Annotated in this window: 48 protein-coding genes, 2 tRNA genes and 2 pseudogenes (2 of these 52 only partly in view); 17 read left to right on the forward strand and 35 right to left on the reverse strand. The window is 71.1% G+C overall.

Annotation, left to right across the window (positions count from 1 at the left end):
- Positions 1–858, forward strand: partial view of a bestrophin family protein gene (locus G4G93_RS02635; RefSeq protein WP_165080871.1) — the 3' portion only. 60 nt of this gene lie to the left of the window's left edge; only the last 858 of its 918 coding nucleotides appear in the window; the start codon falls outside the window, past its left edge; its stop codon occupies positions 856–858.
- 9 nt (positions 859–867) lie between these two features.
- On the opposite strand, the gene map is transcribed toward G4G93_RS02635, so the two are convergent.
- The 15 genes and pseudogenes from map to G4G93_RS02705 all read right to left on the reverse strand — a co-directional run bounded on the left by map (position 868) and on the right by G4G93_RS02705 (position 14,757).
- Positions 868–1,623 (reverse strand): type I methionyl aminopeptidase, encoded by a 756-nt coding sequence (map, locus tag G4G93_RS02640; RefSeq protein WP_165080873.1) that lies wholly within the window; start codon positions 1,621–1,623, stop codon positions 868–870.
- A gap of 251 nt (positions 1,624–1,874) precedes the next feature.
- Complete coding sequence (locus tag G4G93_RS02645; protein ID WP_165080875.1) at positions 1,875–2,717, reverse strand: alpha/beta hydrolase; 843 nt, start codon at positions 2,715–2,717, stop codon at positions 1,875–1,877.
- Positions 2,717–3,154: a RidA family protein gene (locus G4G93_RS02650; RefSeq protein ID WP_165080877.1), complete on the reverse strand. Its 438-nt coding sequence runs from the start codon at positions 3,152–3,154 to the stop codon at positions 2,717–2,719. Before G4G93_RS02650 ends, G4G93_RS02645 begins: the two co-directional genes overlap by 1 nt.
- The gene (locus G4G93_RS02655) at positions 3,151–4,737 is read right to left on the reverse strand and encodes an AMP-binding protein (protein WP_246736521.1); all 1,587 of its coding nucleotides are present in this window, start codon (positions 4,735–4,737) and stop codon (positions 3,151–3,153) included. The genes G4G93_RS02650 and G4G93_RS02655 overlap by 4 nt, the downstream gene beginning before the upstream one ends.
- 174 nt (positions 4,738–4,911) lie before the next feature.
- The gene (locus G4G93_RS02660) at positions 4,912–6,057 is read right to left on the reverse strand and encodes an acyl-CoA dehydrogenase family protein (RefSeq protein WP_165080881.1); all 1,146 of its coding nucleotides are present in this window, start codon (positions 6,055–6,057) and stop codon (positions 4,912–4,914) included.
- Position 6,058: 1 nt separating this feature from the next.
- On the reverse strand, positions 6,059–6,892 hold the full coding sequence (locus tag G4G93_RS35470; RefSeq protein WP_206289494.1) for an enoyl-CoA hydratase family protein: 834 nt from the start codon (positions 6,890–6,892) through the stop codon (positions 6,059–6,061).
- Between the two features lie 24 nt (positions 6,893–6,916).
- Positions 6,917–7,402, reverse strand: a pseudogene (locus G4G93_RS35475) (MarR family winged helix-turn-helix transcriptional regulator); the annotation flags it as partial.
- On the reverse strand, positions 7,399–8,166 hold the full coding sequence (locus tag G4G93_RS02670; RefSeq protein ID WP_165080885.1) for an SDR family NAD(P)-dependent oxidoreductase: 768 nt from the start codon (positions 8,164–8,166) through the stop codon (positions 7,399–7,401). The gene G4G93_RS02670 and the pseudogene G4G93_RS35475, both read right to left, overlap by 4 nt.
- 116 nt (positions 8,167–8,282) lie before the next feature.
- Entirely contained in the window at positions 8,283–9,539 is a 1,257-nt protein-coding gene (locus G4G93_RS02675; protein ID WP_165080887.1) for a flavin-dependent oxidoreductase, read from the reverse strand.
- A gap of 4 nt (positions 9,540–9,543) precedes the next feature.
- Entirely contained in the window at positions 9,544–10,002 is a 459-nt protein-coding gene (locus tag G4G93_RS02680) for a cupin domain-containing protein (protein ID WP_091752641.1), read from the reverse strand.
- A 90-nt stretch (positions 10,003–10,092) separates the two neighbouring features.
- Positions 10,093–10,788 (reverse strand): ABC transporter ATP-binding protein, encoded by a 696-nt coding sequence (locus G4G93_RS02685; RefSeq protein WP_165080889.1) that lies wholly within the window; start codon positions 10,786–10,788, stop codon positions 10,093–10,095.
- Positions 10,788–11,543 (reverse strand): ABC transporter ATP-binding protein, encoded by a 756-nt coding sequence (locus G4G93_RS02690; RefSeq protein ID WP_165080891.1) that lies wholly within the window; start codon positions 11,541–11,543, stop codon positions 10,788–10,790. The genes G4G93_RS02685 and G4G93_RS02690 overlap by 1 nt, the downstream gene beginning before the upstream one ends.
- Positions 11,540–12,529: a branched-chain amino acid ABC transporter permease gene (locus G4G93_RS02695; protein WP_165080893.1), complete on the reverse strand. Its 990-nt coding sequence runs from the start codon at positions 12,527–12,529 to the stop codon at positions 11,540–11,542. Before G4G93_RS02695 ends, G4G93_RS02690 begins: the two co-directional genes overlap by 4 nt.
- Complete coding sequence (locus G4G93_RS02700; protein ID WP_165080895.1) at positions 12,526–13,449, reverse strand: branched-chain amino acid ABC transporter permease; 924 nt, start codon at positions 13,447–13,449, stop codon at positions 12,526–12,528. Before G4G93_RS02700 ends, G4G93_RS02695 begins: the two co-directional genes overlap by 4 nt.
- Before the next feature lie 123 nt (positions 13,450–13,572).
- Positions 13,573–14,757 (reverse strand): ABC transporter substrate-binding protein, encoded by a 1,185-nt coding sequence (locus G4G93_RS02705; protein WP_206289435.1) that lies wholly within the window; start codon positions 14,755–14,757, stop codon positions 13,573–13,575.
- Positions 14,758–15,146: 389 nt separating this feature from the next.
- On the opposite strand from G4G93_RS02705, the gene G4G93_RS02710 reads away from it, so the two are divergent.
- Together G4G93_RS02710 and G4G93_RS02715 are read left to right on the forward strand one after the other, a co-directional pair.
- On the forward strand, positions 15,147–17,585 hold the full coding sequence (locus tag G4G93_RS02710) for an FAD-dependent monooxygenase (protein WP_165080897.1): 2,439 nt from the start codon (positions 15,147–15,149) through the stop codon (positions 17,583–17,585).
- 165 nt (positions 17,586–17,750) lie between these two features.
- Complete coding sequence (locus G4G93_RS02715) at positions 17,751–19,436, forward strand: methyl-accepting chemotaxis protein (RefSeq protein ID WP_165080899.1); 1,686 nt, start codon at positions 17,751–17,753, stop codon at positions 19,434–19,436.
- Between the two features lie 64 nt (positions 19,437–19,500).
- Here the strand turns inward: G4G93_RS02715 and argC are convergent, their stop codons facing one another.
- The 5 genes from argC to G4G93_RS02740 form a co-directional block, all read right to left on the reverse strand.
- A complete protein-coding gene (gene argC / locus G4G93_RS02720; RefSeq protein ID WP_165080901.1) occupies positions 19,501–20,475 on the reverse strand; it encodes an N-acetyl-gamma-glutamyl-phosphate reductase in 975 nt (324 codons plus the stop codon).
- Between the two features lie 685 nt (positions 20,476–21,160).
- Complete coding sequence (locus G4G93_RS02725) at positions 21,161–21,805, reverse strand: alpha/beta fold hydrolase (RefSeq protein WP_165080903.1); 645 nt, start codon at positions 21,803–21,805, stop codon at positions 21,161–21,163.
- Between the two features lie 60 nt (positions 21,806–21,865).
- Positions 21,866–21,941: transfer RNA gene (locus G4G93_RS02730), tRNA-Lys, on the reverse strand.
- A 104-nt stretch (positions 21,942–22,045) separates the two neighbouring features.
- A tRNA-Lys gene (locus G4G93_RS02735) sits at positions 22,046–22,121 on the reverse strand.
- 128 nt (positions 22,122–22,249) lie between these two features.
- Entirely contained in the window at positions 22,250–23,821 is a 1,572-nt protein-coding gene (locus tag G4G93_RS02740) for a 2-isopropylmalate synthase (protein WP_165080905.1), read from the reverse strand.
- 385 nt (positions 23,822–24,206) lie between these two features.
- On the opposite strand from G4G93_RS02740, the gene G4G93_RS02745 reads away from it, so the two are divergent.
- Positions 24,207–24,539, forward strand: a complete 333-nt coding sequence (locus G4G93_RS02745; protein ID WP_165080907.1) for a hypothetical protein — start codon at positions 24,207–24,209, stop codon at positions 24,537–24,539.
- 125 nt (positions 24,540–24,664) lie between these two features.
- On the opposite strand, the gene G4G93_RS02750 is transcribed toward G4G93_RS02745, so the two are convergent.
- Positions 24,665–25,975 carry a PLP-dependent transferase gene (locus tag G4G93_RS02750; protein ID WP_165080909.1) on the reverse strand — a complete coding sequence of 437 codons (1,311 nt, stop codon included), beginning with the start codon at positions 25,973–25,975 and terminating at the stop codon, positions 24,665–24,667.
- A gap of 149 nt (positions 25,976–26,124) precedes the next feature.
- On the opposite strand from G4G93_RS02750, the gene G4G93_RS02755 reads away from it, so the two are divergent.
- Both G4G93_RS02755 and G4G93_RS02760 read left to right on the forward strand, forming a co-directional pair.
- Positions 26,125–26,319 carry an Rmf/CrpP family protein gene (locus tag G4G93_RS02755; RefSeq protein ID WP_165080911.1) on the forward strand — a complete coding sequence of 65 codons (195 nt, stop codon included), beginning with the start codon at positions 26,125–26,127 and terminating at the stop codon, positions 26,317–26,319.
- A gap of 9 nt (positions 26,320–26,328) precedes the next feature.
- Positions 26,329–27,642, forward strand: a complete 1,314-nt coding sequence (locus G4G93_RS02760; RefSeq protein WP_165080913.1) for an MFS transporter — start codon at positions 26,329–26,331, stop codon at positions 27,640–27,642.
- 162 nt (positions 27,643–27,804) lie between these two features.
- Here G4G93_RS02760 and G4G93_RS02765 read toward each other — a convergent pair whose 3' ends face one another.
- Positions 27,805–28,803, reverse strand: coding sequence for an SDR family oxidoreductase (locus G4G93_RS02765; protein ID WP_165080915.1), 999 nt, complete (start codon positions 28,801–28,803; stop codon positions 27,805–27,807).
- Between the two features lie 294 nt (positions 28,804–29,097).
- Here G4G93_RS02765 and G4G93_RS02770 point away from each other — a divergent pair, with 294 nt between their 5' ends.
- The 4 genes from G4G93_RS02770 to G4G93_RS36375 all read left to right on the forward strand — a co-directional run bounded on the left by G4G93_RS02770 (position 29,098) and on the right by G4G93_RS36375 (position 36,517).
- Entirely contained in the window at positions 29,098–32,103 is a 3,006-nt protein-coding gene (locus G4G93_RS02770) for a response regulator (protein WP_165080916.1), read from the forward strand.
- Between the two features lie 82 nt (positions 32,104–32,185).
- Complete coding sequence (locus G4G93_RS02775) at positions 32,186–32,965, forward strand: histidine phosphatase family protein (RefSeq protein WP_246736475.1); 780 nt, start codon at positions 32,186–32,188, stop codon at positions 32,963–32,965.
- A 251-nt stretch (positions 32,966–33,216) separates the two neighbouring features.
- Positions 33,217–35,169: a YgiQ family radical SAM protein gene (locus tag G4G93_RS02780; RefSeq protein WP_246736476.1), complete on the forward strand. Its 1,953-nt coding sequence runs from the start codon at positions 33,217–33,219 to the stop codon at positions 35,167–35,169.
- Positions 35,170–36,394: 1,225 nt separating this feature from the next.
- Positions 36,395–36,517: a hypothetical protein gene (locus G4G93_RS36375; protein ID WP_281409668.1), complete on the forward strand. Its 123-nt coding sequence runs from the start codon at positions 36,395–36,397 to the stop codon at positions 36,515–36,517.
- Positions 36,518–36,788: 271 nt separating this feature from the next.
- Here the strand turns inward: G4G93_RS36375 and G4G93_RS36545 are convergent, their stop codons facing one another.
- The 7 genes from G4G93_RS36545 to G4G93_RS02815 form a co-directional block, all read right to left on the reverse strand.
- Positions 36,789–38,258: a M81 family metallopeptidase gene (locus tag G4G93_RS36545; RefSeq protein ID WP_165080920.1), complete on the reverse strand. Its 1,470-nt coding sequence runs from the start codon at positions 38,256–38,258 to the stop codon at positions 36,789–36,791.
- 75 nt (positions 38,259–38,333) lie between these two features.
- Entirely contained in the window at positions 38,334–39,809 is a 1,476-nt protein-coding gene (locus G4G93_RS02790) for an amidase (RefSeq protein WP_165080922.1), read from the reverse strand.
- 112 nt (positions 39,810–39,921) lie between these two features.
- Entirely contained in the window at positions 39,922–41,595 is a 1,674-nt protein-coding gene (locus G4G93_RS02795) for an ABC transporter ATP-binding protein (protein ID WP_165080924.1), read from the reverse strand.
- The gene (locus G4G93_RS02800) at positions 41,592–42,512 is read right to left on the reverse strand and encodes an ABC transporter permease (protein ID WP_165080926.1); all 921 of its coding nucleotides are present in this window, start codon (positions 42,510–42,512) and stop codon (positions 41,592–41,594) included. Before G4G93_RS02800 ends, G4G93_RS02795 begins: the two co-directional genes overlap by 4 nt.
- 10 nt (positions 42,513–42,522) lie before the next feature.
- The gene (locus G4G93_RS02805) at positions 42,523–43,464 is read right to left on the reverse strand and encodes an ABC transporter permease (protein WP_165080928.1); all 942 of its coding nucleotides are present in this window, start codon (positions 43,462–43,464) and stop codon (positions 42,523–42,525) included.
- Positions 43,465–43,474: 10 nt separating this feature from the next.
- A complete protein-coding gene (locus G4G93_RS02810) occupies positions 43,475–45,049 on the reverse strand; it encodes an ABC transporter substrate-binding protein (RefSeq protein WP_165080930.1) in 1,575 nt (524 codons plus the stop codon).
- A gap of 426 nt (positions 45,050–45,475) precedes the next feature.
- Positions 45,476–46,378, reverse strand: a complete 903-nt coding sequence (locus G4G93_RS02815; protein WP_165080932.1) for a LysR family transcriptional regulator — start codon at positions 46,376–46,378, stop codon at positions 45,476–45,478.
- A gap of 585 nt (positions 46,379–46,963) precedes the next feature.
- On the opposite strand from G4G93_RS02815, the gene G4G93_RS02820 reads away from it, so the two are divergent.
- Positions 46,964–47,935, forward strand: coding sequence for a hypothetical protein (locus G4G93_RS02820; RefSeq protein ID WP_165080934.1), 972 nt, complete (start codon positions 46,964–46,966; stop codon positions 47,933–47,935).
- 46 nt (positions 47,936–47,981) lie between these two features.
- Here G4G93_RS02820 and G4G93_RS02825 read toward each other — a convergent pair whose 3' ends face one another.
- Positions 47,982–48,995 carry a helix-turn-helix domain-containing protein gene (locus G4G93_RS02825; protein ID WP_165080936.1) on the reverse strand — a complete coding sequence of 338 codons (1,014 nt, stop codon included), beginning with the start codon at positions 48,993–48,995 and terminating at the stop codon, positions 47,982–47,984.
- 469 nt (positions 48,996–49,464) lie between these two features.
- On the opposite strand from G4G93_RS02825, the pseudogene G4G93_RS36685 reads away from it, so the two are divergent.
- Both G4G93_RS36685 and G4G93_RS36690 read left to right on the forward strand, forming a co-directional pair.
- A pseudogene (locus G4G93_RS36685) lies at positions 49,465–49,578 on the forward strand (hypothetical protein); the annotation flags it as partial.
- A complete protein-coding gene (locus G4G93_RS36690; protein ID WP_395413628.1) occupies positions 49,567–49,974 on the forward strand; it encodes an MBG domain-containing protein in 408 nt (135 codons plus the stop codon). The pseudogene G4G93_RS36685 and the gene G4G93_RS36690, both read left to right, overlap by 12 nt.
- 94 nt (positions 49,975–50,068) lie before the next feature.
- Here the strand turns inward: G4G93_RS36690 and G4G93_RS02835 are convergent, their stop codons facing one another.
- From G4G93_RS02835 to G4G93_RS02850, 4 genes are read right to left on the reverse strand one after another with little or no spacing between them, the layout of a single operon-like run.
- The gene (locus tag G4G93_RS02835; RefSeq protein WP_312891650.1) at positions 50,069–51,034 is read right to left on the reverse strand and encodes a dihydrodipicolinate synthase family protein; all 966 of its coding nucleotides are present in this window, start codon (positions 51,032–51,034) and stop codon (positions 50,069–50,071) included.
- A 14-nt stretch (positions 51,035–51,048) separates the two neighbouring features.
- Entirely contained in the window at positions 51,049–52,161 is a 1,113-nt protein-coding gene (locus G4G93_RS02840) for an FAD-binding oxidoreductase (protein ID WP_165080940.1), read from the reverse strand.
- Positions 52,158–53,591, reverse strand: a complete 1,434-nt coding sequence (locus G4G93_RS02845; RefSeq protein WP_206289511.1) for a (2Fe-2S)-binding protein — start codon at positions 53,589–53,591, stop codon at positions 52,158–52,160. Before G4G93_RS02845 ends, G4G93_RS02840 begins: the two co-directional genes overlap by 4 nt.
- Entirely contained in the window at positions 53,588–53,872 is a 285-nt protein-coding gene (locus G4G93_RS02850; protein WP_165080944.1) for a (2Fe-2S)-binding protein, read from the reverse strand. The genes G4G93_RS02845 and G4G93_RS02850 overlap by 4 nt, the downstream gene beginning before the upstream one ends.
- Positions 53,873–54,031: 159 nt before the next feature.
- Between G4G93_RS02850 and G4G93_RS02855 the strand changes: the two genes are divergently transcribed.
- The 4 genes from G4G93_RS02855 to G4G93_RS02870 are packed head-to-tail and all read left to right on the forward strand — an operon-like array spanning position 54,032 to position 56,993.
- A complete protein-coding gene (locus G4G93_RS02855) occupies positions 54,032–54,856 on the forward strand; it encodes a transporter substrate-binding domain-containing protein (protein ID WP_165080946.1) in 825 nt (274 codons plus the stop codon).
- A 57-nt stretch (positions 54,857–54,913) separates the two neighbouring features.
- Positions 54,914–55,588: an amino acid ABC transporter permease gene (locus G4G93_RS02860; RefSeq protein ID WP_165080948.1), complete on the forward strand. Its 675-nt coding sequence runs from the start codon at positions 54,914–54,916 to the stop codon at positions 55,586–55,588.
- Positions 55,589–56,284, forward strand: coding sequence for an amino acid ABC transporter permease (locus G4G93_RS02865; protein ID WP_165080950.1), 696 nt, complete (start codon positions 55,589–55,591; stop codon positions 56,282–56,284). It begins immediately after the preceding gene.
- Positions 56,256–56,993, forward strand: a complete 738-nt coding sequence (locus tag G4G93_RS02870) for an amino acid ABC transporter ATP-binding protein (RefSeq protein WP_165080952.1) — start codon at positions 56,256–56,258, stop codon at positions 56,991–56,993. Before G4G93_RS02865 ends, G4G93_RS02870 begins: the two co-directional genes overlap by 29 nt.
- Before the next feature lie 18 nt (positions 56,994–57,011).
- On the opposite strand, the gene G4G93_RS02875 is transcribed toward G4G93_RS02870, so the two are convergent.
- Positions 57,012–57,191, reverse strand: the 3' portion of a protein-coding gene (locus tag G4G93_RS02875) for a GntR family transcriptional regulator (RefSeq protein ID WP_246736477.1). Its footprint extends 492 nt past the window's final position; the window shows 180 of its 672 coding nt (coding positions 493–672); its start codon lies beyond the right edge, outside the window; the stop codon is at positions 57,012–57,014.

A 57,191-nucleotide genomic window follows, 5' to 3' on the forward strand; every position in this document is an offset into this window, starting at 1 on the left:
CTGCCGCAGATCGCCCCGCGGGTGATCGGGATCACGGCGATCGCCTGCCTGGTCGTGGCGACGGAGCAGGGCTGGTCCCGCTCGATCCCGCTCCATGCCGGGATCGGCCCGTTCACGCTGATCGGCCTCGCCCTGTCGATCTTCCTCAGCTTCCGCAACAACGCCTGCTACGACCGCTGGTGGGAGGCCCGGAAGGTCTGGGGCGCCCTGATCGTCGAGGCCCGCGGCCTCGCCCGCCTGCTCGCGGCCCTGCTGCCGGAGGAGGACGGGGAGCGGCGCCGGCGCTGCCTCGAGCGGCTGGCCGGCTTCACCCACGCGCTCCATGCCCGCCTGCGCGGCCGGGACGCCGCCGCCGCGGCCACCCCCTTCCTGCCGGAGGCCGAGCGCGGGCGCCTCTCGGCCTGCGCCAGCCCCGCCGACGCGGCGCTCACCGGCCTCGCGGTCGATCTCGCCGGGGCCTTGCGGGCCGGCGCCTTGAGCGATGTGTCGTTCGGGCTGATCGAGCAGAAGCTCGCCGGGCTGTCGGGGGTGCAGGCGGCCTGCGAGCGCATCCAGGGCACGCCCTTGCCCTTCGCCTACACGCTGCTCCTCTACCGCACCGCCTGGCTCTACTGCCTGCTGCTGCCGTTCGGGCTCGCCGAATCCCTCGGGTGGGGCACGCCGGTGGCGACCGCCCTCGTCGCCTACACGTTCTTCGGCCTCGACGCGCTCGGCGACGAGCTGGAGGAGCCGTTCGGCTCGGCCGCCAACGACCTGCCCCTCGACGCGCTCGTGCGCGTCGTCGACGGGGTGGTGCAGGATGCCCTGGGCAAGCCGGTGCCGCCGCCCCTCGATCCCGAGCGGTACTGGCTGCGCTGAGCGCAGCCGCTACTGGCTCGGCATGGTGAGGACGAGCGGCCCGTTGCGGGTCGCCACCACGGTGTGCTCGTACTGCACCGTCAGCGCCTGCGGCCGGCTGTAGAGGGTCCAGGGGTCGTCGTCGGCGTTCTCGGCGAAGTCGGCGCCGAGCGACAGGAACGGCTCCACCGTGAAGACCAGCCCCTCGGTCATGATCCGGCGCTCGGAGGCGTCGGGCCAGGTCGCGATCTCGGTCGGCTCCTCGTGCAGCGAGGCGCCGATGCCGTGGCTCGCGAGGTTGCGCACCAGGGTGTAGCCGTTCTTGTGCGCGAAGGCGCCGACCGCCCGGCCGATGCCGGCGAGCGGCTTGCCCGCCCCGACCTGGCGCAGGCCGGTCCACATCGCCCGGCGCCCGTCCCGGCACAGCCGCTCGACCGCCCGGGTCACCGGCGGCACCGCGAAGGAGGCGCCGGTGTCGGAGAACCAGCCGTCCTTCTCGGCCGAGACGTCGATGTTGACGAGGTCGCCCGGCGCGATCCGCCGCCCGCCCGGGATGCCGTGGGCGATCTCCTCGTTGACGCTGATGCAGGTCGCGCCGGGAAAGCCGTAGACCGTCTCCGGCGCCGAGCGGGCGCCCTCCCGCTCCAGGTGGTCCCGCCCGATCCGGTCGAGCTCGGCCGTCGTCATGCCGGGTTCGATCGCCCGGCCCATGATCTCCAGCGCGTCGGCGACGATGCGGCCGATCCGCCGGAGGCTCTCCAACTCGTCGTCGCTCGACACCGTCATCACGTCGTCCCCCGCGCGGCCGGGCCGCAAGCACGCGCGCGCTTGTGCCATCGCGGCGGGGGCGGGCAAAGCCCCGGGCGGGGCTCCCGTCCGATCTGCCGTACGAATCGAACGCACATCTCCCTTCTCCCCAGTGGGAGAGGGGCCGGAGGTGAGGGAGCGACGGTCCTGGATAACGCTCGAACTGTCGTGCTGGCAGGGAGAGGATCCCGCGCCCGTTATCCACGACGACGCTTCAGACAGAAGTCGCGTCAGCCCCCCACCAGCGCCCGCGTCAGCGCACTGTCCGGCTCACCCAAGCCGGCGATGACGCTGAAATGGTGGGTTCCCACGATCTCGTGCGCCTCCGTCCGCGCCCCGAGACCATGCCAGATCGTCGGCAGCAACAGGTTCTGCCGGCGGAATTCCGGCAATTCGTCACCCCCGGCGACGGCGATCAGCCGGGCGCCCGGGCGGGGCGCGTGCAGGGCGGGGCTCTCGGCCCGGGCCTCCTCCGCATCGAGGCGCAGGACGTCGTTCATCCGCGTCGGGAGGAGGGGGCGCAGGTCGTGGACGCCGCTGATCGAGACCGCGCGCCCGATCCGCCCGGCGCAGGCGAGGGCGACGTCGGTGCAGAGCATCCGGGTGACGAGGTGGCCGCCGGCGGAATGGCCCGAGAGGTGGATCGGCCCCGCCACCTCGGCGCCCGCCCGGTCGAGGAAGGCGGCGATCTCGGCGGTGATGCCGGAAAGCCGCGCCTCCGGGCAGAGGGTGTAGCTCGGCAGCGCCACGGCGAAGCCGTGGGCCAGCGGCCCGGCGGCGAGGTGCGACCAGACCGAGCGGTCGAAGGCCTTCCAGTAGCCGCCATGGACGAACACCGCGAGGCCGGCGGGCGCGCCCTCGGGCAGGAACAGGTCGTAGGCATGGCGCGGGCCGGCGCCGTAGGGCAGTCCGAGCCGGGCACGCCCCCGTGCCGACAGGCGCTCCCGGAATTCCGAGGCGGCCTCGCTCCAGCGCGCCGGGTAGGCCTTGGCGTCGGGGATCGCGCCCACGTTGTCGTAGGCGCGGTCGAGGTCGCTCAAGCCCCCGTCGGTGGTCCAGGTCGGGGCCTGCATCACGCGGCGTCCGGCACGATCGCGGTCGCCTCGATCTCGACGAGGGCGCCGGGCTCGACGAGATCGGCGACGCCGACCAGCGCCATGGCGGGGAAGTGGCGGCCCATCACCCGGCGGTAGACCGGCCCGAGTTCGGCGAGCGAGGCGCGGTAGGTGTCGACGCTGCGCACGTACCAGGTGAGCCGCGCGACATGCTCCGGGCCGGCGCCGGCCTCGCCCAGCACGGCGAGGATGTTGCGCAGGATCTGCTCGACCTGGGGGATGAAGCCCTCGGCCAGCACCTCGTTCTCGTCCCAGCCGATCAGGCCGCCGGTCATCACCACCGTGCCGCGGCCGGCCATACCGTTGGCGTAGCCTCTCGGCTTCTTCCAGCCCGGGGGCTGGAGGGTGGAGAGGGCGGGAGCCTCAGGGCGGAGCGGGATCGGGCTGGCGGTCATGCGGTCTCTCCCTGGATGGCTGCGGCCTCCGCCTCGGCCTGCCGGCGCAGGGCGAAGCGTTGCAGCTTGCCGGATTCGGTCTTGGGCAGGCTCGGCACGTAATGCAAAGCCCGCGGGTACTTGTAGGGCGCGAGGTCGTTCTTGACGTGGTCCTGCAATGCCTTGGTCAGCGCCTCGGTCTCGGCGAAGCCCGGGTTCAGCACCACGTAGGCCGCGACGATGCGGCCGCGCTCGGGGCAGGGCGCCGCGACGACGCCGACCTCCGCCACCGCCGGATGGGCGAGCAGGCTCGCCTCCACCTCCGGCCCGGCGATGTTGTAGCCGGCCGAGACGATCATGTCGTCGTTGCGGGCCTGGAACCAGAAATAGCCGTCCTCGTCCTCAAGGTAGGTGTCGCCGGTGACGTTCCAGCCGTTCTGCACGTAGACGGTCTGGCGCTCGTCGGCGAGGTAGCGGCAGCCGATCGGCCCGCGCACCGCGAGCCGCCCCGGCACCCCGGGCGGGCAGGGCTTGCCCTCGGCGTCGATCACCCGGGCCTCGTAGCCCGGGACCGGCCGCCCGGTGGCGCCGGGGCGAATCTCGTCCTCGGGCGAGGCGATGAAGATGTGCAGCATCTCGGTCGCCCCGATGCCGTCCATCAGCTTGAGGCCGGTCGCCTTCAACCAGGCGTGCCAGGTCGGCGCCGGCAGGGTCTCGCCGGCCGAGACGCATTTGCGCAAGGACGACAGGTCGTGCCGGCCGATCAGCCCGAGCATCGCCCGGTAGGCGGTGGGGGCGGTGAACAGGATCGTGGCGCGGTAGCGCTCGATCGCCGCCGCGAGGTCGGCCGGCCCCGCCTTCTCGAGCAGCACCGCCCGGGCGCCGACCCGGAATGGAAACAGCACCAGGCCGCCGAGGCCGAAGGTGAAGGCCAGCGGCGGCGAGCCGATGAACACGTCGTCCTCCGTCGCCTGAAGCACCTCGCGGCCGTAAGCGTCGCAGATCACCAGGAGGTCGCGCTGGTAGTGGATCGTCGCCTTCGGCAGGCCGGTGGTGCCGGAGGTGAAGCCGAGCAGGCACGGATCGTCGGCTCGGGTCTGCGGCGGCGCGAAGCGGTCAGAGGCGTGGGCCAGGAGGTCGCCCAGCTCGCCCCCGGCGGTGCCGCGCCAGGTGACGACCCGCACCGGCTCATCTCGCCCTTCCGCCGCCTTCGCCATCTCGTCGATCAGGCCGGCATCGCAGAGGGCCAGCGGGATGCGCGCCTTGTCGAGGATCTGAGTCAGTTCCTTGGCGCGCAGGAGCGGCATCGTCGCGACCACGATGCCGCCCGCCTTGATGATCGCCAGATAGAGCGCGACCTTGGTCGGGTTGTTGGCCGAGCGCAGCAGCACACGCCCGCCCGGGACGAGGCCGAGTTCGTCGACCAGGACGTTGGCCATCCGGTCGATCTGGCGCTTCAGCTCGGCATAGGTCCAGGTCACGTCCGGGCCGACGAGCGCCACCCGCTCGCCGCGCCCTTCCGCGACGTGCCGGTCGACCAGCTCGACGGTGGCGTTCAGGTGCTCGGGGTAGCCGAGCCGGTCGAGGTTGACGAAGTCCGGCATCCGGTCCGGCGGCGGCAGGTTGTCCCGCACGAAGGTGTCGGGCCGCCGAGTCCACGGGCTGCCGCCGGGGCGGGGACCGGTCTGCACGGGAGGCGTGACCGCCGAGATCTCCGGCATTGGCGTCCCCGGTTCATGAGCGTTCTGCACGGCAGCCTCCATCGGACGAACCTCCCCTCAGGCGAGAATCTGGCGGGCGATGACGAGCTTCTGGACCTCGGTGGCGCCCTCGTAGATCCGCAGCGCCCGGATCTCGCGGTAGAGCGTCTCCGGCACCGAGCCGGAGCGGACGCCCTCGCCGCCATGGAGCTGCACCGCCCGGTCGATCACTTCCTGCGCCGCTTCCGTCGCCACCATCTTGGCCATCGCGGCCTCGCGGGTGATGCGCGGTGCGCCGGAATCCCGGGTCCAGGCGGCGCGGTAGACGTGGAGCGCCGCCGAATCGATCGCCGTCGCCATCTCGGCGAGGCTGGTCTGGGTCAGCTGCATCGCGGCGAGCGGCGCCCCGAACAGTTTTCGCGATTGCGCGCGGTGCAGGGAAGAATCGAGGGCGCGGCGGGCGAAGCCGAGCGCTGCGGCGCCGACGGTCGAGCGAAAGACGTCGAGCGTCGCCATCGCGACCTTGAATCCGGCTCCCGCCTCGCCGATGCGGTTCTCGGCCGGCACGTGGCAATTCTCGAAGCGGAGGCGCGCCAGCGGATGGGGGGCGATGGTGTCGAGGCGTTCCGCGATCGTCAGGCCGGGCGTGTCCGCCGGCACGCAATAGGCCGAGAGGCCGCGCGCGCCCGGCGCCTCGCCGCTGCGGGCGAAGACGACGTAAGTGTCGGCGATGCCGCCATTCGAGATCCAGGTCTTCTCGCCGTCGAGCCGTACCGTGCCGTCGGGCATCGGCACCGCCGAGAGCGCGATTTGGGCCACGTCCGAGCCGGCTTCCGGCTCGGTCAGCGCGAAGGCGGCGATGCGGCGGCCCGCCCGCACCCCCGGCAGCACCGCCTCGCGCTGCGCGTTCGTGCCGGCGAGCGTCAGCGCCCCGGTACCGAGTCCCTGCATGGCGAAGGAGAAGTCGGCGAGCCCGTCATGGCGCGCGAAGGTCTCGCGCAGGAGGCAGAGCGCCCGCACGTCGAAGCGCCCGTCCTCCGGGGCCGCGAAGCGAAGAAAGCCGGCCTCGCCGAGGGCCGCGACGAGGCGCCGGCACGACCCGTCGACGTCGTGGTGGTCGACGAGGGCGGGCACCGTGCGGGCGGCCCAGTCGTCGGCCTGCGCGGCGAGGTCGCGGTGGCGCGGTTCGAAGAACGGCCAGTCGAGGAAGCTGCGGTCGGGCATCTCAATTGCCCTCGAAGACCGGCTTGGTCTTGCCGGCGAAGGCCTCGAAGGCGCGGCGGAAATCCTGGGTCTTCATGCACAGCGCCTGGGCCATCGCCTCGGCGTCGATGGCGGCGTCCACCCCCATCGCCCATTCCATGTGCAGCATCCGCTTGGTCAGGCCGTTGGCGTAGGCCGGGCCCTGCACCAGGGCGCGGGCGGTCTCGCGGGCCGCAGCCAGGGCGTCTCCCGCCGGGACCAGGCGGTTGAAGAAGCCCCAGCGCTCGCCCTCCTCGGCGCTCATGAAGCGGCCGGTATAGAGAAGCTCCGATGCCCGGCCCTGGCCGACGATCCGGGGCAGGATCGCGCAAGCGCCCATGTCGCAGCCGGCCAGGCCCACCCGGTTGAACAGGAACGCCACCTTGGCGCCCGTGCCCGCCACCCGCAGGTCGGAGGCCATGGCGATGATGGCGCCCGCTCCGGCGCAGACGCCCTCGACCGCCGCCACGACCGGTTGCGGGCAGGCCCGCATCTCCTTGACGAGGTCGCCGGTCATCGTCGTGAAGGCGTGGAGGTCGGCCGCCCCCATGGTAGTCAGCGGCTCGATGATCTCGAACACGTCGCCGCCGCTGGAAAAGTTGCCGCCGGCACCGGTGACGATCACCGCCGTCACGCCCTCCTCGAACCGCAGGGCCCGGAAGGTGTCCCGCAGTTCGGCGTAGCTCTCGAAGGTCAGCGGGTTCTTCTTCTCCGGCCGGTTCAACGTCACGGTCGCGATGCCGTCCTCGATCGCGAAGCCGAAATGCTGCGGCGTGAAGCCCTCGAGCGGGGCCGCGATCGCGTTCTGGCGCCTCATGGTGCCTCCCTGGCGTTTCTGCTTTGGCTTTTCGGGATTGCCGCCCGGCCGTACCGAGGCCTTGAGGGCGGAGAGCTGGGTCGAGAGGGCTTCCTGCTCGGCGGGACCGAGGGCGCCGACGAGTTCCGCGATCCAGTCGGCATGCGCCCGGGCCATCTCGGCGAAGACGGCGCGCCCCTGCGGCGTCAGGCGCACCTGCACCGCCCGACGGTCGGCTTCCGAGACCTGGCGGTCGATCAGCTCCTCCTGGGCCAGCCGTTCGACGAGGCCGGTGACGTTGCCGTTCGAGACCATCATCCGGCGCGACAGCTCGCCGAGCTGGATGCCGTCGGGGGCGCGCTCGAGCTGTGCCATCAGGTCGAAGCGGGGCAGGGTGGTGTTGAAGCGGTCGCGCAGGCGGCGGCGGATCTCCGCCTCGATGGTGTTGGCGGTGGTGAGCAGGCGCAGCCACAGCCGCAACTCGGTGCGGTGGGCGGGAATCTCCACGGGGAATTCGGCGGGCGCGTTCACAGCTCGCCTCCCGCCACCGCGACGGCCTGGCCGGTGACGGCGCCGGCGCCCGGTCCTGCGAGCCAAAGGACCGCGTCCGCCACCTCCTCTGGGCGGATCAGGCGGCCCATCGGGTTGTGGCGGGTGAACTCGGTCAGGAGGTCGTCGCGGTTGCGGCCGGTCCTGGCCTCCAGCCCGCCGATGGCGCTCCCGACGAGGTCGGTGTCGGTGAAGCCGGGGCAGACCGCGTTGACGGTGATGCCAGCGCCGGCCAGTTCCAGCGCCAGCGCCCGGGTCAGCCCGACCACCGCGTGCTTGGCGGCGCAATAGGCACCGACATAGGCGTAGCCCTTCAGCCCGGCGGTGGAGGCGACCGAGACGATCCGCCCCCCGCCTTGCGCCTTCATGCCGGGCACGACAGTGCGGGCCGCCACCAGCACCGGTTCCAGGTTGAGCGCCATCATCCGCCGCAGGGTTTCGACGTCGCTGCGAGCGAGCGGCGCGGTCTCGGCCCCGCCGGCATTGTTGACCAGCACCGCCACAGGGCCGGCCTGCTCGGCGGCCTCCTTCAGGGCGCGCTCCAGGGCGGCCGCATCGGTGACGTCGGCCGCGACGGCGTGGGCGGCGCCGAGTTCGGATTGCGCCTGCGCGGCACTCTCCGGCGTGCGGCCGAGCACGGTCACCCGCTCCCCCGCCGCCACGAAACCCGCCGCGATCGCCCGCCCGATGCCGCGGGCGGCGCCGGTGACGAGGACGTGGCGGGGAGGGGAGGACGAGTGGGTCATGGATATTTCAACCTTAAAGGATTTGGGCGCGGGTGTTTCCGGATCGGGCGCTTCCCCTCCCCAGGCGATCTCGGGCTTGCCCGAGATCGCTGCAAGTTGTGAGGGAGGGGAAGGAGCTACACCGCCACCCTGAGCGGGCTCACCTTGCCCGCCACCGCGAACCCGGCCTTGCCGGCGTACCCCCCGACGATCGCCTGGCGTTCGGCGTGGCTCAGCACGTCCTCGATCCGGGAGAACCCCGCCGGGGCCCGCTTCTCGACCTCGTCGATCACCCGCTCCGGCCCGCCCTTGCGGTTGAGGAGCACGATCTCGGCGGTCTTCGGCCGGCGCTCGGCCTCGTAGGACGCGAGCGCCTGCATCGGGTGCTCGGCGCTTGCCAGCGCGTCGCCGAGCGCCCGCGCGTCGAGGATCGCCTGCGAGGCGCCGTTCGAGCCGACCGGGTACATCGGGTGGGCGGCATCCCCCAGGAGCGTTACCCGGCCGTGGGTCCAGCGCGGCAGCGGATCGCGGTCGCACATCGGGTATTCGAAGATCTGCGGCGTCGCCTCGACGAGGGCGGCGAGGTCGAAATCCGGCAGGGCGAAGCGCCTTGCGTAAGGCAGCACCTGCGAGCGGTGGGCGGGGCGCGACCAGCTCTCCTTCGGCGGCGGCGACACCTTCCCGTCCGCCATCTTCACGAACACCACCCAGTTCATCAGCTGGTGCCCGTTCCCGGCCTCGGCGATCGGGTAGAGGACGCATTTGGCGCCCATGCCGCCGCCGATCGCCATGGTGCGGCCGTCGCCCCAGGGCGCCCATTCGGTGGCGCCGCGCCACATCAGCACCCCGTCCCAGCGCGGCGGACCCTCGTTGGGGAAGAATGTCTTGCGCACCACCGAGTGGATGCCGTCGCAGGCCACCAGCACGTCGCCCCGCACCGTGCGGCCGGCGTCACCCTTGAGCGAGTCGGTGAAGTGGGCGGTGACCCCGCCCTCGTCCTGCAGGAAGCCCGAGAGCGCGAGGCCGGTCTGCACCGCGTCGGGTCCCAGCCGCTCGCGCACCGCGTCGTAGAGGACGGCCTGGAGGCGCCCGCGATGGATCGAAAATTGCGGCACCGGATGGCCGGCATCGATCCCGCGCGGCTCGCGCCACACCTCCTGGCCCTGGCGGTTGTAGTAGGCGAGTTCCTTCGTGCGGATCGCCACCCGGTCGAGGGCCGGCAGCAGGTCGAGCTCGGCGAGTTCCCGAATGGCGTGCGGCAGGGTGTTGATGCCGACCCCGACCTCGCGCACCTCCGAGGCCTGCTCGTAGAGCGTGGCGCGGATGCCGCGCCGGTGGAGCATCAGGGCGGTGGCGAGGCCGCCGATCCCGGCGCCGACGATGATGACGCGCATCGCCTCACTCCGCGTCCGGGGGCGGCAGGAAATCGACCTCGTGCTTGGCCGAGATCGCCACCACGTCGGCCGGGTTGGCCTGCGGCCCGAGATTGTGCAGGGCCCAGAACAGGTCGTAGAGGCGGCGGGCCGGCGAGACCCAGAACACGCACTTCACATCCGCGTCCGAGCGGTTGAACAGCCCGTGCGGCTGGCCCCGCGGCAGCCGGACCGTGTCGCCCGGCTCGGCCACGCTCTCCTGCCCGTCGAGAACGGCGGTGAGGCGCCCTTGCAGGATGTACAGGAACTCATCCTGCGTCGGATGGATATGCGGCGGCACGAAGGTGCCCGGCGGGAAGGTGGCGTGCCAGGACAGCGAGCTCTCGGAGTGCTGCTTGGGCACGTAGATCTGCCCGAGGATGTTCCAGCGCACGCCCTCGATGCCCTCACCGGCGCGGGTGATGCCTGCGGTCATGGGGGTCATGGACGAACTCCTTTACGAGACTTGATCTGACGACGGCCGCTCATCTCCCTCCCCCGCAGAGGGGGGAGGGTTGGGGGCGGTGCGAATCCTTCACACATGAAGGAAACGGTCCTTCACCTCCGGCGCCTGCCGGAGCGCCGCGCTGGTGCCGGTCCAGACCACGCGGCCCTTCTCGATCACCACGTGGCGGTCGGCGAAGCGGGCCAGGGCATCGACGTTCTTGTCGATCACCAGGATCGCCTCGCCCTCGTCCTTGATCGCCCGCAGGCAGGCCCAGATCTCCTCGCGGATCAGCGGCGCCAGCCCCTCGGTGGCCTCGTCGAGGACGACGAGGCGCGGATTGGTCATCAGCGCCCGGCCGATCGCCAGCATCTGCTGCTCGCCGCCCGAGAGCTGGTCGCCGCCGTTGCGCCGCCGCTCCTTCAGGCGTGGAAACAGACGGTAGACCGCGTCGAGAGTCCACTTGGCCCCTCGCCCGCCGCGATGGGTGGCGACGAGGTTCTCCTCGACCGAGAGGGTCGGGAAGACCTGCCGCCCCTCCGGCACCAGCCCGAGGCCGCGCCGGGCGACGAGGTGCGAGGGCCGGCCGGCCATGTCCTCGCCGTCGATCAGGATCCGGCCGGCCCGGGGCTTGAGCAGACCGAAGATCGACTTCACCGTGGTGGTCTTGCCCATGCCGTTGCGGCCGAGCAGCGTCACCACCTCGCCCTTGGCGACCGACAGGTCGATCCCGAACAGGATGCGGGAATCGCCGTAGGCGCTCTCCAACCCCTCGACGGTGAGCATCAGGCCGCCTCCTCCTCGCCGAGATAGGCAGCGCGCACCGCGGGATCGGTGCGGACCGCGTCGGGCGCGCCGCTGGCGATGACGCGCCCGTAGACCAGCACGCTCATCCGGTCGGCGAGCGCGAACACCGCCTCCATGTCGTGCTCGATCAGCACGATGGTGTGGGTGGCTTTCAATTCGCGCATCAGCCCGACCAGGATCGCCGATTCCTCCGGCCCGGTCCCGGCGAGCGGCTCGTCGAGGAGAAGCAGGCGGGCGTTCGTCGCGAGCGCCACCGCCAGTTCGAGCTGGCGCTTCTCGCCGTGCGACAGGCTGCCGGCCCGGCGCGAAGCCCGGTCGGCGAGGCCGACGCGGCCGAGCGCCACCATCGCTTCGTCGTTGAGCCGGGTCTCGCGCGCGGCGGGGCGGAAGAAGCGGAAGCTCGAGCCGGAGCCGGCCTGGACCGCGAGCGCCACGTTCTCCAGCACCGAGAACCCGTCGAGGATCGAGGTGATCTGGAACGAGCGGGCGAGGCCCCGGCGTACCCGCGCCACCATCGGGAGTGCCGTCACGTCCTCGCCCGCGAGATGCACGGTACCGGAATCGCTGGCGAGGCTGCCCGAGAGCTGGTGGATCAGCGTGGTCTTGCCGGCGCCGTTCGGGCCGATGACGGCGTGCAGCTCGCCCGACGCCACGTCGAGGCTCACGTCGTCGGTGACCCGCAGGGCGCCGTAGGACTTGCGCAGGTTCCGGACGCTGAGGAGCGGGGTCGTCACGCGCGCCTCCCGATCTTCGCCGCGAGCCCCGCCAGGCCGCCGCGGGAGAGGAGCACCACCGCGACCAGCATCAGCCCGAGGCCGAGGCGCCAATGGTCGGAATAGTGTGCCAGCACCTCTTCGAGGGCGATCAAGGCGGCGGCCCCGACGACCGGCCCGACCAACGTGCCCATGCCGCCGAGCACCACCATGACGATCAATTCGCCCGAGCGCTGCCAGCTCATGTAGGCGGGCGAGACGAACTCGGCTTGGTTCGCGAGCAGCACCCCGGCGAGGCCGGCGATGGCCCCGGCGATGACGTAGGCGGTGAGCCGGTAGGGCAGGGGCGAGAAGCCGATCGCCTGCATCCGCACCGCGTTGTCGCGGCTGCCGCGCAGGACCCGGCCGAAGCGCGAGGCGACGACGCGGCGAAGCGTCAGCAGCGCGACCGCCAGCACGGCCAGCACGAGATAGAACAGGGCCGGATCGCCCTCGATCAGCCGCATCCCGAACAGGGTCGAGCGGCCCGACAGCGGCAACCCGTCGTCGCCGCCGTAAGCGGCGAGCGAGACCATGAAGAAATACGCCATCTGCCCGAAGGCCAGCGTGATCATGATGAAGTAGACGCCGCGGGTGCGAAGCGAGATCGCCCCGGTGACGAGGGCGAAGAGGGCGCACACGAGAGCCGCCACCGGTGCCTGGATCGCGAGGTCGCGGATGCCGTGGGCGTCGAGGATGCCGACCGCGTAGGCGCCGAGACCGATGAAGGCGGCGTGGCCGAACGACACCATCGCGCCGTAGCCGAGCACGAGGTCGAGGGAGAGGGCGGCGAGCCCGAAGATCATCATCCGGGTCGCGGTGACGACCAGGAAGGGCAGGCCGGCGGCCTCCGCCGCGACCGGCAGGGCGGCGAGCGCCGCCAGGACCAGCCCGGCCAGCGCCGTGCCGGAGAGCGCGGCTCGGCGCCGGGGCGCCTCGGCGGTGATGCGGGCGGCCAGGGTGGTCATCGGGCACCCCGCGCCGGGAACAGGCCGGACGGCCGGAAGAACAAAACGGCGGCCATCAGGATGTAGATCAGCATCGGGGCCAGCGTCCGCCCGGTCTGCGAGGCGGCGGAGGCGTCCATCACGCTGCGCAGCAGGATCGGCCCGAAGGTGCGCCCGAGCTGGTCGGCGAGGCCGACGAGGAGACCGGCCACGAAGGCGCCCCGCACCGATCCGACGCCGCCGATGACGATGACCACGAAGGTCAGGATCAGCACCGAATCGCCCATGCCGGGATCGACCGAGAGGATCGGCGCCACCATCGCGCCGGCGAATCCCGCCAGCATCGCGCCGAGGCCGAACACCACCAGGAACAGCCGGCGGATGTCGACGCCGAGTGCCGCCACCATCGGGCCGTTGCTGGCCCCGGCGCGCAGCCGCATGCCGAGCCGGGTGTGGTTGACGAGGAGGTGGAGGCCGAGCGCCGTCGCGAGGCCGGCGGCGATGATCGCGACCCGGTAGAGCGGGTAATGCAGGGTGCCGACGAGCCGGACCGAGCCCGACAGGGCGTCCGGCACCGGCACGCTCATCGGCGCGGCGCCCCAGACGATCCGCACGCCCTCGTTGAGGATCAGGATCAGCCCGAAGGTGGCGAGCACCTGGTCGAGGTGGTCGCGTCCGTAGAGGTGGCGCACCACCAGGACTTCGAGCGCGAGGCCGAACACGAGCGTCGCCGGCAGCGCCAGCAGAAGCCCGAGGCCGAAGCTGCCGGTGGCGGCGGTCAGCGTCGCCGCGAGATAGGCGCCGATCATGTAGAGGGCGCCGTGGGCGAGGTTGATGAGGTCCATCACCCCGAAGATCAGCGTCAGCCCCGCCGCCACCAGGAACAGCAGGATGCCGAGCTGGACGCCGTTCAGCGCCTGGATCAGGAACAGGTTGAGCATGGCGCGATCGGCTCGTGCGAGGTTTGCCCTGCGGCGGCTGCCACACTCCGCGTCATCCCGGGTTCCGCTTGCGCGGCCCTGGGATGACGTGGAGTTTTATGATGATCCGTCAGCGGGTGACGATCACTTCATCTTGCATTCGGCCGCGTAGTTGTCCTGATAATTCGAAAAGATCTTTTCCGCGATCTGGGTTTCGTACTTCCCGTCGGGCCGCTTGGCGGCCTTGACGAGGTAGAAGTCCTGGATCGGATAGTGGTTGTTGCCGATCTTGAAGTTGCCGCGCAGGGACTGGAACTCGGCGGACTTGAGGCCGGCGCGGATCGCATCCTTGTCCTTCAGGTCGCCCTTGGCGCGCTTGACCGCGGCGTCGATCATCAGGGCGGCGTCGTAGGCCTGCATGGCGTAGGTACCCGGCACGCTGCCGTACTTCTTCTCGTAGGCGGCGACGAAGGCCTTCGATTGCGGGGTGTCGAGGTCCGGCGCCCAGTTGGCGCCGCCGAAATAGCCGACCGCCGCGTCCTTCTGGGCCGGCAGGGTGCTCTCGTCGACCGTGAAGGCGGAGAGGAACGGGATGTTGCTCAGGCCTGCCTGGCGGTACTGGCGCACCAGGTTGACGCCCATGCCGCCGGGCATGAAGGCGAAGACCGCGTCGGGCTGCGCCGCCGCGATCTGCGCCAGCTCCGCCGAGAAATCGAGCTGGCCGAGCGGGGTGAACATCTCGTTCACCACCTCGCCCTTGTAGGAGTGCTTGAAGCCGGCGAGCGAATCCTTGCCCGCCTGGTAGTTCGGCGCCAGCAGGACGAGGCGCTTATAGCCCTTGTTCTGGGCGTACTTGCCGAGCACCTCGTGGACTTGGTCGTTCTGGTAGGAGGAGACGAACAGGTTCGGGTTGCACTCCGCCCCGGCATAGTTCGACGTGCCGGCATTGGGCGAGATCAGGAAGGCGCCGCCATCGGTCACCGGACGCACCACCGCGCGCAGGACGTTGGAGAAGGTCGGCCCGACCACGAAGTCGACCTTGTCGCGCTTGACCAGTTCCCGCGCCTTGTTGGTGGCGACATCCGGCTTCAGCTCGTCGTCGACCGTCACCACCTCGACGTCGAGGCCGCCGAGCTTCTTGCCGAGGGTGTCGAGGGCGAGGAGGAAGCCGTCGCGGCCCTGCTCGCCGAGCACCGCCGAAGGGCCCGACAGGGTGAACATCAGCCCGACCCGGACCTTCTCGGCTCCTTGCGCGGCGGCGGGGCCGGCCAGCAGCGTGGCGCCCAAAAGCGCGGTCGCGAGGAAGCTGGCGTTCCGGATCGGAGTCATCCCGTGTGTCCCCTTCGTGTCGAGAGCATCGACGGCACTTGTCCGGTGCGACGCATCCGAAGTCGAGTCGGCGCGTGGAGCGAAAGCGGCGCTCTTACGTCGGGTCCCGACCCTGCTTCGCCGGAGATATTTTACGCATGAAATATCGTCTGGCAACCACCCTTGATGATTTTTCCGCCGTGCCGCATTCGTGTGCAGTGCAGCGGGCATAATGCTGAAAAACAAGCGTTTTTGATTGCTGCATCGCAGCATTCGGACGGGTGCTCACGATGGGCCGGCAAGGCGATGGCCAGATCGCCGGTGCATCGTCCCGCGCCCCCTTGCGCCGCGATATTTCAAGTATAAAGTTTCGTGGTCGGCGAGCCCGCCATCACGAGAAGGAGCCCTCCATGCGCGTCACGGTGATCGGCGGTGGCCCCGGCGGGCTCTATTGCGCGCTCCTGACCAAGAAGCGGCGGCCCGGCTGGCAGGTCGAGGTCTACGAGCAGAACCGGGCCGACGACACGTTCGGCTTCGGCGTGGTCTTCTCCGACGAGACCCTGCACGAGTTCCTGTCGCGCGATCCCCGCTCCTTCACCCGCATCCGCGACGCCTTCTCGTACTGGGACGACGTGGCGATCCATAAGCAGGGCCGCGTCATGCGCTGCGGCGGCAACGGCTTTGCCGGGGTGAGCCGGATGCGCCTGCTCCGGATCCTCCAGGAGCGCTGCCGCGAGGAGGGCGTGGAGCTGCATTTCGGCGAGAGCATCCCGCCCGACCGGCTCAAGGAGCGCTTTCCCGATTCCGACGTGATCGTCGCCTGCGACGGCATCAACTCGCGCATCCGCGAGCATTTTCGCGAGGAATTCCGGCCCGAGGTCGAGATCAAGTCCAACCGCTTCTGCTGGATGGGCTCGACCCGGCCGATGGACGAGTTCAACTACTTCTTCCGCGAGACGCCGCACGGCATCGTCTGCGCCCATACCTACCAGTACGAGCCCGGCCGCTCGACCTGGGTGTTCGAGATGGACGAGGCCTGCTGGCAGGGCCACGGCTTCACCGAGACCGACGAGGAGGGCTCGCGGCGGATCCTGGAGCGGATGTATGAAGAGGAGTTGCAGGGCCACGGCCTGCTCCTCAACCGCTCGACCTGGCGCCGCTTCCCGCGGATCTTCTGCCATCGATGGTCGCACGACAACATCGTGCTGCTCGGCGACGCCAAGGCCTCGGCGCATTTCTCGATCGGCTCGGGCACCAAGCTCGCCATGGAATGCGCCATCGCGCTCTCGGACGCGCTCGTCGACAAGGCGGAGGAGGACGTGCAGGCGGCCTTCGCGGCCTACGACCGGGCGCGCCGCACCGCAGCCCAAGTGATCCAGCACAATGCCGACGTGTCGCTCGCCTGGTTCGAGCACATGAGCCGCTCCTGGGACATGGATGTCGAGCAGTTCTCGATGGTGGTGATGTGCCGGGCGAAGTCCGTCACCTACGACAACCTGGTGGTGCGCGATCCGGCCTATGTCGCGGCGGTGGACGACGCGTTCTACGCCCGCCTCTACGCCGAGACCGGCGAGGATTACCGCGAGAGCCGGCCGACGCCGATGTTCACCGGCCTCTCGTTACGCCGGATGCGGATCCCGAACCGGGTCGCGATGGCGCCGATGGCACAGTACTCGGCCGACGAGGGCGGCAACCTCACCGACTGGCACTTCGTCCACTACACCTCGCACGCGCTGGGCGGTCCCGGCCTGCTCTTCACCGAGATGACCTGCCCGTCGGCGGATGCCCGCATCACCCCCGGCTGCCCGGGGTTGTGGACCGACGCGCACGAGGCGCAATGGGCCCGGATCGTCGACTTCGTCCACGCCCATACCGACACCAAGGTCGTGATGCAGCTGGGCCATGCCGGCCGCAAGGGCTCGACGCAGGTCGGCTGGGAGCGGATGGACCGGCCGCTGCCGGAGGGCAACTGGCCGATCGTCTCGGCCTCGCCCATCCCCTATCTCGAGCGCGTGAGCCAGGTGCCGGACGAACTCGACCGGGCCGGGATGGACCGGGTGCGGGACGACTTCGTCCAGGCCACCGAACGGGCGGCGCGGGCGGGCTTCGACATGCTGGAGCTGCATTGCGCCCACGGCTACCTGATGGCCTCGTTCCTCTCGCCGCTCACCAACATCCGCACCGACGAATACGGCGGATCGATCGAGAACCGCCTGCGCTTCCCGCTCGAGGTCTTCGCCGCCATGCGGGCGGCCTGGCCGGCGGAGCGGCCGATGTCGGTGCGCATCTCCGCCACCGACTGGGCCGAGGGCGGCATGACGCAAGCCGACACGGTGGCGGTGGCGGAAGCCTTGCACGAGGCGGGTTGCGACCTCGTCGACGTGTCCGCCGGCCAGACCGTCGCCGAGCAGCGCCCGGTCTACGGCCGGATGTTCCAGGTCCAGTTCGCCGACGCGATCCGCAACCATGCGGGCAACCGCGCGCCGATGGCCGTGATGGCGGTGGGCGCCATCACCGAGGCGGGCCAGGTCAACACCATCCTGCATACCCGGCGGGCCGACATCGTGGCGCTCGGCCGGCCGCACCTGTGGAACCCGAATTTCTGCCGCCAGGCCTCGGCCTGGTACGACGCCCGCACCCAGTCCTGGCCGAAACCCTACCTGCCCGGCCGCGACCAGGCCCACCGCGAGCTGCCGAAGGCGCGCGAGCAGGAGATCGCCTTGCGCCGCAAGGCCCGCCCGCGGCCGCATCAAGTGGGGCAAGGGGCTGGGCAAGGGGCTGGGCAGGAGGCCGGGCAAGGGGCCGGGCAAGGATCGGAGCACGCGACGGGGCGGGAGGCGGCCGAGTAGGGGGCGGGCCGCGCCTGCCCGTGCGGGCGGCGGCCTGCCGACCGTCGATGCACCGCGGCGTTTCTCCCGCCGGACAGAACTTTTTCACCAAGCACTAACGAAATGTCTTCTATGTAGTGATCGCCTTTATTCCGGGGTTCTAAGGTCAAGCCGGGCGGTCGCGCGATGAAGTTGTCGATCAAGCATGTCCTCGTCGGGACGATCATGACGCTGATGCTGTTCAGCGTGGCGCAGGGTGGCAATGGTATCCTGCGGCTGGTGACGCTGCGGGACGATATCGTCGAGATTGCCAAGACCCGGATCCCAGCCTCGAACCTGATCGGCCAGATCTACGCCGAGACCCAGAATTACCGGATCCACCTCTACCGCTTCGTCGTGACCTCGACCGACGATGCCGCCTACGACCGCAACGAGCAGGCCCTGATCGACAGCCGCAAGGCCCTGGTCGATCTCCAGGCCCGGTACGAGCCGCTGATCTCCGGGCCCGCGGAGCGGGCGGCGTTCGGGCGCTTCGTCGCCCAGTGGAGCCACTACCTCGAAGGCCAGAAGATGGTGACCGGCGCGATGGCCGCCGGCGATCAGGCCTCGGCGCTCGCCACGCTGACGGGCCCTGAGATGACCGGCACCAATGCCGAGGCGACCGGCGCCCTGAAGGCGATCGTCGCGATGAATGCCGGCGCCGCCCTGGCGAGCGCCGAGCAGAGCGGCGCGAGTGCCGGCAGCGGCATCCTGGCGGCGGTCGTGATGACGGCCCTGGCACTCGCGGCGGCGATCGGCGCGGCGATTTTCAGCCTCGTCGGCGTCGCCCGCCCGATCGCCCGCATGACCGCCGCGATGGGCCGGCTCGCCAACCACGACCTCGCGGCGCAGATCCCCGGCACGGGCCGCCGCGACGAGATCGGCGCCATGGCGGCCGCCGTGCAGGTGTTCAAGGACGGGCTGATCCGCACCCGTGCCCTGGAGGAGGAGACGGTGCTCGCCCGCGCTTCGGCCGAGGAGCAGCGCCGCGCCGGGATGCGCCAGATGGCCGATGCGTTCGAGCGGGCGGTCGGCGGCATCGTCGGCCAAGTCTCGGCTTCGGCGACCGAGCTGCAGGCCACCGCCGCGCAGATGACCGCCACCGCGTCGGAGACCGCGGCCCAGTCCTCCGCCGTGGCGGCGGCGGCCGAGCAGGCCTCGTCGAATGTCGGCACCGTGGCGGCGGCAGCCGAGGAGCTCGGCGCCTCGGTCCAGGAGATCGGCCGCCAGGTCGACGGCTCGGCCCGGCTGGCGCAGGCCGCCGTCGCGGAGGCCGGGCAGACCTCCCATCAGGTCCGGGCGCTGACCGAGGCCACCGCCCGCATCGGCGACGTGGTCGGGCTGATCTCGTCGATCGCCGCCCAGACGAACCTGCTCGCGCTCAACGCCACGATCGAGGCGGCTCGCGCCGGCGCGGCGGGGCGCGGCTTCGCGGTGGTGGCGGCCGAGGTGAAGGAGCTTGCCGGCCAGACGGCGCGGGCTACCGAGGAGATCACCGGCCAGATCGCGGCGATCCAGGCCTCCACGGGTCACGCGGCCGGGGCGATCGGCCAGATCACCGCGCGGATCGAGGAGATCTCGGTCGTCGCCACCTCGATCGCGGCGGCGGTGGAGGAGCAGGGCGCGGCGACCCAGGAGATCGTCCGCAACGTCTCTCAGGCGGCCGTGGGCACCGGCGAGGTGACGGGCACCATCGCCGGGGTGGCGGGCGCGGCGGAGGAGACCGGGGCGGCGGCGAGCCAGGTGCTCGCCTCGGCCTCGGAGCTGTCGCGGCAATCCGAGCATCTCTCGGCGGAGGTGGCGCGCTTCCTCGATACGGTGCGGGCGGCCTGAGGACCGCCCGCTTCGCGGCGGAGCGAGGACGCGTCTCCCGCATCCGCCGCCCGCCGGCCGGCCGTCACGGCCACACAGGCGCACCCTCCAGCCCCATCGTCTCCGGCAAACCGCAGATCAGGTTGGCGTTCTGCACCGCTTGCCCGGCCGCGCCCTTGCCGAGATTGTCGACCGCGCCCATCGCCATCACCAGGTTGCGCTCCGGATCGGCCGCGTAGCTGACGAAGGCGAGGTTCGAGCCGGTCGCCCATTTGGTCTGCGGCGGTGCGTCGGTCACGCGGACGAAGGCCCGCCCGGCATAGAAGCGCCGGGCGGCGTCCAGGCATTGGGCCGTGGTGGCGCGGCCGCGGCCGTAGATCGTGGCCAGCAGGCCGCGGGTCATCGGCACCAGGTGGGGCGTGAACACGAGGCCGGCCGCGCTTCCGCCGCTCAGCCGCTCGATCGTCGCGGCGATCTCGGGCATGTGGACGTGCTTGAGCAGGCCGTAGGGCACCAGGTTCTCGTTGCTCTCGGCATAGCCGAACCGGCTGTCGCCGCCGCGGCCGGCCCCCGAGATGCCGGTCTTGGCGTCGATCACGATGTTGCCGGGCTCGATCAGCCCCTCGGCGAGGAGCGGCGCCAGGGCGGTCAGCGTCGCCGCCGGGAAGCAGCCAGGATTGGCGACGCGGCCGTGGCCGGCGATCCGGTCCGGCCAGATGTCGGCGAGGCCGTAGGCCCAGCCCTCGGCGTAGCGGTGGTCGCCGCCGATATCGACGATCTTCACGTTTCCGGGCACCCGTGCCAGCGCCGCGGCCGAGCTGCCCGTGGGCAGCGACGCGAACAGCACGTCGAGCTGCGGCAGGGTCGCGGGGTCCCATCTCTCGATCACGAGACCGGCCAGCCGGGCCGGTACGCCGGGAAAGCGGTCCACCAGCCGGTGTCCGGCGCTGCTCTCGCCCGCGGCGTAGACGAGTTCGAAGGACGGATGGCCGGCGATCAGGCGCAGGGCCTCGCCGCCGCCGAAGCCGCTGATCCCGACGATACCGACGCGAATGCTCATGGAGGTGTGACCTTCTGAAGTGCGGGCAAAAGAAAACCCCCGGAGCCTGAGGGCTGCGGGGGTCTTTCGGAAATGCGAGCCGGGATCGCCTCCGTGGGCGGGACTACGCCGAGGTAGTCACCACGCGACACGGACGCGGAACGACGCGCAGCCGGAAGGCCGCCGCGGAGAGGCGGCGTCGGCGTCGGTCGCAAAGGGTCCGGCTTGCGGTCATGGCGCGGGACAGTGTCGTCGCCCCCCTCTCGCGTCAAGCGGAATGTCCGCCAGCAGCCCTCCACCGGATCGCGCCGGAATCCGGGCCCGCGGCGCTATTTCGGTCCGGGCCCACCCAGGCCGAGATCCGGGCCGGCGAACCGATCGGGGATCGGCGCGAAGGCTGTGGAAGAAAGTTTGGCGTCGCTGCCGGTCACGGCCGGTTCTCGGCATTGGGCCGGGTTCCTCTCGGGCGGTCTCGCGGCAGCCGGTGTGCCGGCTACCGCTTCCGAAGCCGATGCACCTGCCAGGTGAGCATCATGCAAGCGGTCCGAGGGCGATGCCCGCCATGACGGCTAAGCAAATTTCGCGAAAAGTGGTTGCCGGTTTCGCGACAAAAATCTGCGACAAAACAAGAGTCTAAGCGGACGTAGCGTTGGCTTGCCAACCAAGTCTGCTCAGAAATGGCTTCCCCGCCCGTGGTCGACGCTCGTCACCGAACGAATGCGCGTTCCTTGCCGGGCGGGATCCAGGCCGACAGGGCGTCCAGCACCGCCGCGACCGCGTCGGGATGGTTCATCAGCCAGGTGTGATGGTCCGGCACCGCCCGCACGGTCTCGCCGACGCCGAGCCGGGCACGCTCCAGGCTCACCAGGCCGTCATGCGGCCCCGGGATCCAGGGACGGAAGACCGGGATGAGCGCCAGCGTGCCCGCCACCACCGCCATTGGGCAGGCCGGCACCGGGATCGTCGCACGGGCATCGGTGCGCAGGTCGAGGAGCGCCGGGCCGAACAGCGCCCGCCCGAGCCGGAAGGTCGAGACGAGGTCGGCCGCCTCGCTGCCGCGGTTCGGGGTGCCCAGCATCACGAGGCCGGCGGCGAGATCGGGATCGGCGGCGGCGAGGTGCCGGGCGACGAGGCCGCCCATGGAATGGCCGACGAGGACGATCCGACCGCCGGCCCGCTGCCGGATCGCCGCCACGGCGGGGCGCAGATGCGCGGCGCAGGCGGCGAGGCCGAGGCGGCGGGAGGGGTAGCCGAGGCTCTCGACGCGGTAGCCGGCGGCGCGAAGGCGTGCCGCGAGCCGCGCCATGCTGCGTCGCGTGCGGCCCAGGCCGTGCAGCAGCACGACGATCATGCGTGCCCCGGGCGGGAACGGCCGGAGCCGCCACGGTCCATCATCATATCCGGGAGGGAGTGGTGGGCGCACTAGGGCTCGAACCTAGGACCCGCTGATTAAGAGTCAGCTGCTCTACCAACTGAGCTATGCGCCCGTCGCCCGAAGGCGAGAGGGGAACGGCCACCAACCGTTCCTCTGGTGCCGGCTGCTCCTCTGAGCGTCCGGTGCAAGTTGCCTCGAAGAGGAACCTGGCTTTTGTGGTGGGCGCACTAGGGCTCGAACCTAGGACCCGCTGATTAAGAGTCAGCTGCTCTACCAACTGAGCTATGCGCCCGCTCTCACAAGAGCGCCTCCGGGGAAGCCACCAAACCGCCCCGGCGGTGAGGGTCGTTTAATGGGCCGGCGGGGGGCTGTCCAGCCCCGATCCCGCCGGCTCGTTGATTTTTTGCCGGCTGGCGGTCCTTACTCCGCGGCGGCGTGCTGGGCGTGCAGGCGGCTGGCGCCGGCCTGCAGCTTGTTCAGGGCCGCGAGGTAGGCCTTGGCCGAGGCGACCAGGGTGTCCGGGTCGGCGCCGCGGGCGGTGACGATGCGGTCGTCCTGGCGCAGGCGCACCGAGACCTCGGCCTGGGCGTCGCTGCCCCCGGTCACCGCGTGGACGTCGTAGAGCTCCAGGGCGGCCTCGTGCGGGACCAGGGCCTGGATGGCGTTGAACACCGCGTCGACCGGGCCGTTGCCGTCGACCTCCTCGGTGACCGTGCGGCCCTCGATGTCGAGCTTCATCGTCGCGCGCTGCGGGCCGCGGGTGCCGGCGACCACCGTCAGGGAGACGAGCTTGATGCGGTCGTGGGCGGTGGCCAGATTCTCGTCGACCAGGGCCTCGATGTCCTCGTCGTAGACGTGCTTCTTGCGGTCGGCCAGCGCCTTGAACCGCTCGAACGCATCCTGGAACTGGTTGTCGGACAGCCGGTAGCCCATGTCGTCGAGCTTCGAGCGGAAGGCCGCGCGGCCCGAATGCTTGCCCATCACCAGCGAGGTCTTGTGCACGCCGACCGATTCCGGCGTCATGATCTCGTAGGTGGTCTGGTTCTTCAGCATCCCGTCCTGGTGGATGCCGCTCTCGTGGGCGAAGGCGTTCCGACCGACGATCGCCTTGTTGTACTGCACCGGGAAGTGGGTGGCGCCGGCCACCAGCTTCGAGGCGCGCACCAGCTGGGTGGTGTCGATGCCGGTTTCGTAGGGCAGCACGTCGCCGCGGGTCTTGATCGCCATCACAATCTCCTCCAGCGCCGCGTTGCCGGCCCGCTCGCCGATGCCGTTGATGGTGCACTCGATCTGGCGCGCGCCGCCCTCGATGCCGGCCAGCGAGTTGGCGACGGCCAGGCCGAGGTCGTTGTGGCAATGGACCGAGAACACCGCCTTGTCGGAATTCGGCACCCGCTCGCGAACGCTGCGGAACATCGCCCGGTACTCCTCGGGCGTGGCGTAGCCGACCGTGTCGGGCAGGTTGATGGTGGTGGCGCCGGCCCGGATCGCCGCCTCGACGCAGCGGCACAGGTAGTCGATCGGCGTGCGGGTCGCATCCATCGCCGACCACTCGACATCCTCGACGAGGTCGCGGGCCTGGGCCACCGTCTTCAGGATGATCTCCAGGACCTCGTCCTCGGTCTTGCGCATCTGGTGGGCCAGATGGATCGGCGAGGTCGAGACGAAGGTGTGGATGCGGCCGCGACGCGCGAACCGCACCGCCTCGCCGGCCCGCGCGATGTCGGCCGGGATGGCGCGCGCCAGGCCGGCGATCACCGCCGACCTGGAGCGGCGGGCGATCTCCGCCACCGCCTCGAAGTCGCCGTTCGAGGCGATCGGGAAGCCGGCCTCGATGATGTCGACGCCCATCGTGTCGAGCATCTCGGCCACCGCCAGCTTCTCCTCCAGCGTCATCGTGGCGCCGGGGCACTGCTCGCCGTCGCGCAACGTGGTGTCGAAGATCAGCACGCGCTCGGACGAGGACGGGGTGCGGGCGGTCTGGTCGGTCATGGTCTGGAATCCTGGTTCGCCCGGGACGTCGCGGTCACGCAGGGCGTCTGGCTGATGTCTCGACTTGTCCAAATCCCCCAAGGGCCCAGGCGCGCGCCCGGACGGCCCTCAGGGGCTGGTAAGGAGAAGAAGGCCGCCGAGGAGAAGCGCGCGCGCCCGCGCCGCCGAGAGGGCGGTCGTCGGAAGCGTCAGCGGGGAGCCGGCATGAGCCACGGCTCGCGTCTCCTGAAGGGGGGATGACCCAGTGCGAGGGTCGCTTGTGTAGCGGTCCGCGGGCGCGATGACAAGCCGCGGCCTGTGCTGCGCCGGCCCGCGATTGACCGCCTCCCGCCTGCTTGCGACAAGCTCGGCCATACGTGCTCAATCACAAGGTGGAGTCGTCCCCGTGTCGCACCTCAAGCCCGGGCTCGCCCTCGCGGCCCTCCTCGCCCTCGCCGCCTGCCAGTCGAAGCCGGCCGTCCCGCCGCCGGCCGCCGGCCTCGGTCCGGTCGCCGCGCTCCCCGCCGGGGCGCTCCCCGCCGGCACCGGTTGCGGCCCTGCCATCGCCCGCACCCAGGCGGTCGTCGACAGCGACGTCGCCACCGGCAATCTCAACGCCCCGGTCGGCAAGCGCTTCTCGGCCGATCTCGCCAACGCGTCGAGCGCCTGCGCCGCCGGCCGCGACGGCGAGGCCCTGCGCCTGCTGGCGGCGGCGAAGGCGCGGTACGGGTATCCGTAGGCTCTTCGAGCCCGCGCGACCTGATCGACGGAGCCGAACATCCGCCATCGTCATTCCGGGCTCCGCTGCGCGGCCCCGGAACGACATGGTGGGGTCACGACCGTCGCAAACAGTCGAAACGGCGCTTACAGAAGAGCCGCCCGCGCCGCCTGCTCCAGGTCGGCGATGAGGTCGCCGGCCTCCTCGAGCCCGGCATTGAAGCGGAACATCGCGCCCTTCGGCAGGCTGGCCGGATCGCGGCGCGGGTGGACCGGCAGCACCAGCGAGACGTGGCCGCCCCAGCTCTCGGCGATGCGAAACAAGAGGAGCGCGTCGACGAAGGCGTGAACCCGCTCGACCGGTAGCCCTTCGTCGAACACGACCGTGAACAGGCTGTTGCCGGCGCCGAAATACTCCCGGAAACGCCCGTGATAGGGGCTGTCCGGGCGCGCCGGGCTCAGGATCCCGGCGGTGAAGCCCTTCCCCTCGAACCACCCCATCAGCGCCGCCGCCGTGGCGGCGTGCCGGTCGAGGCGGCTCTTCGCGCCGTCGACCCGGTGGAACAGGCGGGCGCAGGTCTGGGGCGAGACCGCGCCGTGGCCGCTGATCCGCAAGCGCCGGCGCAGGCGGGCGAGGTCGGCCGCGTCGCGGGCGATCACGATGCCGCTCGGCGTGTCGCCGTAGCCGCCCTCGTATTTCGTCGTCGCCTGGATCGCGAGGTCGATGCCGTGGTCGAGGGGCCGGAAGCGCACGTGGCTCGCCCAGGTGTTGTCCATCGCCGTGCGGAGGCCCGCCGCCCTGGCCCGGGTCGCGAGGCCGGCGATGTCCGGGATCTCGAAGGTGCCGCTCACCGGCGCCTCGAGGTAGAGCAGCGTGTCGGCGGCCGAAAAACGCTCGCCCGCCCGCGCCAGCAGGGCGCCGACCTCCTCGCCCGAGGCGCCGGCCGGATAGGTCAGGAGCTCGGCCCGGCCGGTCCCGGCCACCGCCGCCTCGGACATGTAGCGCCAGGCCGGGAAGTAGATCCCCTCGGGAATCAGGACGAGCGTCGGCGCGAAGGCGTCGAGCACCGTCGCGATCGCCGCGAGGCCCGATCCGCAGACGATCGCGCCGGCGCCGCCGTGAAGCCCCGCGAACTTGGCGCAGACCGCCTCCGCCTCCGGCGACTGGACGACGCCGTACTCGGCGCCGCCATAGGGGGCGCGGCCCGCCGCGTCCGCCGCCTCGTAGTCGCCGAGGGTCTCGAAGCCGACGCTGCTCTGGCCGAGGGATCCGGGATCCGAGAAGGCCCGGGCGTGCCCGAGGCCGCGCGGGTTGAGATGGCCGCGCGCCGCCGCGAGATCGACGATCGGCGCGTGGATCCGGCGCGTCTCGGGGCGGCAGCCCGCCAGGAAGGCCGCGCGCCGCTCGACCTTGGTACCGGCGTCGGTCGGTGACGGGGCGGACGGTGACTGCGGCACGGCGGCTTATCCTCCGGGGGCGGGTGCCGTGCCGTATAGGCCCGTCCCGCCCGGCCCGCCACGCGGAATGCCGGGGAACGTCCGGCGCCGCCGGCGGTTCGGGTACTCGGCCGCGCATCCCCGCACCCGGCAGGAGCCCGAAGACCCCGATGCAATCCCCGCCCGACAACCTCGACGCCCACGCCCTCGGCCGCGCCGCCCCGGAGAAGGGCCTCGCCCGCGAGGCCTGCCCCTATGCCGAGGGCACCGACGCCCGCGAGCGCTGGCTGGCCGGCTTCGACGAGGCCGTGGCGGCGGGCGCCGAGCCGGTGACCGGCGGCCTCAAGCGCGAACCGGGGCGCTGACCCTCCGGCATGGACGCGCGCAACCCCGCCCACCCCACCCTCGACCGCAAGGCGGTCGGGGCGGTCGTCCTCGGCAACGCCCTCGAATTCTACGATTTCACCGTCTACGCCTTCTTCGCCAAGGCGATCGGCGAGGCGTTCTTCCCGGCCTCCGACGCGAGCCACAGCCTGCTCGCCTCGCTCGCCCTGTTCGGCGTCGGCTACGTCATGCGGCCGATCGGCGGCGCCCTGATCGGGGCGCTCGCCGACCGGGCCGGGCGCAAGCCGGCGATGCTCGTCACCATCGCCCTGATGGCGCTCGGCATGCTGATGCTCGCCGCCTGCCCGGGCTATGCGCAGATCGGCGGATGGGCGCAGGCCATCGTCATCGCGGGACGGCTGATCCAGGGCCTGGCGCTCGGCGGCGAGGTCGGCCCCTCCACCGCCTACCTGCTGGAAGCGGCGCCGCGCAAGCGCCGCGGCTTCGTGACGAGCTGGCAGATCGCGAGCCAGGGCTGCGCCGCCCTCTTCGCCGGCCTGCTGGCGACGGGCCTCGCCCTCGTCGTGGGCGACGCCGCCATGGCGGAATGGGGCTGGCGGGTGATGTTCCTGGTCGGCCTCGCGGTGGTGCCGGTCGGCCTCGTGATCCGCAGCCACCTGCCGGAGACGGCCGGCCTCGCCGAGGACCCGGACGCCGCGTCCTCGACCCGGGCGGTGATCGGCCGGCTGCTCAGCGAGCACGGCCGCCTGCTCGGCCTGACCTTCCTGGTCATCGCCGCCTCGACGGTCTCGAACGCCGTCGGCACCAACATGCCGGTCTATGCGGGCGCCACCCTCGGCTTGAGCGAGACCGCCGCGACCGCGGTGCCGATCGCGCTCGGCCTCGCCTCGGTCGCCTTCCCGCTGCTCGGCGGCTTCCTCGCCGACCGCTACGGCCGGCGCCCGGTGATGATCTGGCCGCGCGTCCTGATCCTGCTTCTCGCCGTCCCGGCCTTCGCCTGGCTGCTGCGGGACCCGACTCCGCTGGCGGTCTACGCCGTAACCTTCCTGCTCTCGGCCCTGTCCTCGATCAACGCCGCGGCGATCATCGTCGGCATCCCGGAATCGCTGCCGCGCGCGGTGCGCAGCTCCGGCCTCGCCATCGTCTACGCGCTGTCGGTCTCGGTATTCGGCGGCAGCACCAACTACGTCGTCAACTGGCTGATCGCGGCGACCGGCGACCGGATGGCGCCGGCCTGGTACCTCGCCGCCTTCAGCCTCGTCGGCACGGTGGCGGCCTGGCTGCTGCCGGAGACGCGGGGACGGGATCTCGATGCGGGGGAGGAGGTTCGGCGGGGGATGTGAGACGGGTCCCGCCCGGCCCATTCGAATAAAGCTTGTGGCGCGCCGCCCCTCTCCCGCCCCTGGCCGCGATACCGGGCAAGCCCGGCATCGCCTGAGGAGGGGATCCCGCCCTTGACTGGACTGGCGGCGATCAGGCGGGGATCGCGGCACCCGAGTCTGTCTTCACACCCTCCGCCGTCCCCCCAGCCCCCCGAGCAGCAAAGCCGCCGTCGCGGCGAGCCCCGCGGCGATGCCGGCGCTCGCCAGCGGGTGCAGGGTCGCCCGCGTATAGGCGCTGCGGCGCATCACCGGGACCGGCGGGTCGCCGCGCTCCTCGCCGGCCCGCACCGGGGCGTGGAGGGCGCCGGCCGGGTCGCGCGGCGGCTCCCCGCGCTTCTGGAGCGCGATGATCGCGGGAGCCAGCTGGTCGTAGGCGCCGGGGGCGAAGTCCTTGCCCATCACGAACAGCTTGCCGCCGCCGCCGACGACGATGTCGCGCTGCGGATGCACGGCGGCGTGCAGGATGGCGCGGGCGACCTCCTCCGGCGGGTAGATCGGCGGCGGCAGGGTCGGCTGGCGGTCCATGTAGTTGCGGGCACGGTTGGGCAGCGGGGTGTCGACGGAGGCCGGCTTGACCAGCGTCACCGAGACCGGCGCGCCCTCGGCGATCAGTTCCATGCGCAGCGTGTCGGTGAAGCCCTTCACCGCGTGCTTGGAGGCGGCGTAGAGGCCCTGGAACGGGAAGGCGAGGTCGGAGGCGATGCTGCCGACGTTGACGAGCGCGCCGCCGCGCGCCCGCAGGTGCTCGGCGGCGACGAGCGAGCCGTTCACCGTGCCCCAGACATTGGTGCGGATCAGCCGCTCGTGGTCCTCCTGGGCGATCTCGCGCAAGGGACCGTAGACCGTCAGTCCCGCGACGTTGACCCAGGTATCGAAGCCGCCGAACGTCGCGACCGCCCGGTCGGCGACGGCCTGGACCTGTGCCCGGTCGCCGACATCCGCCGTCACGGCGAGGGCGCGGGCGCCGACCTCCCCGGCCAATCGCTCCAGCACGTCGCCGCTGCGGGCGGCCAGCACCACCCGGGCGCCGCGCGCGGCGGCCATGCGGGCGGTCGCGAGCCCGATCCCGCTCGACGCACCCGTAATCACGATGACCTGCTCGCGCAGCGGCTTGTGTCGCATCGCCGTACTCCCTCCCAGTTCCTGTGTCGGGTGGCGCCGAAGTGACGTTCGAGCGCGGGAAGCGTTGCGACCTGCGCGGCTTTCGCGCACCCGGTGCGGGTTCCGCGGCACCGGCATCCGCCGTGCGCGAGGACGGCCCGGCGGTCCGGGCGGTCCTCGTGTTGCGCCCTAGGCTTTTGATTTCGCCGCATTTTTCGCAGCATGCCGGTATCCCCTTCGGGGCAAGGTGCGCTAGCTCCGGCTCCTGTCGGTCGATGCGACGCGCGAGCGGCCGGCACGCAGAACACGGATATCATGAGCATCAAGACCGCCGCCGCACACCGCTGGCGCTTCCTCGCCCCCGGCCGGCGCGTGCCGGGTTCGCCGCTGGCCTTCCTCCTCCTCGCCCTCGCTCTCGCGACCGGCGGATGGAACTACGTCGAGGGCGCCCGCAGCCGGGCCGAGGCCGACCGGCTCGGCCGGGTGATGGCGCTGAGCGAGCGGGTGCTGTCGACCATCAAGGACCTCGAGACCGGCCAGCGCGGCTACGTCCTGACCGGCCGCGAGGATTACCTCACGCCCTACGACGCGGCGCTCGCCCGGCTCGACGGCGAGCTGACCGCCCTCGACGCGGTCACGCTCGACCGGAGCCTCCGCGAGCGCCGCCGCCAGGTGGTCGCGGCCGAGCGGGACTACGCCGCCAGGGTCGTCGCCTTGCGCCGCTCGGAAGGCCCGCAGGCCGCCATCGACCTGATCCAGACCGGCGAGGGCAAGCGTGCCATGGATGCGGTGCGCACGCTCACCGCGCAGGTCCAGGACGGCGCCACCGCCGAGCTGAAGCGCCTCGCCGAGGCCGACGCCCTGCGCTCGCCGCTGCTCCCCCTCGTCACCCTGGTCTCCGGCCTCGCGGCGGTGGGCCTGCTCGCCCGCCTCGCCCTGGTGCGCCGGCGCGAGAGCCAGCGCATGGCCGACCTGCTGGAGAGCGTGCTGGAGAACGCGCCGGTGGGCCTCGGCTTCCTCGACCACGACCTGAATCTCCGCCACATGAACCGGGCGCTCGGCAACATGAGCGAGCGCGGCTTCGGCGCCGATCTCGGCGCCCCGATCTGGGCCTTCCTGCCCTCCTTGCGCGACGAACTCGCGCCCAAGCTCGCGGCGGCCCGCGACCGCGGCCTCGTCACCGCCAATATCGAGGTCGGGGTGCCGGCCGAGAGCGCGCCGGGCGGCATCCGCTACTTCGAGGTGAGCTTCTTTCCCCTGCGCCGCCGCGGCGGCGGCCGCGAGAGCGAGCGGGCGGACGGCGTCGGCATCGTCATGGACGACGTGACGCTTGGCAAGATCGCTGAGCGGCGCCGGGCCGACAGCGAGGAGCGCTTCCGCTCGCTCACCGAGGCGACCTCGGCCATCGTCTGGACCACCACGCCGGACGGCGCCTTCCGGGAGATCACCTCGGAATGGACCCGCTTCACCGGCCAGTCGCCGGCCGAGGCCGCCGGGACCGGCTTCCTGGAGGCCGTCCATCCCGACGACCGCGCGGCGACGCAGGCGGCCTGGGAGCACGCGGTCGCCAACCGCGCGCTCTACACGATCGAGCACCGCTTGCGCCGCCACGACGGCGTCTGGCGCCACATGGAGGGCCGCGCCGTGCCGATCCTGGAGGAGGGCGGACGGGTGCGCGAATGGGTCGGCGCGCATGCCGACGTCACCGCCCGCAAGGAGGCCGAGCTGGAGCTGGCCGCCGCCAAGGAGGCGGCGGAGGAGGCCAACCGCGCCAAGAGCCAGTTCCTCGCCAACATGAGCCACGAGTTGCGCACGCCGCTCTCGGCGGTGATCGGCTACTCGGAGATGCTGCAGGAGGAGCTGGAGGATCTCGGCGAGGAGAGTCTGCTCGGCGACATGCGCAAGATCGAGGCGAATGCCCGCCACCTGCTGGGCCTCATCAACGACGTGCTCGACCTCTCGAAGATCGAGGCCGAGCGGATGGAGATCTATGCCGAGGATCTCGACGTCGCCGAGACCGTGCGGGAGGTCGCCACCACCGTCGACGCCCTGGTGATCAAGAAGGGCAACACCCTCGACCTGCAGCTCGGCGAAGGCCTGGGCCGGGCGCATACCGACGCGACCAAGCTCCGGCAATGCCTGATCAATCTCCTGAGCAACGCGGCGAAGTTCACGGAAGGCGGTACCATCACCCTCTCGGCCGCCCGCGAGCGCCGGGAAGGCGGCGACCGGCTGCGCTTCACCGTCGCGGATACCGGCATCGGCATGAGCGAGGAGCAGCTGTCGCGGCTGTTCGAGCGCTTCACCCAGGCCGACGCCTCGACCACGCGGCGCTTCGGCGGCACCGGCCTGGGGCTCGCCATCACCCGCGCCTTCGCCCGGATGCTCGGCGGCGAGATCACCGTCGCGAGCCGGGTCGGGGAGGGGACCACCTTCACCCTGGAACTGTCGGCGCTCCACGAGGAGCGCGACCCGGCCGAGCCGGCGGCGGCCCTCACCCCCTCCGCCCCCGACGCGCCGGCCGCCCCTGCCGGGGCCGGCTCCAACCTCGTCCTCGTCGTCGACGACGACCCGGCGACCCGCGACCTCCTCGCGCGCTTCCTGCGCCGGGACGGGTTCGAGGTCGCGACCGCCGCCGACGGCCGCGCCGGCCTGGAACAGGCGCGGCTTCTGCGTCCCCGCGTCGTCCTCCTCGACGTGACGATGCCCCGGATGGACGGCTGGGCGGTGCTGCGGGCCCTGCGCGCCGACCCGGATTTCGGCGCGACGCCGGTGATCATGGTCACGGTGCTCGACGAGCAGAACCTCGCCTTCTCCCTCGGGGCCACCGACTACCTGCACAAGCCGGTGGAGTGGGGGGCGCTGAAGGAGGCGATGGAGCGCTTCCGGCCCGCCATCCACGAGGGGCCGGTCCTGGTGGTCGACGACGATCCCGACGTGCGCGAGCGCATGACCACGATGCTGACCCGCGAGGGCTGGCGGGTGGCGACGGCCGAGAACGGCCTCGCCGGGCTCGAGGCGGTCGGCGTGCGCAAGCCGGGCCTCGTCCTTCTCGACCTGATGATGCCGGAGCTGGACGGGTTCGGCTTCCTGCGGGCGCTGCGCGATCGGCCGGACTGGCGCGACATTCCGGTCGTGGTGCTGACCGCCAAGGACATCACGGCGGAAGACCGCCGCCGCCTCGCCGGCCGCGCCGACCGCATCCTGCAGAAGGGCCATCTCGGCATGGCCGATCTGGCGGCGACGCTGCGGGGGTTGATGAGCCCCGTCGTGAGCGGGGAGGGGGCGCCGCCGGCGCCGGATCGGGCGGTGGCGCCGTGACCGGGCTTGCCGGAGATCGCTCGCGGGGTGACGCCTCGTTCCGAACCGCTGCCGGCGCGCCTTCGCGAGGCTGCGTTCGACCATGCACGTCTACGGCGACGTCCGGCGCCAGGCCGGTCCCACGGCTTCGCGGAGGTCGGCCTCCCGGGCCGAGATCGCCCGGGCCTACGCGGGCATTTCCGCCGCCGACGACGAGCGGCCCCGGCTCCGGGCGGAGGTCGCGCGCTACCGCGCCCACCTCGCCTCGCGGCTCGGCGCCGCGGGGCCATTCCGACGGAGCGCCCTACCTGGACCGATCATGATCCTGCTTCGCCATGGCCAGAGCCAGTTCAACCTCCATTTCCACGCCACCGGCGTCGATCCCGGCATCGTCGATGCGCCGCTGACGCCGCTCGGGCACGAGCAGGCCGAGGCCGCCGCCCGAGCGCTCGCGGCGCAGGGGCTGCAGCGCATCCTGTGCTCGCCCCTGACCCGGGCCCTCCAGACGGCGGCCCCCATCGCCGACCGCCTGGACCTGCCGGTCCTGGTCACCCCGGCGGTGCGGGAGCGGCGCGGCGCCAGCTGCGACATCGGCACCTGCCGGACCGACCTCGCGCTCGCCTGGCCGCATCTCGACCTCGCCCATCTCGACGAGGTCTGGTGGCAGGGCGAGGGCGAGGCCGACGAGGAGGCGGACGACGTCTTCGCGGCCCGGACGGACGCCTTCCGGGCCGGGATGGCCGCCGACCCCGACTGGGCCCACACCCTGGTCGTGTGCCACTGGGGCTTCATCGCCGCCGTCACCGGCCGCAACCTCGCCAATTGCGAATGGGTCCGCTGCCGGATGGACGCGGGCGGGCGGCTCGTGGCCGTCGAGGAATGACGTCCAAGGGGATCCGCCGCTCCCGCTGACCGAAGGAAAGCTCGGCCGGCTCCGGGCCGGGGCGGAGGACCGCCGCCCTCGCCATTCGGTGATCTCGCGCTTCGTTGATCTCGCGGCTGTGCCGGCCTATGCATCGGCCCATGCAACTCCACATTCCTGCCGAACGCCCCGTGGCTCCCTCCGTGGCCCCCTCTGTGGTTCCATTGGCCTGCCCGTCGCCGCGGGCCGGAAAGGCGGCGCCGTTCCTGCCGATGAGCCGCGCCGAGATGGCGGCGCTCGGCTGGGAGTCCTGCGACATCGTGCTGGTGACGGGCGACGCCTACGTCGATCACCCGAGCTTCGGCATGGCGATCATCGGGCGGCTGCTCGAGGCGCAGGGCTTCCGGGTCGGCATCATCGCGCAGCCCGACTGGCAGTCGGCGGAGCCGTTCAAGGCGCTCGGCCGGCCGAACGTGTTCTTCGGCGTCACCGGCGGCAACCTCGACTCGATGGTGAACCGCTACACCGCGGACCGCCGCCTGCGCCACGACGACGCCTACACGGCCGGCGGGGAGGGCGGAAAGCGCCCGGACCGCTGCACCATCGTCTACACGCAGCGCTGCCGCGAGGCCTACAAGGACGTGCCGGTCGTCCTCGGAGGCATCGAGGCCTCGCTGCGCCGCATCGCCCACTACGATTACTGGTCCGACAAGGTGCGCCGCTCGATCCTGGCGGACGCCAAGGCCGATCTGCTGATCTACGGCAATGCCGAGCGTGCCGTGGTCGAGGTGGCGAACCGGATGGCCGCCGGCGAGGCGCCGCACGAACTGGATTCGATCCGGGGCGTCGCCCTGTTCCGCCGGGTGCCCGGGCACTATACCGAGCTGCCCGCCGACGACCTCGATTCCGCCGACGAGGCCGCGTCCCGCAAGCCCGGCGAGACCGTGATCCGGCTGCCGGCCTACGAGCAGGTCAAGGACGACAAGGAGGCCTATGCCCGCGCCTCGCGGGTGTTGCACCGGGAGGCCAATCCCGGCAACGCGCGCCCGCTCGTCCAGCGCCACGGCGACCGCGACCTGTGGCTGAACCCGCCGCCGATCCCGCTCACCAGCGACGAGATGGACGCGGTCTACGACCTTCCCTACGCCCGCGCCCCCCATCCCTCCTACGGCGACGCCAAGATCCCCGCCTGGGACATGATCAAGTTCTCGGTGACGATCATGCGCGGCTGCTTCGGCGGCTGCACCTTCTGCTCGATCACCGAGCACGAGGGCCGCGTTATCCAGAACCGCTCGGAGGGCTCGATCCTGCGCGAGATCGAGCGGATCCGCGACAAGACCCCGGGCTTCACCGGCGTGATCTCGGATGTCGGCGGGCCGACCGCCAACATGTACCGGATGGCCTGCAAGGACCCGAAGATCGAGGCGGCCTGCCGGCTGCCCTCCTGCGTCTTCCCGGACATCTGCCCGAACCTCAACACCTCGCACGACGACCTGATCCGGCTCTACCGCAAGGTCCGCGAGGTGAAGGGCGTCAAGAAGGTGATGGTGGCGTCGGGCGTGCGCTACGACCTCGCGGTCCGGAGCCCCGAATACGTCAAGGAACTCGTCACCCACCACGTCGGCGGCCGCCTGAAGATCGCGCCCGAGCATACCGAGCGCGGGCCCCTCGACAAGATGATGAAGCCGGGCATCGGCACCTACGACCGCTTCAAGGAGATGTTCGACGCGGCCGCCAAGGAGGCGGGCAAGAAGTATTATCTGATCCCGTACTTCATCGCGGCGCATCCGGGCACGACCGACGAGGACATGATGCACCTCGCGCTCTGGCTCAAGAAGAACAACTATCGCGCCGACCAGGTGCAGACCTTCCTGCCCTCGCCGATGGCGACCGCCACCGCCATGTACCACACCGAGGTCAACCCGCTGCGGGGCGTGCGGCGCGGCGCCAGCGAGCCGGTCGAGGCGATCAAGGGCTTGCGCCAGCGCCGGCTGCACAAGGCGTTCCTGCGCTACCACGACCCCGAGAACTGGCCGCTGCTGCGCGAGGCCCTGCGGGAGATGGGCCGCGCCGACCTCATCGGGCCGCGGCCGGACCAACTGGTGCCGTTCTCGCAACCGCCGGGCACCGGTCCGGCGGCGGGCAAGGGGCGCGGCCCGCAGCGGCCCGTGCGCCAGGCGGGCGGGCAGCGCTTTACGACGAAGGGCGTGCCGTTGCGGAAGTGAGAGTCTGCCGCGTCTGATCGGCGGCTGTGTTCAAGGCGACCTCCGATCATCGGCGGTTCGTTCCGGCAATTCTCTGTCGTGTCATCTGATAATCAGCCCTCCGGATCTGTAATTGCTGAAATTACAGATCCGGAGGGTAGGCCAGTTCTCGAATGACGGTCGAGCTAAGAGAATTCCAGGAAAATCTCAACATTGAAGCGGAGGGCCGGGGCGGCGTGCCGAGTCCGAAGTTCATGCTTCTCTTGGATGCTGTGATGTGTCCTCTGGACGATCTGCGAAAATCATCCGAGAACGCGCGCGCTCATCGGCTATTCACGTTTCGTGCTCTGTGTCCTTGCTGCGAAATCGGAGCTGTCACGTGCAAATACAAATCGCCGGTGACTGGAAGCATGACATGCGATGGCCCCGGGTGCGTGAAAGTGGATTTTTAATTTTTTACCGATCGCGGCATTCGCAATGCGCCTTCGGCAGACGATCCCCCCGCCGCACCCGGCGCCGAACCGTGCGTGTCGGCACAGCCCCCAGCGAGACTTGTGCGCAGGAAGCCGGCTGCCGCCGAAGCCGGGGCCGCCGGGCGGTGGAAGGCCTGGATCCGGGGATCCGCCAGCACGCCGGGCTGACCGTCCCGCGCCCAAGCGGGTGCCGTGGAGGGCGAACAGGGCGTCGAGCGCCTCGTCGATCCCAGCCGGGCCCGCCAGCTCCTCCCGAACGGCGTCGAGGGACGCGGCGCAGTGGCGGAGCTTGCGGCGCTGACTGCGAGTGAGAGCATCAAGCGGCGCGCCTCAATGCGGCAGCACCGGCACCGGGCAGACCTCTCCCCTCCTGGTCAGTCGCGGTCCAGCCGGCGGGCGGCGGGGTGAGGAGCGCGGAATCCGGGCGCAGCCCCCCGGAGATGGGCCGAGGCCTCGCGGAGTACAGAGCGGGAGTAAATTGCCGGAGGCTCGCGCCGGTCTTGACCGGGAGACACGCTTCACCGCTCCGACGCTTCCCCCGACGGGCCTCCGCCCGGTCTAGGCCGCGCTCATTCGCCCATGGACCCTGGACGATCGGAGACGTAATACTGGCGCAACAAACCTCCGCCAAAGTGAGGTATGGAAGGTGCAACTTCGGATTTGTCTCTAATTTGATGTGTTCCATCTACATCAATTGGACGAGATCGATCCCTCCCCGCGCTGTATCGGTTGCGTAGACGGCAGGCTTCCCCCGATTGAGAAGGGTCAACGCGATGATGGCTCAGGTACGGCGCAAGGTCGATCACTCGCAGGACGCGACCGCCGAGGCGATCCGGTCGCATATCAGGGCGCGGCTGGAGCGCTTGGTCTCCGCGCTGAAGGGCGGCGCTCAGTGATCTGAAGTCCGGACGATGACGTCCGGACTTCATCATGGGAACGGTATCCAACCGCGTCGCGGTCGGATACCGTTCCTCGGTCTTCGATTGTGCAGCATGGCCGGCGACGAGCCGGCTCTGTTTCGCCGGAACTTGCTCTGTACTGCGCGGGGGAGTCGACGGGTTCACATGCCTGAACGAAGCCGATTGCCGCATCGCGAACGCACTCGCCGCGCGATCGACCGGACATCGCATGGAGCGTCCCCTCGGGCGAACCCGCGGGGATCTTCGATCATGCCGCGCCGTGCGGCTGGAACGGATCGGCGACGATCGGCCAGAGCGGGCGCGCGGCCTTCGGCAGCCGCAGGGCGGCGAAGTCGGGATTCGCGCTGCCCGGCACGGCGACGTACCGGATGCGGTCGGCCCGCGGCGCGAAGGCGGCGTTGAAGTGCTGGGCCGACTTGACGAAGACGGTGGCGTAGTCGCCCAGGGACACGCCGAACTGCTCGAACGCCTCCGGGTGGAAGACCTGGGTGCGCAAGGCGTTGAGCAGGATGTGCAGGCCTCCCGCCTCGACCAGCACGCAATCGCCCATCGGCTGCTTGCCGTTGCCGTAGGTCTGGACCGCGTCGAGCCTGATCCCGAGCACCCGCACGGGGAGGTCCAGGGGATCGCCCGACATCGGGCCGGTCTTGCCGCCGATGCGCAGGGCCAGGCGGGCGCCGGGGCCGGCCTCGCGGCAGAGCCTCACCGAGACCGGATCCCAGATGCTGCCGATGGCGCAACGCGTCGCGCCGGCCTCGACCAGGGCGCGCAGCAGGAAGGTCGAATCGCTCGCCGAGCCGGCCCCGGCATTGTCCGACACGTCGGCGAGCACCGTCACGCCACCCTCGGGCGCAAGGGCGACCTGCACCGCCTCGTCGAGGGTCAGCAGCCGGTCGGTGGTTGCGTCGCGTAACCCCCACAGCTCGCGGGCGAGCGCGTCGGCCTTGCACCGGGCGAGATCCGGGTCGCCGTCGGTGACCGCCACCACCTTGGCACCGACATCCGGGATGTCGGCCCAGGGGAAGCCGTGGGCGAGCGACAGCGAGAGGATCCCGTCCCGCCCCTCCGCCGCGCTCATGCGGTCGACGAAGCCGCGGGTCGGCTGGTTGGGCGTGCGCCACACCGCCAGCATCCGGCAATCGGCCACCGCGATCGTCGGCCGGGTGCGGCCGGCCCGGGCATCGTCGCAGAGGAAAAACAGGTCGCGCGCCCGGTCGTCGACGTCGATATGCGGATATTCCTTGTAGGTCAGCAGTACGTCGGAGGCGGCCACGATCCGATCGGTCAAGTGGCAATGCAGGTCGAGCTCGACCCCGATCGTGACCGAAGTCCCCAGGATGTCCCGGGCGGCGGCGACCAGTTCGCCCTCGCAATCGTCCTGGGCCTCCGCGATCATCGCGCCGTGGAGGTTGAACAGCGCCATGTCGACCGGGCCCGCGGCCTTGAGGTCGGTCAGCACGCGGTCGCGCAGCTCCTCCCAGACGTCCTGCCGCGTCGGCCCGCCGGGCGGGGCGAAGGCCGCCAGGCTCTCCACCACCTCGTAGCCGGCCGCTTCGCCGAGTTGGCGCCAGACCTTCAGCGGCCCGGCGAACCAGTGCGCCGAGCGGCGGGACGCCTCGGCCTCGACGTAGAGGTCGTCCAGGAAGGCGGTGCGCCCGGTCGGGATCGGCGAGAAGGTGTTGGTCTCGGTGCCGAGCGCGGCGATGAAGAGTTTCACGGGTGGGGTCTCCCGGCTGGAGATGTCGTGAGAAAGGGGGGCGGGCTCCGTCTGTCCGATCCGGATCGGGTGTCGTTACTCCGCCGCCACGTGCACCCCCGGCCGCGTCCCGTCGTTCCACTTTCCCCCGATCGCCCGCTCGACCTGGGCGGCGAGCTGCAGGAGCAGCCCGTCCTGCCCCTGGCGCGCCTGGGCCTGGATGCCGAGGGGCAGGCCGTGCTCGTTCCAGGCGAGCGGCATCGACAGGGCCGGCAGGCCGCACAGGTTGGCCAGCGGCGTATAGGCGAAGTTGCGCCACAGGTTCTCGAACCAGGCATGGACCGACGGCTCGTCGCTCATCGTCAGGTACTCGGTCGTGCCGACCTTCGGCGTCGGCAGGGCGGTGATCGGGGTCAGGATGATGTCCCATTCCTCGAAGAAGGCGCCGAAGCCCCGCGCCGTGGTGTTGAACGCCGCCTGCATCGCCGTGCGCTCGGTGTAGGTCGCGTGGCGCCCGGCCTCCCAGATCCGGATGTTCATCGGCTCGACGAGGTCCTCGGGCGGCCGGTCGAGGCCCTTGGCGGCGATCAGCCCGTTGATCGTCTGGGCGAAGTTGGTGATGTAGCAGGTGGTCTGGGCCCGGAAGGCGGCCGGCAGGTCCACGGCCGGCAGGGCCCAGTCGACGTGGTGGCCGAGGCCTTCGAGGAAGCGCCCGACCCGCTCCAGCTCGGCGACGTGGTGCGGCACGGCGCGGTACTCGCCCCATTCGTGCGACAGCGCGATCCGTAAGGATCCCGGATCGCGCCCGATCAGCGTCTCGTAGGGCTCCGGCGCGGTCCAGTACGGCATGAACTCGCCCGGCGCCCCGCCGCGGCACCGGTCGACGAAGGTCGCGGTGTCGCGCACGCTGCGCGACTGGCAGCCCTGGATCGACACGATGCTGGTGAGGTCCGACCCGTAGGGCGCGATCGAGAACACGCCGCGGGAGGGCTTCAGCCCGAGATTGCCGTTGACGCCGGCCGGGATGCGGATCGAGCCGCCCCCGTCGGTGGCGTGCGCCATCGGTACCACGCCCGCCGCCACCGCGGCTGCCGAGCCGGCCGACGAGCCGCAGGTGGTGTAGTCGAGGTTCCACGGGTTGCGGGTGACGTAGACCGCCGGGTTCTCGGCCGAGCTGCACACGCCGAATTCCGGCGTGGTGGTCCGGCCGATCAGGTTGAGGCCGGCCCGGCGCATCTGCCCCGTGAGGTGACTGTCGCTGTCGGCGCGGTTGCCGCGCATCAGCAGCGAGCCCATCTCCTGCCGCCGGCCCTTCAGGGTCGGCCCGAGATCCTTCATCAGGAACGGCACGCCCGCGAAGGCGCCGTCGAGGTTCGTGCCGTCCCGGGCCGGGTCGGCGATGCAATCGTCGAACAGCTCGATCACGGCGCTGGTCCGCGGATTGACGCGGGCCACCCCGGCCGCCGCCTGGGCGGCGAGCTCGGCGGCCGTCACCTCCCCGGCGCGCACCCGCGCGGCGAGCGCGCAGGCATCGTGCTGCGCCCATTCCTCCCAGCTCATGGCGAGGGTCATCGTACTGTCCTGTTCTCGTTACTCTTCAAGTCGTACTGTCGTTTCAAGACGAGGCGCGCCCTCTCTTCCCTACGGCAGAGGGGATCCGGCGCGTCGTTCCCGGTCGTGTGCATCACGCGGGGGCCGCTTCCTCGACGTGCTCCGCCCCCCGCCCGAACTCCCGCCCCGGCGCCGCGTCGATCAGCGCCCGCGTGTAGGCCGCCTTCGGCCGCGCGAAGACCTCCGCCGTCGCGCCCTCCTCGACGATGCGCCCCCGCTGCATCACGATCAGCCGGTCGCAGATCTGCGCCGCCACCCGCAAGTCGTGGGTGATGAACAGGATCGCGAGGTCGAAGCGGCGCTGCACGTCGTCCAGGAGGGCGAGCACCTGGCGTTGCACCGAGACGTCGAGGGCCGAGACCGCCTCGTCGGCGATCAGGATCTCGGGCTCCATGGCAAGCGCCCGGGCGAGCGCGATGCGCTGGCGCTGGCCGCCGGAGAACTGGTGCGGGTAGCGGGAGAGCGCCGCCGGATCGAGGCCGACGAGGCGCATCAGGTCGCGCGCCCGCGCCGTCGCGGCCTCCGGGCGCGTGCCGAAATTCACCGGCCCCTCGACGATCGAGGCGCCGACGGTGCGGCGCGGGTTGAGGGAGCGGAACGGGTCCTGGAACACCACCTGGATCTTACGGCGCAACGGCCGCAGCCGGCGCTCGGGCAGGCGGGCGATGTCCCGGTCTCCCACCAGGATCTGCCCCCCGCTCGGGGCGATCAGCCGGGCGATGCAGCGGGCGACCGTCGACTTGCCGGAGCCCGATTCGCCGACGATGCCGACGGTCTCGCCGCGATGGATCCGCAGGGCCACGTCGGCGGCGGCGTGGACGGTGCGGGCCTTCCTCAGCAGGCCGCCGCTGCGATAAGTCTTGGCGAGGGCGGCGGTCTCGAGCGCCAGCGCACCCGTCACCGGCGGGCGCCGGGCCGGCACCATCGTCGGCACGGCGGCGATCAGCATCCGGGTGTAGGGATGTTGCGGGTCGCCCAGCACCTGCGCCGCCGGTCCCTGCTCGACGATGCGGCCGCGTTGCATCACCACCACCCGGTCGGCGATCTCCGCCACCACCCCGAAATCGTGGGTGATGAACAGGACGCCGGTGCCGCGCCGCGCCTGCATCTCGCGGATGAGCCTGAGGATCTGGGCCTGGGTGGTGACGTCCAAAGCCGTCGTCGGCTCGTCGGCGATGAGAAGGGCCGGGTCGAGGATCAGGGCGGCGGCGATCATCACCCGCTGGCGCTGCCCGCCGGAGAGCTGGTGCGGATAGGAGGCGTGCATCCGCTCCGGGTCCGGCAGGTGCATCGCCTCCAGCATCGCCAGTACCTTGGCCCGGCGCTCCTTCGCGCCCAGGTCGGTGTGGATGCGCAAAACCTCCTCGATCTGGTCGCCGACGGTCAGGACCGGGTTCAGCGCCGTCATCGGCTCCTGGAAGATCATCGCCATGCGGTCGCCGCGCAAGGCGCGAAGCCGCTGCGGGCTCGCGCTCAGCACGTTCTCGCCCAGCAGCCGGATCGATCCGGCGACGGGCTTCAGCACCCGGGCGAGCAGCCCCATCACCGAGAAGGCGGTGACCGACTTGCCCGAGCCCGATTCGCCGACGACGCAGACGATCTCGCCGGGAGACACGGTGAAGGACACCCCGTCGACCGCGCGGAGCCGGTCGCCGCCGCCCGGCAGCGCGATGGCGAGGTCGGAGACTTCAAGCACGGGCGGTTGGCGCACGGGCGGTTGGATCACGGGGGAGGGCGCGGAGGTCATCGGCCGGCCATCTTCGGATCGAGGGTGTCGCGCAGCCCGTCGCCCAGCATGTTCACGGCGAGCACCGTCAGGCCGAGGAAGATTCCCGGATACAGGATGGTGTGCGGATAGACCCGGAACAGGTTGCGCCCCTCCGCCATGATGTTGCCCCAGCTCGGGATCTCCGGCGGGATGCCGATGCCCAGGAAGGACAGCACCGCCTCGACCAGGATCGCCGAGGCGGCGATGAAGGTGCCCTGCACGATCAGCGGCGCGACCGTGTTCGGCAGGATGTGGCGCGCCATCAGGTGCGGCAGGCGGGTGCCGGCCATGATGGCGGCCTCGACATAGGGCTCTTCCCGTACCGACAGCACGATCGAGCGCACCAGCCGCACCACCCGGGGAATCTCCGGCACCACGATCGCCGCGATGACGGCGGGGAGCCCCGCCCGGAACAGCGACACCACCGCGATGGCGAGCAGGATGCCGGGGATCGCCATCAGCCCGTCCATCAGCCGCATGATCGGCCCGTCGAGGGGGCGGATGTAGCCCGCGATCAGCCCGAGCAGCAGGCCGACCGCCAGCGCCAGGGCCGCCACCGTGACGGCGATCACCAGCGAGATCCGGGCGCCGTAGAGGACGCGGCTGTAGACGTCGCGGCCGAGGCTGTCGGTGCCCATCCGGTGGCGGAAGGTGGTGGTCGAGCCGTCCTCGGCCCGGATCGTGCGCTCGTAGCCCGGCGGGCGGTTGCGGGTCGCCGGGTTGATCGCCGTCGGGTCGATCGTCCCGAGGAGGGGGGCGAGGAGGCCGATCAGCGCCATCGCCAGGAGGACGCCCGCGCTCGCCGCCGCGACGGGGTTGCGCAGGAGGCGCCGGGCCAGGGAGACGGAGGGCGGCGAGGGGAGGGCGGGGGCCGGCACGGCCGGTTCGGTGCTCATGGCGCGACGCTCACTGCCGGATCCGCGGATCGAACAGGCCGTAGGTCAGGTCGATCAGGAGGTTGATGAGGACGTAGATGCCTGAGAACAGCAGGATCAGCGCCTGGATCGTCGGGTAGTCGCGGGCCAGGACCGCATCGACGGTGAGGCGGCCGAGGCCGGGAATCGCGAACACGCTCTCGGTCACCACCACCCCGCCGATGAGGAGCGCGATGCCGATGCCCACGATGGTGACGATCGGCACCGCCGCGTTCTTGAGCGCGTGCCGGAACAGGATCTTGCGCTCGACCTGGCCCTTGGCCCGGGCGGTGCGGATGTAATCCTCGTTCAGGACCTCCAGCACGCTCGCCCGGGTCATCCGGGCGATGAGCGCGATGTAGACGACCGACAGGGTGAGCGAGGGCAGGACCAGCCGGTGCAGGTAGCCGCCCAAGCCCCCCGAGAGCGGCTGGTAGCCCTGGACCGGGAACCAGCCGAGCGTGATCGAGAAGACGTAGATCATCCCGTAGCCGATCACGAAAACCGGCACCGAGAACCCCAGCACCGAGACGCCCATCACGATCCGGTCGAGCCAGGAGCCGTGCCGGTAGGCCGCCACCACCCCGAGGGGGATCGCCACGCAGACCGCGATCAGCATCGTGGCGGCGGCGAGCGACAGGGTCGGCTCGACCCGCCCGAGGATCAGTTCGCCGATGCTCTTCTTGAAGAAGAACGACTCGCCGAGATCGCCCCGCGCCAGGTTGCCGATCCAGATCGCGAACTGCGCCGGCAGCGGCTGGTCGAGGCCGAGCTGGTGGCGCACCTGGGCGATCTGCTCGCTCGAGGCGTTGTCCCCGGCGATCACCGCCGCCGGGTCGCCCGGGGTGAGCCGCAGCATCAGGAAGACCAGAACCGCGACGATCGCCAGGACCGGGATGGCGGCGATGAGCCGCCGCAGGACGTAGCCGAGCATGGCGCGACGCTTACTTCTTCTTCTCGACGTTCCAGAACACCGGTGCGGCGGCGGTCAGGATGCCGGTGATGTTTGTCCGCGCCGCGATCGGGATGTAGAACTGGCCGAGGGGGACGTAAGGCACGACCTCGCGCCAGCGCAGCTGCACGGCCTCGGCGATCGCCTTCTGCTTGGCGGGATCGACCTCGCGGGCGAAGTCGTCGCGCAAGCGCTCCATCTCGGCATCGCACGGCCAGCCGAACGGAGCCTTGTCGCAGCTCATGTTCACGAAGCTCGACATGACGGGATTGAGGATGTCGGCCGAGACCCAGGAGGTGTTCATCAGGTTCCAGCCGCCCTTGTCGGCCGGATCCTTGCGCACCCGGCGCGACACCACGGTCTGCCAGTCGGAGGATTGCATATCGACCTTGAAGCCGCCCTTCTCGAGCAGCTGCTTCGCGACGGGGCCGAGATTGGTCAGGGTCTGAAGGTCGGTCGAGTGCAGGAGGACGATCGGCGTGCCGTCGTAGCCCGCCTCCTTCAGCAATTGCTTCGACTTGGCGAAGTTCGACTCGAGCAGGCCGTCCATGCCCTTGTCGGTCGCCATCGGCGAGCCGCAGACGAACAGCGCCTTGCACGTCTTGTAATAATCGGGATCGCCGACCACCGCCTGGAGGAAGTCGGTCTGGTTGAGGGCGTAGGTCAGGGCCTGACGCGCCTTCGGGTTGTCGAAGGGCTTGATCAGGTGGTTCGGCCGCATCGCGTATTGCAGGCCGAGGGGATTGTAGTCGACGAGCGCGACGTTGGAATCGCCCTTGAGCAGCGGGATCAGGTCGTAGGCCGGCTGCTCGATCAGGTCGATCTCGCCGGCGAGGAGGGCGTTGACCGCCTGCTGCTGGTCGGAGACCGCCAGCCACTCGACCCGGTCGAGCTTGACCACCTTGCCGCCCGCGAGCCCCGAGGCCGGCTCGGAGCGCGGCTTGTAGTCCTTGAACTTGGTGTAGACGATCTTGTCGCCGGGCTTCCACTCGTCCGTCTTCATGACGAAGGGGCCGGAGCCGGTGAAGTCCGAGATCTGCTGGTTCGGATCGGTCTCGGCGACCCGCTTGGGCATCATGAACGGCACGTTCGAGGACGGCTTGGCGAGACCGAACAGCAGCAGGCCCGTCGGCGACTTGAGCGTGACGGTGAAGGTCTTCGCGTCGTCGGCCTTCATGCCGTCGACGAAGCTCATCAGCTTCTGGCCGAGCGAGTCGCGGGCGGCCCAGCGCCTGATCGAGGCGACGCAATCCTCCGCCGTCACCGGCTTGCCGTCATGCCACTTGAGGCCGTCGCGCAAGGCGAACGTATAGGTCAGGTTGTCGGGCGAGACCGTATAGGTGTCGACCATCTGCGGCTTGACCTGGCCGTCGGCGTCGAGCGCGAACAGCGTGTCGTAGATCATGTAGCCGTGGTTGCGGACGATGTAGGCGGTGGTCCAGATCGGGTCGACGATCTTGACGTCCGAATGCATCACCGCCTTGAGCGTCTGCGCCGGCGCGGTTCCGGGGGCGAGCAGGGCCGCCGATGCGGCGAGGAGGCCGAGAACGGACCGACGAAACGCCATCAAGTTGTCTCCTCGCAGTGTCGCCGCCCGTGCGGCCGTCGAAAACCGAGCGTCGGGTCGAACCGCTCGCGGCGGCATCCATGCAATCGCCAGACCAGCCTGCCCGTCCGATGCGGTGCAGATCGGGTTCGCCGAAGACCAGGGCGCCGGCCAATATCGGGAAAGCAGAGGCGGGATCCGGCGGGTCTTGACGAGATCCTGCCGCTGCTGACGCGTGCAGGATGGGCGAGCCCGCGCGGGCTGACTACGACGAAAACGTGCGAGGGGTGCACCGTTTTGCGTGGTACTCCCTCGGCCGCCTGAGCCCGCCCGGCAGGCTGCCGCCCTCCGCGCCGTCCCGGGGTCGCGCAGCGGTTCTGAGATCACGGCGAGCCGGTCGAATCCGGCGGTCCGACTTGCCCTGACGGCCGCCGGGTTTCCCCACCCTCACGGCTGCACCCGCTCCAGCGCGGCTTCCAGGTCCCGGCGCAGGCGCTCGGCGGCGAAGCTCGGCTGGCGGTCGGCGGGCACGCACAGGTCGAGGGAGGTCTCGACCGGCATCGCCTCGGGAAAGGGCACCGCCGCCATCGTGCCGGCGGCGATCTCGTCGGCGAAGGCGGCGCGCGGCAGCACCGCGAGGGCGCCGGCCTGCAGGATCAGCGCGCGCTGCACGGCGAGGGAGGCGGCCTCGAAGGTCGGCACGATCCGGCACCCGGCCTCCGCCGTCGCCCGGTCGATGAAGGTGCGCACGCCGAATTCCGGCCCCGGCAGGACCCAGCGATACGCGCCGAGCACCGCGCAGGCCGCGCCGCCGGCCTGCGTCACCGGGTGGCCCGGCGGGGCGATGATGAATTGCGGCAGCCGCACCCGCCGCACCACCGCGATGGCCTCCGAGGCCGGGGCGAAGAAGGTGAGGGCGAGGTCGCAGGACGCGTCCTCGATCGCCCGCACCGCGTCCTTCGCGGTCCCGGTGCGCAGCCGGGCGCGGACATGGGGGTGACGGGCCGAGAACGCCGCCAGCACCGGCACCAGGATCGCCGAGGCGACGCCCTCGGCGGCATGGACCCCGACGAGGCCGCCACGCAAGCCCTTGAGGTCGTCGATCAGGCGGGCGACGTGGTCGAGCTCGTTGATCGTGCGGTCGAGCTTGGCGGCGAGCAACTCCCCCGCCGCGGTGAGCCGGATGCCGAGCGGCCCACGCTCCAGCAGCGGCGCGTCCATGTAGTATTCGAGCTGCGAGATGTGCCGCGCCAGCACGTTGGGATGGATGTCGAGCTGGGTGGCGGCGTCGCGCAGCGACGTGCAGCGGGTGACGACCGCGAAGTAGTGGAGGGCGACGATCTTCGCCATGCCGGAGCGCGACCTCGACGGACATCACGCCGGGGGGCGGCAGCCCCGGCAGGACAGTGGCCGGATGATTGAAATCTGATACGAAACAATCACTTAGTGTGACCAAGACGAGCCTTTGTGTCACAGGTGCCCGCCGCGGCGCAATCCCCCGGCGGCTCTGGACCGTGGCGCCGGTGACCTGCCGGCTGCGCCGCGGCGGGGGTTGTCCCCCGGGCGGGTCGGTGTCGCGCCCTGAGCGCCCGCCGGGCGAGGACGTCGGTCGCGGCCTCGACCGTTTCGCGGCCTCGCGTGAGAGCCCCTGCCGGGAGCGTCGCCCGGGGCGGGCGGCCCGGGATGGCTCTGCCGGTCCGGACTCTCATGGTTCTGGATTCTTACGGGTCCGGCCCCGGCGGGTGATCTGAACGGGCGTGAGGTCGCCGATGGACGGAAGGCGGTGGCGTCGCGTCGTGACCGCCGGGCGCCTGCGGATGCGCGTCCACAGTTCGCAACGGTCCAACGCATTGTTTTACGGTGACGTTGAGGCATACTCCCCCGGAACTTCCTCCCCGGGGCAGCGGGGCTCTCCAACCCCCGATTTCGTCCCGTATGGCTTCGACGATACATCCAGGGCTCGGCGACCACGATCGCTTCGACGCCGAGGCGGCCCGCGCCGACCCGGCCCTGTTCCGCCGCTTCCTCCCCGAGATCGCGCACCGCACCACCGGCGAGGTGCTGGCCCATCCGGACTTCGCGCGGTTGCGCCGTCGCTACGTCGTCGACACGATGGCCAGCTACGCGACCGCGGTCTTTCCGGGCGGATTGCAGAGCACCGCCTACCGGTCGGCCGCCGTCGGGGCCATCGTGTGCCTGCACGCGGCCTACGACCCGGACGACCGGGCGACCTGGCCGACGCTGAGCCGCCTCAAGCAGGCGGTCGCGACCTTCGACCTGTCGAGCCCGCGGCAGGTCGACGATTTCGTCGCCCGCCTGGTCTCGACCGGATACGTGGCCCTGCAGCGGCCGGCTTGCGACGGGCGGCTGCGGCTCCTGCGGGCGACCGAGAAACTGCTGGCGTGGGACCGGTCGGCGACCGCATCCTATTACGGCGTGCTCGATGCGCTCTACCCGGATGCCGGCGGGCGTGCCGCCCTGGTCCAGGATCCCGAGTTTCAGGCGGTAAGGAATGCCGCCGCGACAACGATATTCCACATCATCGGACACTTCATCGCCGAAAACCGCGACCTGCTGCCCTTTCTTGCCATGTATAATGGTGCCAGAGTGCTGATGTTGCTGGCAGCCCGAGCGGAGGATGGGCTCGAGTGCGATGGAATCGACCTCGAATTCCTCCAGGAAACGTTCGGCGTGTCACGCTCGCACGTCCGTAACATCCTGTCGGCGGCCGAGGCCGGAGGCCTCCTCGCCTGGTCCGGCCCGGACCGCCGAGCGCCTCGCCTGACGCCCCGCGGCCTCTTCGCCGTCGACCGCTTCATCGCCGACACGCTGTCGTCGAACGATATGAGCTACCGCATGGCCCGCATGCGGATGGGTCTGGACCCCGGGCGGCCTCCGGGCGACTGAGCCGGGCGCCTCTCGTCCCGCGACGGCCGCCGCCGTCGACCGCGGATCACCAGCCCAGCTGCTGAATCCATTCCCCGAGGAGCAGACTCGTGCGGGACTGGCCGGGACCGGCCCCCTGCTCGGCAGCGGCATCGCGCGGCAGATAGCCGAACCGCCGCCGGAACGCCCGGCTGAAGGTCTTCTCGTCCCAGAAGCCCGTCGCGTAGGCGACGCTCGAGATGCGTGGGCGCCCATCGGCGGCCGGATCCGTCAGCATCCGCATCGCCTGGGCCAGGCGGCGGTTGCGGATGTAGCTCTGCACGCCGTCATCGGCGGCGAACTGGCGGTACAGCGTCGCCCGCGACAGGCCGAACCGGGCGCAGATCATCTCCGGGCCGAGTTCGGGCACGCCCAGATTGTCCTGGATGAAGGCCCGGATCGCGAGGCTGGTGCGCCGCTTCGTCGTGGCGACGTCCCCGGCCGGGCTCGGGAGGGCGGCGGCGCACAGGGAGGCCGCAGCCTGGGCGACGCCGGGCGCCTGCTGGGCCGTCAGGTCCTCGCAACTGGCCACCACATCGCCGAGATAGGCGGCGAAGAGCTGCGTCACGCGGTCATCCGCGACGCTGAAGCGGTGGCCGTGCAGGGAGTCGACGAGCCCGGCGCGCGCGCCGAGCAGCCCCCGCGGAACCAGGATGTTCGTGGCAGCCACCGCAGAGGACGAGATGGTGACCGGCTGGGCGAGGTCGTAGAGGACGAAGTCGGACGGATTGATCCTGGTTTCCGACCGGTCGGTTCGTATCGTGCTCGTGCCGCTGCGATAGAGTTGGATCAGCACGTGGTCGACGCCCTGGCGCTCCACCATGCGGGCGCTCCTCTCGAGCCTCTGTGCCGGGGCCGACACCTCGCCGACGAGCACCGATCCGAGATTGTAGCTCCGCATCCCCACCGACGGACCCGCATGCGTCTCCGGCACCGGATAGGCCTCGAAGACCGGCGCGAGGTGCTCGGTCCAGGATTTCCAGGACGCGACCGGATCGGGATCCGGCACGAAGCGATCGACGGGGATATCCGGCATCATCATTGTTTAATCTAGAGTCATATTGCAGCCTTTACTCCGGCATCCGGTCGTATGCGGACGCACTTACTTGCGTTCGCAATCGGTGCAGTCGCATAGGCGTTGGCTCGCGTAAGTTCTGCTGTACCGCTTCCATTCCGTGACGGCAAACGCCGGCGGCGGCAAAATTTGCGACGATCTTCGTTTTTAGTTAGATCTTGGCGACGGGACCTGGTGATCCTGCGACGAGACGAATTCTCACATGGGTCATCCTTAGAATTTCAATCACCGGCCGGCTCGGCGCCTCGTTCGGCATCGACGGCCCGGGCGCCCGGGAGGTGCCGCTTGCCGGCGCCGGCCTGCCGGGCCTGTCGCGCCAGGGCGCGCGGCCGGAGTTCCAGAAGTTGGAGGCCGCGCTCGCCGCCACCCGGCCGCTGGCCGGGCACCTGACCCTCGACCTCCGGGCGCGACCGACCAGGTCGGAGAGAGCGGTCTCGTCAACGGCGACACGCTCTCAGGCGGGCTCGCCGCTACGGCCGACGTGCGCAGCAGCTACGGCATCGGCCGGGGCAGCCTGGCGGCATCGCCGAACTACGCGGTGAGCTACGTCGGAGCCGACCTTTCGGTCACGGCTCGTCCGCCGACCCTCACGGCGGACACGCAGTCTCGTGTCTACGGCGACTCCAACCCGGCTCTGACCTGCCGGGTCGGCGGACGTGGTCTCGTCCACGGTGATACGTTGACCGGCACGCTTGTCACCCCGGCTGACGGCAATAGTCTTCCGGGACAATACACCCGCAACCGGGGCTCGCTGACGGCTGCTGCAAATGACGGCGTCACCATCTCGGAGCCGACATCACGATCACCCCGAGACCTGCAACCTCGTTCCCGGCTACCGTCCCTCGATCAGGGGCAAGCTTCGCGAGCATCGTCCAGCGCGTATCCACCGTCACGCCGGCATTTGCCGGACAATCGTCCCAGCTCGCTCCCGGTCTCCTCCGGCTGATCGCCGTCGCAGCGTCGGTGCCGGCACTTGCCCAGTCCCGCGCTCCAAGCCGCACCCGGCGCCGTCGAGCAGTCCGTTCGAGGGCGACGACGTCTCAGGCCAGCGCGAGATGCAGGGCCTCCTCGACCCGTCCGCGCTCGCCGGCGTCCAGGGGCGGCTGCGGCGGGCGCAGGCACGGATCCGGGATCGCCCCGAGGTGATGCAGCGCGTGCTTGAGCCGCGCCGTCGCCCGGCCGCCCGGCGCATCGCGGTAGATCGCGACCGCGAGCGGATACAGCGTCTCGTGGAGCTGCCGGGCCTGCGCCCAGTCACCCGCCTCGGCGGCCGCCCAAAGGGCGGCGACGAGGTCCGGGACCACGGCGGCCAGGGAGACTTGGCTCCCGACGCTGCCGATCAGGTAGCTCGTCAGCAGGTGCTCGTCGCCGGAGCCCAGCACCTTGAAGTCGGCGCGCAGGCCCGTGAGGAGGCGCAGGTTCGCCTCGTACTGCGCCACTTCCCAGCTTCCCTCCTTGATCGCCACGACCTGCTCGATGCCCGCGAGGCGGCGCAGCGTCGCCGCGTCGTACGCCATGGCGCCGGCCCCCACCGGCGCACCGTAGAGCATCAGCGGCAGGCTCGTGGCGGCCGCAACCGTACGGTGGTGCAGCATCACGCATTCGGGGTCGTGGCCGAGCGCCCAGCTGTTCGGCGGGAACACGAGCAAACCGTCGGCTCCGGCCCTCTCGAAGGCGGCGGCCTCCCGCGCCGCCTCCAGGCTCGATTCGGCGTTGACCCCGGACACGAGCAGGCAGCCCTCGGGGACGACGCGGCGCGCGGCCTCGATCACCGCGACCTTCTCGGCGCGGTCGAGGACGAAGTTCTCGCCGGCATGACCGTTGAGGAGGAGCCCGCGGATGCCGGGCCGCGTCGCGACGGCGTGCAGGTGTCGTTCGAGGGCGGGCAGGTCGAGGGCGAAGTCGGCGCCTCGCATCGGCACGATGGTGGCCGCATGGATGCCCGCGAGGCGCTCGGAGAAGGAGAGGGGGGACGATGACGCGGGCGCGCGAAGCGGCTGGGGCACGGCAGGAGAGTCCTTCACGCCGCCTCGGGGCGGGCCAGCAGGCGATCGATGGGAAAGAGCGGGAGGTCCGGCTCGCGGCCGAGGAGGCGCTCGGCGAGGAGCCGCGCGATGTAGGGGCCGCTCGTGTAGCCGGAATGGACCGAGCCGCAGACGAAGGCGCCCTCGATCCCCGGAACTGGCCCGGCGACCGGCAGGGCGTCGGCGGTCTCGGCCTCGAGCCCGGCCCAGGCCCGGGCCATCCGGGCGGCGCGCAGGGCGGGAATCGCGTGGCAGGCGAGGCGCACGTTGCCGACGACGCGGTCGGGCAGGAGCTCGACGCCGCCGCGCTCGCGGTCGCCCACCCCCTGCCAGCCGCCCCCGATGACGACGGTGCCGTGGGGATACTGCTTGAGCGAGAGCAGGCCGTTGGCGATGCCCACCACCGTGCGCATGATCGGGGCCACCCGCTCGCTGACCACGAGCTGGTTGACCAGCGTCTTGATCGGCAGGTGCACGCCGAGCCAGGCCAGCATCGGCTCGATCCAGACCCCGCCGGCCAGGAGGATCCGCCGCGCCCGCACCGTGCCGGAGGCGGTCTCCAGCTCGAATCCCGCTCCCGTCGGCGTGACGCCGCCGACCGGCGTGTTCTCCCGCAACGCCACCCCCGCCTCGATCAGCGCGCGGCGATACGCGAGGCCCGTGAGGTAGGCGTTGGCGTAGCCGTCGACCCGGCAATGGCCGGCGCTGCGTACGGCCTCCGACAGGCCGGGCTCGATCCGGCGGGCCTGCGCCCCCGACACGAGGGTGATCGGCGCGCCGGCCTCGCGCCGCTTGCCCGCCCGGTAGGCGAGCAGTTCCTCCTCCGCCGGGGTGAAGGCGAGGGACAGGCCGTCGCAGACCACGACGCCGACGTCATGGCCGAGCCAGTCGCGCGCCGAGGCCCACATCGCGTGGGCGCGCAGCGCGTAGGGCATCAGCGCCGTCCGGGTCATCTGCATCGTCAACGTGCCGGCATTGACGCCGGACGCCTCGCGACACAGCGCCCCGCGCTCGAAGAGCGCGACATCCATCCCGCCGCGGGCGGCGAAGAGCGCCGCCGTGGCGCCGTGGACGCCGCCGCCGACCACTGCCAGATCGTGCACGGTCATAGGGGGGCGGGCTCCGGGATCGGGATGTCGGCGTAGTCGAAGTCGCCCATCAGCTCGTCGAAGCCGATCGGGCGCAGGGGCGGGCGGGCCGTGAAGGCGCCGACCGCCTCGCGCGTGCCGACGCGCGCCGCCAGCAGTTCGGCGGCGACGTCGCCGCAGAGGCGCCCCTGGCACGGGCCCATGCCGCAGCGGGTGAACTGCTTCATCTGGTTGACGTCGCGCGCGCCGGCCGCGCAGGCCGCGTCGATCTCGGCGCGGGTGACGTCCTCGCAGCGGCAGACGACCGTCTCGGGGGCGATGGCTTGCACCTGCGCCGGCCGCAGCCGCATCATCCCGGCCATCCGGTCGGAGAACGGACGCTCGCGCGCCATCGCCCGGCGAAGCCGCTCCGCCTCGCGGGCGAAGGCGTCGGGCGCGAGGCGTCCGGCATCGGCGGCGGCGGCAAGCCCGGCGAGTTCTCCGCCGAGCGCGGCCATCGCGGCGCCGCGCAGGCCTGCGCCGTCGCCGACGGCGTAGAGGCCGGAGATCCCCGTGCGCCCCGCCTCGTCGGTGACCGGAACCAGGCCGCCGCGCAGAGGGTCGAACCGGTGCGGCGCCCGCAGGAGGCGCGTCACGTCCGAGCCCGGAACGAGCCCGTGGCCGACGCAGAGCGCATCGACCGCGAAGGTGCGCTCGGGCCCGGGCGCCGGCGCGCCGTGCGCGTCGACGGGGCCGATCACCGCGCGCGCGATCTCCGTCGCGCCCTCGGCCCGGCGCAGGGCTTGGCGGAAGAAGATCGGGATGCCGGCCGCCTTCAGGGAGGTCATCCAGCATGCGCCCTGGCCGAGCAGGCCGGGCCGGGTGAGAAGGTCCGGCAGCGCCCGCAGCCAGTCGCTGCGGGCGGCGAGGTCGGCCACGCCCACCACCTCGACGCCGGCTCCCGCCAGGCCCGCCGCGACGGCGAAGAGGAGGGGCCCGCAGCCGGCGACGAGGACGCGGCGGCCCGGGGCGATGCCGTGCGACTTCAGCAGGATCGTCGCGCCCGCCAGCCCCACCACGCCCGGCAGCGTCCATCCGGGGAAGGGCACGACGCGCTCGTGCGCGCCGCCGGCCGCCACGAGGCGCCCGGCCGAGACGCGCTCCCAGCGCCCGCTCTCCGCGTCGATCATGTCGAGGTCGAGCGAGGCTCCGACCGACCAAACGGTGCGGCCGTAGAGGAGGGTGATGCCGCTGGCGGCCAAATCCGCCCGCAGGGCATCGCCGGGTTCCGCCGTTGCGGCGCGCGCGGCGGGCCGGACCGGCTTGCGCCAGACCTGCCCGCCGGCATCCGGGTTCTCGTCGATCAGGGCGACGCTGAGGCCGGCCCGGCTCGCCGCGAGGGCCGCCGCGCCGCCCGCCGGGCCCGCGCCGAGGACGGCGAGATCGACCGCGTGCCGAATCGGCCCGCTCACGACCGGGCCGCTCCCGGTCGGGGCGCCGCCGCCGGGCCCGCCCCTTGCAGGGTGACGACCATGCCGTCGCGGACCATCGTGACGCAGGCGCGGCGGATGCGCCCGTCCACCGTGACCGCGCATTCCTGGCAGATGCCCATCATGCAGAAGGCCCCGCGCGGTGCGCCGCGCCGCGGGCTCACGCGCAGGGCCCGGCGGCCGCGCGCCAGCAGCGCGGCGGAGAGGATCTCTCCCGGCTCGACCCGCCATTCCACGCCATCGACCGTGATCCGCATCGTCATCCGACCCCGCGCTGCCTGCGAAGGAGGCACCGGCGACCTACAAACTGCGCTTTACAGCACCCGCGAATGTATACATTTTGCAGACCGAAAGCGCAACCGTCATCGACCGGTCGGTCCCTCCACCACCCCCGGACGGCCCTCGCGATCAGGAGACAGCCCATGCTCGGATTCGGGACGATCAGGACCACCCTCGCCGCCGGCCTCGCGGCTCTCGCTCTCGCCGCGACCCCCCTGGCGCCGGCCGCCGCGCGGACGCTCGACGAGGTCATCGCGTCCGGGACGTTGCGCGTCGGCGTCAACCCGACGCTGCCGCCCTTGGCCAAGTTCGACGAGACCAACACGATCGTCGGGTTCGACGTCGATTTCGCCACCGAGATCGCCAAGACGCTCGGCGTGAAGCTCGAAGTGGTCCAGGTCGGCTCGCCCGACCGCATCCCCTTCGTGACCTCGGGCAAGATCGACGTCGTGATGGGGGCGATGACCCGGACGCCCGAGCGCGCCAAGGTCATCGAGTTCACGGTCCCGGTCCACACCGAGGTGCTCGGCGTCCTCACCACCGAGGACCAGCCCTACCAGGACTGGAAGAGCTTGAACGTACCCGGCGTCACCTTCGTCGAGGTCCGCGGTTCCACGCCGGTCAAGTTCATCGCCGACAACCTGCCCCAGGCCAAGGTGACGCTGCTCGACAACTATCCCGATGCCGTCCGCGCTCTGTCGCAGAAGCGCGGCACCGCGATGATCGACGTCATCGATTTCATGGGCGAGCACATGCGCAACTACCCGAACACCAAGTGGAAGATCCTGCCGACCCCGATCGACACCTATTACTGCAGCATGGGCGTCGCCCGGAACGCGACCGGCCTCAAGGACTGGCTGAACGTGGCGATCTTCGACATGCACCGGCGCGGCCGGACCGCGGACTTGTGGAAGAAGTGGTTCGGCATGGACATGATCGCGCCGGTCCAGGCTTCCCCGTACTTCTGATCCCGGGTTTTCGCTGCGGGCGCCTCCGCGATCCGGGCGGCCCGAGAAAGACGACCGATGGGTTACACCTTCCAGTTCGGGCAGGTCTGGCCGTTCCTGCCCCGGTTCTTCGACGCCGCCTTGGTCTCGCTTCAGCTCGCGCTCCTCGCCTTCTGCGGCGGCCTCCTGCTCGGCACGGCCGGGGCGGCGATCCGCACCTATGGCGGGGCTTTCGCGAGCGGGACGGTGAAGCTCTACGTCACGGCCTTCACCAACACCCCGCAGCTGGTGCAGATCTACTTCCTGTACTTCGCGCTGCCGGATGCCGGTCTCGTCCTGTCCTCGTTCACGGCCGTGCTGATCGGCATGACGCTGAACGCCGGCGCCTATCTCACCGAGATCCAGCGCGCCGGCTTCGAGAGCGCGCGGCGCTCCGAGCTTGAGGCCGCCGCGGTCCTCGGCTTCTCGCGCCTCCAGCAGATCCGCTACGTCGTCCTGCCCCACGCGATGCGGGTGCTGCTGCCGCCCCTGTCGTCGCACTTCATCATCATGACGCTGGGCACCTCGATGGCCGCGGTGTTCGGCGTCGAGGAGCTGACGGGCGAGGCCCTGACCCTGTCCTCGCAGACGTTCCGCTCGGTGGAGGTGTTCCTGATCGTCGCCGGCTTCTACGTCGCGCTGACGCTCGTCGCCTCGCTGGCGATCGGGCTGTTCGCGAGGCTCGCCTTCCGGGTCCGGGTGAGGCCGCTGTAGATGATCGAGACGATCCTCGCCGAGTGGCCGCGTTTCGCCACCGTCTACAATGCCGCGTTCCTGGCCCGGGCCGCCGCGACGACCCTCGCGCTCTCGGCGGTCGGCGTCGTCCTCGGCAGCCTGATCGGGGTGGCGGTCGCCGTCGCCGGTCGCACGCGGGCGGCCTGGCTCATGCCGCTGCGGCTCGGCGCCCGGCTCTACACCGAGCTGTTCCGCCGGGTGCCGTTCCTGGTCACCCTGATGCTGACCTTCTACCTGGTCCAGGCCTCGGGCGCCGACCTGCCCCTCGCGGTGGTGGCCGGGATCACCGTGACGCTGATCGCCGGCGCCTATCTCGCCGAGATCGTGCGCGCCGGGCTCGCCGCCGTCCATGCCAACCAGTGGGAGGCTGCCGCGACGATGAACTTCACGCTCCTCCAGACGATCCGTTTCGTCGTTCTACCCCAGGCCTGGCCGCTGATCCTGCCCCCTGCCTTCGGCTTCTTCGTGATGTTCATCAAGGATACGGCGCTCGCCTCGCAGATCGGCGTGATCGAGCTGACCTACGCAGCGCGGGTCCTGAACAACAAGGGGTTCTCGGCGACCCTCAGCTTCGGCTGCGCCCTTCTGCTCTACTTCGCCTTGTCGTACCCGCTCGCCCGTCTCGGGGCCAGACTGGAGACCCGCCTTGCCGGACCTCGTCATCCGCGGCCTTGATGCCCATTACGGCGCGACCCAGGTCCTGTCCGGCCTCGACCTGCAGGTGGAGCGCGGCGCGACGATCGGGCTGATCGGGCCTTCCGGCTCGGGCAAGAGCACGATCCTGCGCACGATCCTCGGCCTCCTGCCCCCGACCCGGGGCGAGATCCTCCTCGACGGTCGCCGGATCGACTACGGCAGGGCGGCGGACGTGCGTGGCTTGCGCGAGCGCGTCGCCGTGGTGTTCCAGCAATACAACCTGTTCCAGAACATGACCGTGATGCAGAACGTCTGCATCACCCCGGTCAAGATCCGCGGCCGACCCCGGCGCGAGGTCGAGGACGAGGCGCGCCGGCTCCTGGCCAAGGTCGGACTCGCCGACAAGCTCTCGGCCTATCCCGACCAGCTCTCGGGCGGGCAGCAGCAGCGCGTCGCCATCGCGCGCGCCCTGGCGCTGCGGCCGGAGATCCTGCTCCTCGACGAGGTGACGGCCGCGCTCGATCCCGAGCTGGTCTCGGAGGTGCTCGACACGATCCGGCTGCTCGCCCGCGAGGGCATGACCATGATGATCGTGTCCCACGAGATGGGGTTCATCCGCGAGGTGTCCTCCCGCGTCGTGTTCATGGCCGACGGTCGCAAGGTCGAGGAGGGCGCGCCCGCGCTCATCTTCGACGCCCCCCAGGAGGCGCGCACGCAGAGCTTCGTCTCGAAGATCCTGCGCCACTGAGGATCGGTTCGCCGGTCCTCAGCGCACGGTGGCGAGGGCGAAGCGCTGCAGGCTGCGGATATGGGCCTGCACGGCCTTGCGCGCGGCTTTCCCGTCATGGCTCTCCAGGGCGTCGAGGATCTGGGCATGCTCGCGCAGGTCCGGGGCGACGCGGTCCTGGAGACGGGCAATCTCGAACAGGCGAGTGGTCACGCGCAG

Source organism: Methylobacterium sp. DB0501, assembly GCF_011043735.1.
Lineage (GTDB): Bacteria > Pseudomonadota > Alphaproteobacteria > Rhizobiales > Beijerinckiaceae > Methylobacterium > Methylobacterium alsaeris.

Coding starts and splice junctions, on each gene's coding strand:
- G4G93_RS02795 (WP_165080924.1), bottom strand. CDS start 41,595: ATGACCTCCGCGCCCTCCCCCGTGATCCAACCGCCCGTGCGCCAACCG.
- G4G93_RS02780 (WP_246736476.1), top strand. CDS start 33,217: ATGAGCCGCGCCGAGATGGCGGCGCTCGGCTGGGAGTCCTGCGACATC.
- G4G93_RS02800 (WP_165080926.1), bottom strand. CDS start 42,512: ATGAGCACCGAACCGGCCGTGCCGGCCCCCGCCCTCCCCTCGCCGCCC.
- G4G93_RS02815 (WP_165080932.1), bottom strand. CDS start 46,378: ATGGCGAAGATCGTCGCCCTCCACTACTTCGCGGTCGTCACCCGCTGC.
- G4G93_RS02860 (WP_165080948.1), top strand. CDS start 54,914: ATGGGTTACACCTTCCAGTTCGGGCAGGTCTGGCCGTTCCTGCCCCGG.
- G4G93_RS02725 (WP_165080903.1), bottom strand. CDS start 21,805: ATGATCGTCGTGCTGCTGCACGGCCTGGGCCGCACGCGACGCAGCATG.
- argC (WP_165080901.1), bottom strand. CDS start 20,475: ATGAGCATTCGCGTCGGTATCGTCGGGATCAGCGGCTTCGGCGGCGGC.
- G4G93_RS02865 (WP_165080950.1), top strand. CDS start 55,589: ATGATCGAGACGATCCTCGCCGAGTGGCCGCGTTTCGCCACCGTCTAC.
- G4G93_RS02760 (WP_165080913.1), top strand. CDS start 26,329: ATGGACGCGCGCAACCCCGCCCACCCCACCCTCGACCGCAAGGCGGTC.
- G4G93_RS02680 (WP_091752641.1), bottom strand. CDS start 10,002: ATGACCCCCATGACCGCAGGCATCACCCGCGCCGGTGAGGGCATCGAG.
- G4G93_RS02755 (WP_165080911.1), top strand. CDS start 26,125: ATGCAATCCCCGCCCGACAACCTCGACGCCCACGCCCTCGGCCGCGCC.
- G4G93_RS02820 (WP_165080934.1), top strand. CDS start 46,964: ATGGCTTCGACGATACATCCAGGGCTCGGCGACCACGATCGCTTCGAC.
- G4G93_RS02775 (WP_246736475.1), top strand. CDS start 32,186: ATGCACGTCTACGGCGACGTCCGGCGCCAGGCCGGTCCCACGGCTTCG.
- G4G93_RS35470 (WP_206289494.1), bottom strand. CDS start 6,892: ATGAGGCGCCAGAACGCGATCGCGGCCCCGCTCGAGGGCTTCACGCCG.
- G4G93_RS02790 (WP_165080922.1), bottom strand. CDS start 39,809: ATGACCCTCGCCATGAGCTGGGAGGAATGGGCGCAGCACGATGCCTGC.
- G4G93_RS02765 (WP_165080915.1), bottom strand. CDS start 28,803: ATGCGACACAAGCCGCTGCGCGAGCAGGTCATCGTGATTACGGGTGCG.
- map (WP_165080873.1), bottom strand. CDS start 1,623: ATGACGGTGTCGAGCGACGACGAGTTGGAGAGCCTCCGGCGGATCGGC.
- G4G93_RS02685 (WP_165080889.1), bottom strand. CDS start 10,788: ATGCTCACCGTCGAGGGGTTGGAGAGCGCCTACGGCGATTCCCGCATC.
- G4G93_RS02850 (WP_165080944.1), bottom strand. CDS start 53,872: ATGACGATGCGGATCACGGTCGATGGCGTGGAATGGCGGGTCGAGCCG.
- G4G93_RS02810 (WP_165080930.1), bottom strand. CDS start 45,049: ATGGCGTTTCGTCGGTCCGTTCTCGGCCTCCTCGCCGCATCGGCGGCC.
- G4G93_RS02645 (WP_165080875.1), bottom strand. CDS start 2,717: ATGCAGGCCCCGACCTGGACCACCGACGGGGGCTTGAGCGACCTCGAC.
- G4G93_RS02770 (WP_165080916.1), top strand. CDS start 29,098: ATGAGCATCAAGACCGCCGCCGCACACCGCTGGCGCTTCCTCGCCCCC.
- G4G93_RS36375 (WP_281409668.1), top strand. CDS start 36,395: ATGATGGCTCAGGTACGGCGCAAGGTCGATCACTCGCAGGACGCGACC.
- G4G93_RS02695 (WP_165080893.1), bottom strand. CDS start 12,529: ATGACCACCCTGGCCGCCCGCATCACCGCCGAGGCGCCCCGGCGCCGA.
- G4G93_RS02805 (WP_165080928.1), bottom strand. CDS start 43,464: ATGCTCGGCTACGTCCTGCGGCGGCTCATCGCCGCCATCCCGGTCCTG.
- G4G93_RS02710 (WP_165080897.1), top strand. CDS start 15,147: ATGCGCGTCACGGTGATCGGCGGTGGCCCCGGCGGGCTCTATTGCGCG.
- G4G93_RS02650 (WP_165080877.1), bottom strand. CDS start 3,154: ATGACCGCCAGCCCGATCCCGCTCCGCCCTGAGGCTCCCGCCCTCTCC.
- G4G93_RS02740 (WP_165080905.1), bottom strand. CDS start 23,821: ATGACCGACCAGACCGCCCGCACCCCGTCCTCGTCCGAGCGCGTGCTG.
- G4G93_RS02655 (WP_246736521.1), bottom strand. CDS start 4,737: ATGCCGGACTTCGTCAACCTCGACCGGCTCGGCTACCCCGAGCACCTG.
- G4G93_RS02660 (WP_165080881.1), bottom strand. CDS start 6,057: ATGCCCGACCGCAGCTTCCTCGACTGGCCGTTCTTCGAACCGCGCCAC.
- G4G93_RS02675 (WP_165080887.1), bottom strand. CDS start 9,539: ATGCGCGTCATCATCGTCGGCGCCGGGATCGGCGGCCTCGCCACCGCC.
- G4G93_RS02700 (WP_165080895.1), bottom strand. CDS start 13,449: ATGCTCAACCTGTTCCTGATCCAGGCGCTGAACGGCGTCCAGCTCGGC.
- G4G93_RS02670 (WP_165080885.1), bottom strand. CDS start 8,166: ATGACCCACTCGTCCTCCCCTCCCCGCCACGTCCTCGTCACCGGCGCC.
- G4G93_RS02705 (WP_206289435.1), bottom strand. CDS start 14,757: ATGACTCCGATCCGGAACGCCAGCTTCCTCGCGACCGCGCTTTTGGGC.
- G4G93_RS02825 (WP_165080936.1), bottom strand. CDS start 48,995: ATGATGATGCCGGATATCCCCGTCGATCGCTTCGTGCCGGATCCCGAT.
- G4G93_RS02715 (WP_165080899.1), top strand. CDS start 17,751: ATGAAGTTGTCGATCAAGCATGTCCTCGTCGGGACGATCATGACGCTG.
- G4G93_RS02840 (WP_165080940.1), bottom strand. CDS start 52,161: ATGACCGTGCACGATCTGGCAGTGGTCGGCGGCGGCGTCCACGGCGCC.
- G4G93_RS02855 (WP_165080946.1), top strand. CDS start 54,032: ATGCTCGGATTCGGGACGATCAGGACCACCCTCGCCGCCGGCCTCGCG.